The organism is Roseburia amylophila (assembly GCF_025567465.1).
GTDB classification, from domain to species: domain Bacteria; phylum Bacillota; class Clostridia; order Lachnospirales; family Lachnospiraceae; genus Roseburia_C; species Roseburia_C amylophila.
In genome coordinates this window covers 1-57671 of sequence record NZ_JAOQKI010000009.1, presented here as the reverse complement: position 1 = coordinate 57671, position 57671 = coordinate 1, and the positions used below count along the sequence as shown (strand labels likewise).

General features: G+C 40.1%; 57 protein-coding genes and 1 tRNA gene (1 of these 58 running past the window's edge). 48 read left to right on the top strand and 10 right to left on the bottom strand.

Annotation, left to right across the window (positions count from 1 at the left end; genetic code table 11):
• The 19 genes from OCV43_RS07445 to glgA form a co-directional block, all read left to right on the top strand.
• Nucleotides 1–656, top strand: the 3' portion of a protein-coding gene (locus OCV43_RS07445) for an SH3 domain-containing protein (protein WP_262623768.1). It extends 604 nt beyond the left edge of the window; only the last 656 of its 1260 coding nucleotides appear in the window; its start codon lies off the left edge, out of view; it ends in the stop codon at nucleotides 654–656.
• 203 nt (nucleotides 657–859) lie between these two features.
• On the top strand, nucleotides 860–1600 hold the full coding sequence (locus OCV43_RS07440) for a pseudouridine synthase (RefSeq protein WP_022243238.1): 741 nt from the start codon (nucleotides 860–862) through the stop codon (nucleotides 1598–1600).
• A gap of 22 nt (nucleotides 1601–1622) precedes the next feature.
• Complete coding sequence (ligA, locus tag OCV43_RS07435; protein WP_262623767.1) at nucleotides 1623–3596, top strand: NAD-dependent DNA ligase LigA; 1974 nt, start codon at nucleotides 1623–1625, stop codon at nucleotides 3594–3596.
• Nucleotides 3597–3674: 78 nt separating this feature from the next.
• A complete protein-coding gene (metA, locus tag OCV43_RS07430) occupies nucleotides 3675–4607 on the top strand; it encodes a homoserine O-acetyltransferase MetA (RefSeq protein ID WP_022243236.1) in 933 nt (310 codons plus the stop codon).
• 46 nt (nucleotides 4608–4653) lie between these two features.
• Nucleotides 4654–5133, top strand: coding sequence for a hypothetical protein (locus tag OCV43_RS07425; protein WP_262623766.1), 480 nt, complete (start codon nucleotides 4654–4656; stop codon nucleotides 5131–5133).
• Nucleotides 5134–5135: 2 nt separating this feature from the next.
• Nucleotides 5136–7100 carry an EAL domain-containing protein gene (locus OCV43_RS07420; RefSeq protein ID WP_262623765.1) on the top strand — a complete coding sequence of 655 codons (1965 nt, stop codon included), beginning with the start codon at nucleotides 5136–5138 and terminating at the stop codon, nucleotides 7098–7100.
• A 22-nt stretch (nucleotides 7101–7122) separates the two neighbouring features.
• Nucleotides 7123–7500 carry an Asp23/Gls24 family envelope stress response protein gene (locus OCV43_RS07415; protein WP_022243233.1) on the top strand — a complete coding sequence of 126 codons (378 nt, stop codon included), beginning with the start codon at nucleotides 7123–7125 and terminating at the stop codon, nucleotides 7498–7500.
• Between the two features lie 97 nt (nucleotides 7501–7597).
• Nucleotides 7598–7993, top strand: a complete 396-nt coding sequence (gene nusB, locus OCV43_RS07410; protein WP_262623764.1) for a transcription antitermination factor NusB — start codon at nucleotides 7598–7600, stop codon at nucleotides 7991–7993.
• Nucleotides 7990–9207: an exodeoxyribonuclease VII large subunit gene (gene xseA / locus OCV43_RS07405; RefSeq protein ID WP_262623763.1), complete on the top strand. Its 1218-nt coding sequence runs from the start codon at nucleotides 7990–7992 to the stop codon at nucleotides 9205–9207. The genes nusB and xseA overlap by 4 nt, the downstream gene beginning before the upstream one ends.
• On the top strand, nucleotides 9204–9455 hold the full coding sequence (gene xseB / locus OCV43_RS07400; RefSeq protein WP_022243230.1) for an exodeoxyribonuclease VII small subunit: 252 nt from the start codon (nucleotides 9204–9206) through the stop codon (nucleotides 9453–9455). Before xseA ends, xseB begins: the two co-directional genes overlap by 4 nt.
• A complete protein-coding gene (locus tag OCV43_RS07395; protein ID WP_022243229.1) occupies nucleotides 9455–10342 on the top strand; it encodes a polyprenyl synthetase family protein in 888 nt (295 codons plus the stop codon). The genes xseB and OCV43_RS07395 overlap by 1 nt, the downstream gene beginning before the upstream one ends.
• A 30-nt stretch (nucleotides 10343–10372) precedes the next feature.
• Entirely contained in the window at nucleotides 10373–12238 is a 1866-nt protein-coding gene (gene dxs / locus OCV43_RS07390) for a 1-deoxy-D-xylulose-5-phosphate synthase (RefSeq protein ID WP_022243228.1), read from the top strand.
• Nucleotides 12239–12243: 5 nt separating this feature from the next.
• Nucleotides 12244–13044: a TlyA family RNA methyltransferase gene (locus OCV43_RS07385; protein ID WP_118087498.1), complete on the top strand. Its 801-nt coding sequence runs from the start codon at nucleotides 12244–12246 to the stop codon at nucleotides 13042–13044.
• Nucleotides 13045–13048: 4 nt separating this feature from the next.
• Complete coding sequence (locus OCV43_RS07380) at nucleotides 13049–13903, top strand: NAD(+)/NADH kinase (protein WP_262623762.1); 855 nt, start codon at nucleotides 13049–13051, stop codon at nucleotides 13901–13903.
• 14 nt (nucleotides 13904–13917) lie between these two features.
• Entirely contained in the window at nucleotides 13918–14370 is a 453-nt protein-coding gene (argR, locus tag OCV43_RS07375) for an arginine repressor (protein WP_022243225.1), read from the top strand.
• Nucleotides 14371–14403: 33 nt separating this feature from the next.
• Nucleotides 14404–16080: a DNA repair protein RecN gene (recN, locus tag OCV43_RS07370; RefSeq protein ID WP_262623761.1), complete on the top strand. Its 1677-nt coding sequence runs from the start codon at nucleotides 14404–14406 to the stop codon at nucleotides 16078–16080.
• A gap of 135 nt (nucleotides 16081–16215) precedes the next feature.
• The gene (gene spoIVB, locus OCV43_RS07365) at nucleotides 16216–17505 is read left to right on the top strand and encodes a SpoIVB peptidase (RefSeq protein ID WP_262623760.1); all 1290 of its coding nucleotides are present in this window, start codon (nucleotides 16216–16218) and stop codon (nucleotides 17503–17505) included.
• Nucleotides 17506–17726: 221 nt separating this feature from the next.
• On the top strand, nucleotides 17727–18524 hold the full coding sequence (gene spo0A / locus OCV43_RS07360) for a sporulation transcription factor Spo0A (protein WP_227700950.1): 798 nt from the start codon (nucleotides 17727–17729) through the stop codon (nucleotides 18522–18524).
• A gap of 367 nt (nucleotides 18525–18891) precedes the next feature.
• On the top strand, nucleotides 18892–20331 hold the full coding sequence (glgA, locus tag OCV43_RS07355; protein WP_262623759.1) for a glycogen synthase GlgA: 1440 nt from the start codon (nucleotides 18892–18894) through the stop codon (nucleotides 20329–20331).
• Here the strand turns inward: glgA and OCV43_RS07350 are convergent.
• The 7 genes from OCV43_RS07350 to OCV43_RS07320 form a co-directional block, all read right to left on the bottom strand.
• Nucleotides 20321–21238 carry a DUF5688 family protein gene (locus OCV43_RS07350; protein WP_262623758.1) on the bottom strand — a complete coding sequence of 306 codons (918 nt, stop codon included), beginning with the start codon at nucleotides 21236–21238 and terminating at the stop codon, nucleotides 20321–20323. The two genes, glgA and OCV43_RS07350, sit on opposite strands and share 11 nt — an antisense overlap.
• A 161-nt stretch (nucleotides 21239–21399) precedes the next feature.
• Nucleotides 21400–22449: an ABC transporter substrate-binding protein gene (locus OCV43_RS07345; protein WP_262623757.1), complete on the bottom strand. Its 1050-nt coding sequence runs from the start codon at nucleotides 22447–22449 to the stop codon at nucleotides 21400–21402.
• Nucleotides 22450–22452: 3 nt separating this feature from the next.
• The gene (locus OCV43_RS07340) at nucleotides 22453–23232 is read right to left on the bottom strand and encodes an ABC transporter permease (RefSeq protein WP_022243218.1); all 780 of its coding nucleotides are present in this window, start codon (nucleotides 23230–23232) and stop codon (nucleotides 22453–22455) included.
• Entirely contained in the window at nucleotides 23226–24047 is an 822-nt protein-coding gene (locus OCV43_RS07335) for an ABC transporter permease (protein WP_227709753.1), read from the bottom strand. Before OCV43_RS07335 ends, OCV43_RS07340 begins: the two co-directional genes overlap by 7 nt.
• Nucleotides 24040–25113, bottom strand: a complete 1074-nt coding sequence (gene potA / locus OCV43_RS07330; protein WP_227709752.1) for a spermidine/putrescine ABC transporter ATP-binding protein — start codon at nucleotides 25111–25113, stop codon at nucleotides 24040–24042. The genes OCV43_RS07335 and potA overlap by 8 nt, the downstream gene beginning before the upstream one ends.
• A 9-nt stretch (nucleotides 25114–25122) precedes the next feature.
• Nucleotides 25123–25662, bottom strand: a complete 540-nt coding sequence (locus OCV43_RS07325) for a helix-turn-helix domain-containing protein (protein ID WP_022243215.1) — start codon at nucleotides 25660–25662, stop codon at nucleotides 25123–25125.
• Between the two features lie 162 nt (nucleotides 25663–25824).
• Nucleotides 25825–25897: transfer RNA gene (locus OCV43_RS07320), tRNA-Thr, on the bottom strand.
• Nucleotides 25898–26125: 228 nt separating this feature from the next.
• On the opposite strand from OCV43_RS07320, the gene OCV43_RS07315 reads away from it, so the two are divergent.
• The 3 genes from OCV43_RS07315 to OCV43_RS07305 are packed head-to-tail and all read left to right on the top strand — an operon-like array spanning nucleotide 26126 to nucleotide 27981.
• Nucleotides 26126–26566 (top strand): hypothetical protein, encoded by a 441-nt coding sequence (locus OCV43_RS07315; protein ID WP_022243214.1) that lies wholly within the window; start codon nucleotides 26126–26128, stop codon nucleotides 26564–26566.
• A 26-nt stretch (nucleotides 26567–26592) separates the two neighbouring features.
• On the top strand, nucleotides 26593–27567 hold the full coding sequence (locus OCV43_RS07310; RefSeq protein ID WP_022243213.1) for a DHH family phosphoesterase: 975 nt from the start codon (nucleotides 26593–26595) through the stop codon (nucleotides 27565–27567).
• Nucleotides 27568–27573: 6 nt separating this feature from the next.
• Nucleotides 27574–27981: a hypothetical protein gene (locus OCV43_RS07305; RefSeq protein WP_022243212.1), complete on the top strand. Its 408-nt coding sequence runs from the start codon at nucleotides 27574–27576 to the stop codon at nucleotides 27979–27981.
• A 78-nt stretch (nucleotides 27982–28059) separates the two neighbouring features.
• Here the strand turns inward: OCV43_RS07305 and OCV43_RS07300 are convergent, their stop codons facing one another.
• Both OCV43_RS07300 and OCV43_RS07295 read right to left on the bottom strand, forming a co-directional pair.
• The gene (locus OCV43_RS07300) at nucleotides 28060–28857 is read right to left on the bottom strand and encodes an ABC transporter permease (protein ID WP_262623756.1); all 798 of its coding nucleotides are present in this window, start codon (nucleotides 28855–28857) and stop codon (nucleotides 28060–28062) included.
• Nucleotides 28850–29617 carry an ABC transporter ATP-binding protein gene (locus tag OCV43_RS07295; protein ID WP_117698567.1) on the bottom strand — a complete coding sequence of 256 codons (768 nt, stop codon included), beginning with the start codon at nucleotides 29615–29617 and terminating at the stop codon, nucleotides 28850–28852. The genes OCV43_RS07300 and OCV43_RS07295 overlap by 8 nt, the downstream gene beginning before the upstream one ends.
• A gap of 117 nt (nucleotides 29618–29734) precedes the next feature.
• On the opposite strand from OCV43_RS07295, the gene OCV43_RS07290 reads away from it, so the two are divergent.
• From OCV43_RS07290 to OCV43_RS07210, 17 genes are all read left to right on the top strand, one after another.
• Nucleotides 29735–30418 carry an epoxyqueuosine reductase QueH gene (locus OCV43_RS07290; protein WP_262623754.1) on the top strand — a complete coding sequence of 228 codons (684 nt, stop codon included), beginning with the start codon at nucleotides 29735–29737 and terminating at the stop codon, nucleotides 30416–30418.
• A 109-nt stretch (nucleotides 30419–30527) separates the two neighbouring features.
• Nucleotides 30528–31940 carry an argininosuccinate lyase gene (argH, locus tag OCV43_RS07285; protein WP_262623753.1) on the top strand — a complete coding sequence of 471 codons (1413 nt, stop codon included), beginning with the start codon at nucleotides 30528–30530 and terminating at the stop codon, nucleotides 31938–31940.
• Nucleotides 31941–32113: 173 nt separating this feature from the next.
• The gene (gene asd / locus OCV43_RS07280) at nucleotides 32114–33199 is read left to right on the top strand and encodes an aspartate-semialdehyde dehydrogenase (protein ID WP_227700962.1); all 1086 of its coding nucleotides are present in this window, start codon (nucleotides 32114–32116) and stop codon (nucleotides 33197–33199) included.
• Nucleotides 33200–33349: 150 nt separating this feature from the next.
• On the top strand, nucleotides 33350–34711 hold the full coding sequence (locus tag OCV43_RS07275; protein WP_262623752.1) for an ATP-binding protein: 1362 nt from the start codon (nucleotides 33350–33352) through the stop codon (nucleotides 34709–34711).
• A 73-nt stretch (nucleotides 34712–34784) separates the two neighbouring features.
• Nucleotides 34785–37979, top strand: a complete 3195-nt coding sequence (locus OCV43_RS07270; protein ID WP_262623751.1) for a type IA DNA topoisomerase — start codon at nucleotides 34785–34787, stop codon at nucleotides 37977–37979.
• Complete coding sequence (locus OCV43_RS07265; RefSeq protein WP_022243204.1) at nucleotides 37957–38628, top strand: LbetaH domain-containing protein; 672 nt, start codon at nucleotides 37957–37959, stop codon at nucleotides 38626–38628. The genes OCV43_RS07270 and OCV43_RS07265 overlap by 23 nt, the downstream gene beginning before the upstream one ends.
• 230 nt (nucleotides 38629–38858) lie before the next feature.
• Complete coding sequence (locus OCV43_RS07260; RefSeq protein WP_117698561.1) at nucleotides 38859–39572, top strand: ABC transporter ATP-binding protein; 714 nt, start codon at nucleotides 38859–38861, stop codon at nucleotides 39570–39572.
• Nucleotides 39565–41142 (top strand): putative ABC exporter domain-containing protein, encoded by a 1578-nt coding sequence (locus tag OCV43_RS07255; protein ID WP_262623750.1) that lies wholly within the window; start codon nucleotides 39565–39567, stop codon nucleotides 41140–41142. Before OCV43_RS07260 ends, OCV43_RS07255 begins: the two co-directional genes overlap by 8 nt.
• A 138-nt stretch (nucleotides 41143–41280) precedes the next feature.
• Complete coding sequence (locus tag OCV43_RS07250) at nucleotides 41281–41973, top strand: iron-sulfur cluster assembly scaffold protein (RefSeq protein WP_262623749.1); 693 nt, start codon at nucleotides 41281–41283, stop codon at nucleotides 41971–41973.
• A gap of 19 nt (nucleotides 41974–41992) precedes the next feature.
• On the top strand, nucleotides 41993–43003 hold the full coding sequence (locus OCV43_RS07245) for a GGGtGRT protein (RefSeq protein ID WP_117841112.1): 1011 nt from the start codon (nucleotides 41993–41995) through the stop codon (nucleotides 43001–43003).
• A 309-nt stretch (nucleotides 43004–43312) separates the two neighbouring features.
• Nucleotides 43313–43603 carry a hypothetical protein gene (locus OCV43_RS07240; protein WP_262623748.1) on the top strand — a complete coding sequence of 97 codons (291 nt, stop codon included), beginning with the start codon at nucleotides 43313–43315 and terminating at the stop codon, nucleotides 43601–43603.
• A 17-nt stretch (nucleotides 43604–43620) separates the two neighbouring features.
• A complete protein-coding gene (locus OCV43_RS07235; RefSeq protein WP_262623747.1) occupies nucleotides 43621–44682 on the top strand; it encodes a DUF262 domain-containing protein in 1062 nt (353 codons plus the stop codon).
• Nucleotides 44666–45112, top strand: a complete 447-nt coding sequence (locus OCV43_RS07230) for a DUF3846 domain-containing protein (RefSeq protein WP_262623746.1) — start codon at nucleotides 44666–44668, stop codon at nucleotides 45110–45112. The genes OCV43_RS07235 and OCV43_RS07230 overlap by 17 nt, the downstream gene beginning before the upstream one ends.
• A gap of 237 nt (nucleotides 45113–45349) precedes the next feature.
• A complete protein-coding gene (locus OCV43_RS07225) occupies nucleotides 45350–45571 on the top strand; it encodes a hypothetical protein (protein ID WP_262623745.1) in 222 nt (73 codons plus the stop codon).
• 103 nt (nucleotides 45572–45674) lie between these two features.
• Nucleotides 45675–46643, top strand: coding sequence for a DUF4365 domain-containing protein (locus OCV43_RS07220; protein WP_262623744.1), 969 nt, complete (start codon nucleotides 45675–45677; stop codon nucleotides 46641–46643).
• A gap of 788 nt (nucleotides 46644–47431) precedes the next feature.
• Nucleotides 47432–47647 (top strand): helix-turn-helix domain-containing protein, encoded by a 216-nt coding sequence (locus OCV43_RS07215; protein ID WP_022025722.1) that lies wholly within the window; start codon nucleotides 47432–47434, stop codon nucleotides 47645–47647.
• A gap of 1 nt (nucleotide 47648) precedes the next feature.
• Nucleotides 47649–48929, top strand: coding sequence for a type II toxin-antitoxin system HipA family toxin (locus OCV43_RS07210; RefSeq protein ID WP_262623743.1), 1281 nt, complete (start codon nucleotides 47649–47651; stop codon nucleotides 48927–48929).
• Nucleotides 48930–49080: 151 nt separating this feature from the next.
• Here the strand turns inward: OCV43_RS07210 and OCV43_RS07205 are convergent, their stop codons facing one another.
• On the bottom strand, nucleotides 49081–49320 hold the full coding sequence (locus tag OCV43_RS07205) for a helix-turn-helix domain-containing protein (RefSeq protein WP_022242261.1): 240 nt from the start codon (nucleotides 49318–49320) through the stop codon (nucleotides 49081–49083).
• Nucleotides 49321–49438: 118 nt separating this feature from the next.
• Here OCV43_RS07205 and OCV43_RS07200 point away from each other — a divergent pair, with 118 nt between their 5' ends.
• The 9 genes from OCV43_RS07200 (at nucleotide 49439) to ilvC (ending at nucleotide 57523) form a co-directional block, all read left to right on the top strand.
• Nucleotides 49439–50632, top strand: coding sequence for an SPFH domain-containing protein (locus OCV43_RS07200; protein ID WP_262623742.1), 1194 nt, complete (start codon nucleotides 49439–49441; stop codon nucleotides 50630–50632).
• Entirely contained in the window at nucleotides 50632–51210 is a 579-nt protein-coding gene (locus OCV43_RS07195; protein ID WP_262623741.1) for a hypothetical protein, read from the top strand. The genes OCV43_RS07200 and OCV43_RS07195 overlap by 1 nt, the downstream gene beginning before the upstream one ends.
• 3 nt (nucleotides 51211–51213) lie before the next feature.
• Entirely contained in the window at nucleotides 51214–52326 is a 1113-nt protein-coding gene (locus OCV43_RS07190; protein ID WP_262623740.1) for a class-II aminoacyl-tRNA synthetase family protein, read from the top strand.
• Between the two features lie 16 nt (nucleotides 52327–52342).
• Nucleotides 52343–53542, top strand: a complete 1200-nt coding sequence (locus tag OCV43_RS07185) for a zinc ribbon domain-containing protein (RefSeq protein WP_262623739.1) — start codon at nucleotides 52343–52345, stop codon at nucleotides 53540–53542.
• Between the two features lie 485 nt (nucleotides 53543–54027).
• Nucleotides 54028–54801 carry a flagellar biosynthesis protein FlgM gene (locus OCV43_RS07180; protein WP_262623738.1) on the top strand — a complete coding sequence of 258 codons (774 nt, stop codon included), beginning with the start codon at nucleotides 54028–54030 and terminating at the stop codon, nucleotides 54799–54801.
• Between the two features lie 322 nt (nucleotides 54802–55123).
• Nucleotides 55124–55348: a response regulator transcription factor gene (locus tag OCV43_RS13860; RefSeq protein WP_022242267.1), complete on the top strand. Its 225-nt coding sequence runs from the start codon at nucleotides 55124–55126 to the stop codon at nucleotides 55346–55348.
• A gap of 71 nt (nucleotides 55349–55419) precedes the next feature.
• Nucleotides 55420–55788, top strand: a complete 369-nt coding sequence (locus tag OCV43_RS07170) for an Hpt domain-containing protein (protein WP_117698981.1) — start codon at nucleotides 55420–55422, stop codon at nucleotides 55786–55788.
• Between the two features lie 187 nt (nucleotides 55789–55975).
• Nucleotides 55976–56476, top strand: coding sequence for an acetolactate synthase small subunit (gene ilvN / locus OCV43_RS07165; RefSeq protein ID WP_022242269.1), 501 nt, complete (start codon nucleotides 55976–55978; stop codon nucleotides 56474–56476).
• Between the two features lie 24 nt (nucleotides 56477–56500).
• Nucleotides 56501–57523: a ketol-acid reductoisomerase gene (gene ilvC, locus OCV43_RS07160; RefSeq protein WP_022242270.1), complete on the top strand. Its 1023-nt coding sequence runs from the start codon at nucleotides 56501–56503 to the stop codon at nucleotides 57521–57523.
• Nucleotides 57524–57671 lie beyond the last annotated feature (148 nt).

Genomic DNA, 57671 nt, shown 5'->3' with positions numbered 1-57671 from the left:
ATGTCATTGCATTACAGGCAGAAGTACAGGCAAATTATGAAAAAGCAATTGCTTCAGATGAAAATCTTTCTAATATGGTAACGGTTACAGTTGCTGATGCATATAATGCATGGGCAACAGCAATCGCACAGGCACAGGCACAGCAGCAGCCGGCAACAGAGGAGACACCGGCGGAACCAGAGACACCGGCGGAACCAGAGGCACCGGTGGAACCAGAGACACCAGCTGAGCCGGAAGTGACAACGGAGACGGTATATACACTGGATAAAGTAAATGTCAGACAGGAACCGAATGAGTCCGGAGCATTACTTGGAACAGTTGAAAAGGGAACTGCACTGACAAGAACCGGTACGACAGAAGATGGATGGAGCAGCATTGATTACAATGGTACACCGGCATATGTAAAGAGTGACTATGTTTCAACAGAAGCACCGGCACAGGAGCCGGCGGCAGACACCAGCGGAATTGCAGCGGGCACTAAGATTACATTAACCAATACGGTTAATATCCGTTCCTCTATGAGTGAGACCGCATCCAAGGTTGGAGTTGCTTATGCAGGAGATTCTGTTACTGTTCAGATGAGCTATGCAGAAGGGTGGACAAAAGTCACCTGGAAAGATAAAGAAGGATATGTTAAGACAGAGTTCTTAAAATAATAAACAGATGGAGGTCTTAGGACCTCCGTTATTTTTACTTTACAGGAAATTGCTTTTCTGTAAAGTAAAAAACGCTCCGCGAGGATGCACACTGCGGCGTATAAGGTAGATGTTGCAAGCGACTGCCGCAGGCGCGAGAATGTGCCTTGGCACATTCTTTGTTCCGCGGGCAGTGAGAAAATTTACACAGGGTGAAAATATCGATGGAAGAAAACGGAGTCAGAATCAATAAATTTTTAAGTGAAGCAGGATATTGTTCCCGGAGAGAAGCTGACCGTCTGATTGAGCAGGGACGCATTACGGTAGATGGAAAAGTTCTTTCTGTTGGCTGTAAGGTGATGCCGGGACAGCGAGTGCGCGTAGATGGAAAAGAAATAAAAAAAGAAGAGGAAATGATTCTTCTTGCATTTAATAAGCCGGTGGGCATTGTCTGCACTGCTGCAAAAGACGAAAAAGACAATATTGTTGATTATATTCATTATCCGAAACGTATTTATCCGGTAGGAAGACTGGATAAAGATTCCCAGGGACTTATATTATTGACAAATAATGGGGATATTGTAAATAAGATGATGCGTGCCGGGAATATGCATGAAAAGGAATATGAAGTTACCGTAAATCATGACATAACGGAGACATTTTTAAAGAAAATGTCCGGGGGAGTTCCACTGGAAGAACTTGGTGTGGTTACAAGACCATGTGCAGTAGAAAAACTAGATGTGCGTAAATTCCGAATCATATTAACCCAGGGGTATAACCGGCAGATCCGCCGGATGTGTGAGTATTGCGGATATAAAGTAGTAAAATTAAAGAGAGTCCGCATTATGAATATAGAACTGGGCAGTCTCAAAAAAGGAAAGTACCGCAGAGTAACGGCGGAAGAGTGGACTGAGCTGAACCGGCGCATTTTAAATTCCAGCAATACAACAGTAATGCCAAAATAGATTGAGGGTAAGGAGCATATCCATGGATGAGAAGAAGAGAATCGAGGAACTGGTAAAAACGTTAAATGAGGCGTCCGAAGCATATTACAATGGACAGGATGAAATTATGTCAAACTATGAATGGGATGGCATGTTTGACGAACTGACCCGGTTAGAAGAAAAAACAGGATATATTCTGCCGGAAAGTCCGACACAGAATGCCGGATTTGAGGAAAGCAATGGTGAACGGGAAGCACATGAATATCCGGCACTTTCCCTTGCCAAGACGAAACGGATTTCTGATTTACAGGTGTGGGCGGGAGAAAGACCAGTCTGGTTATCCTGGAAACTGGATGGATTAACATTGGTAGTAACTTATGATAATGGAAAACTTGTTAAGATTTTAACAAGAGGAAATGGAACCGTCGGCAGCAATATCACATTTATGAAGGATGCCATTGAAGGGATTCCAAAGACTGTAAAATATAAGGGACATCTGGTAGTCCGTGGCGAAGCGGCTATTACCTATACAGATTTTGAATTAATCAATGATACCATTGAAGATGATGATGAAAAATATGCCAACCCGAGAAATCTTGCATCCGGCACTTTAGGTCTGGATAAGAGCAATCTTGATAAAGTAAAGGAACGCCATATTCATTTTTATGCATTTACACTGGTGCATCTGGATGAAACAATGTCATCCTGGGGAGAACGGATGGATTATCTTGAGAAGCTTGGATTTACGACAGTAGCACATGAATTGACCGATGCGAAAGGGTTGGAGGAAGTTGTAGAACGCTGGACAAAGAAGGTAGAAGATGGTGAAATGGATATTCCGGTAGATGGACTGGTTATCTGTTATGAAGATAATGATTATGCCCAGACAGGTAGTGTTACCGGGCATCATGCGTCAAGAGCCGGTTATGCGTTTAAATGGCAGGATGTCTCTGCGGAGACCACATTAAAATATGTAGAGTGGTCCTGTGCGGCATCTACCATTTCTCCGGTAGCAGTATTTGAGCCGGTTGCACTGGAGGGAACCACCGTAAGCCGAGCCTCCCTTTGTAATATCAGTGAGATGGAACGTCTTGGAATCGGAGAAGATGGGAAGACAACACTTGATATTATTAAAGCAAATAAGATTATTCCAAAATGTATCGGCGTAAAGAAAAAGGAAGGAACTTTTACGATTCCGGAATTCTGTCCGGTATGCCATGCCAGAACAGAAATCAGAATCAGTGAACACAGCGGAACAAAGACTTTACATTGTACGAATCCGGACTGTACCGCAAAGCATGTAAAAAAATTCAGCCGCTTTGTCAGCAAGCCCGGCATGGACATTGACGGACTGTCCATACAGACCATGCTAAAGTTTATGAACTTAGGATATATCCATTATTTTGAAGATATTTATACACTTAAAAATCATGCGGATGAAATCCGCTCTTTAGACGGATTTGGCGAGAAATCCTGTAACAATATGCTGCAGGCAATTGAAAAGAGCAAAAACGTTGATCCGGTACATTTTATTTATGCACTATGCATTCCGCAGATTGGCACCGATGCAGGAAAGAAAATGATTGCTGCCCTTGGCACAGGAGGTTTCTTTCAGAAACTGCATGCAGGGGAAGGATTTGAGGATATTGACGGAATCGGACCGGAGCGTTCGACTTCTATGCTGGACTGGTACAGACAGAATCAAAACCGTCATACGGTAGCTGCATTAGAAGAAATATTAAACATTGCGGAAGTAGAGCCGAAGGTGACAGAGGGAGGAACCTGTGAAGGACTTACCTTTGTCATTACCGGTGATGTCCATCAGTTTAAAAACCGTACCGAATTTAAAGAGTATGTGGAGAGCCAGAACGGCTCTGTTACCGGCAGTGTTTCTAAGAAGACAGATTATCTTGTGAATAATGATATTGAATCCACATCATCAAAGAATCAGAAAGCAAAGAGTCTTGGCATTCCGATTATTTCTGAAGATATGTTTGTGGAACGTTTCGGAAAGTGAATTGCATATTGAAGTATTCGTAAAATTAAGGTATTATGAGATGAGATATGTGTATATGATGAAAAGAGGTTAGATAATATGCCGATTAAGATAATGAGCGATTTACCGTCCAGAGAGATTCTGGAACGGGAAAATGTGTTTGTTATGGATGAGGGAAGAGCAGAACATCAGGATATCCGCCCAATCCGGATTGGAATACTGAATCTGATGCCATTAAAAGAAGAAACGGAACTGCAATTGCTGCGTTCACTTGCAAATACACCATTACAGGTTGATGTTACCTTTTTAACGGTATCATCCCATGAATCAAAGAATACATCCATGAGTCATCTGAATCATTTTTATCAGACAATGGATGAAATCTGGGATGAGAATCTGGACGGACTGATTATAACCGGTGCACCGGTAGAAACCATGGAATACGAAGAGGTGGATTACTGGAAGGAAGTCTGTGATATTATGGAGTGGTCTAAGACCCACGTAACATCAACCCTGCATTTATGCTGGGGCGCACAGGCTGCCCTCTATTATCACTATGGTATCCCAAAATATATGCTGGATGAGAAAATGTTTGGAATTTTCGAACATCAGGTAAAGAACCGCAAAGTACCACTGGTAAGGGGATTTGATGACCGCTTTATGGCACCGCATTCGAGACATTCCGGAATCCGTAAAGAGGATATTGAGAAAGTAAAGGATATTACCATTCTTGCAGAATCAGAAAAAGCAGGTGTATTTCTGGCAATTGCCAATGAGGGACGCAAAATTTTTGTAATGGGACATCCGGAATATGACCGTTATACATTGGATGAGGAATATAAGCGTGATCTGCAGAAAGGGATGGATATTGCCATGCCGGAGAATTATTATCCGGACAATGATATCAATGCAAAACCATTACTGCAGTGGCGTTCACACGGTAATATGTTATATGCAAACTGGCTGAATTATTATGTGTATCAGCAGACACCATATGATTATATCAATACCAGAAAAATTGTGGGAAAATAAGCAGATTTCTTTTTGGAAAAAGGCTTAAGAAAATACAGGGGGCACAATGAAAACGGAGAAAAAAGGTGTAGAGGGACAACTTGATATTTTCGAAGCAATGAATCGTGCAGCAGATGCCATAGACCGGATGGTGGAAGAAGACCAGAAGAAAAAGAAGGCATCCGGAAATAAAACGGAATCCGGAGAGAAGTCTGCAAAAGTTGTAACCGGGCAGAAGAAAAACAAAGAGGATAAAATCATCCGTGGCTGTGATATGCATGCATCCATGCAGAAGACATTTCTAAACCCGGAAGACGGCGATTTTGCCATGATTGCTTATATTGACTACAACAAGGTTTATATCAGGGAATGGAATTCCCCGGCGGCGTTATATACTTTCGAAGAGTCAAAGAAGGCTGTGGATTTTTATATCGACAAACTGACGAAGATAAAGGCGGCAGGAATGGCAGAAGAAACAACAGAGCAGGAACCGTTCAGTGATGTAAAATATCTTTCAGATAATATTTATGCAGAGTGTGAGGGATAAGAATGGAGCATTTAGTATACTACGATATTGCGGCTGCATTTGTTCTTCTGACTGCATTAGTTGCGTATCATTTAAGAAAATATAGTGACAATTTTCAAAGCAGGGTATACCGCGTAATGTTGTATGCTCTGCTTGTCGTGTCTACCAGCGACTTTTTACTGTTCTGGAAGGAAATTACTTTCGGAAAAACAGGAACTACAGTCCTGCTCTATATCTGTATTTTAGGACAGGTTGTGGCAGCGGCAGCATATCTTTTGTATATTCTGTGCCTGACAGGAAGAGTGGAACGCTTTATCCGGAAGGAAAAGGGATGGTTGTTTGTACCGGCCTGGATTGTAATCGCATTGCTGGTAGTACAGTTATTTATACCATATCTGTTTAAAGTGGGAACGGATGGCAGCTATCAGAGACAGAATGGAATTATGTTATTCTACCTTTGTATGATTTATTTTTATCTGATGGGGGAAGTGTTTCTGGTTCGTTTCCGAAAACGGCTCAGCTTTGAAGTATTATTCTCTACGACTGTATTTGCAGTTGTAAGTGTGTTTACACTGGTGCTTCATATTGCATTTCCGGGTTTCCGGTTTCAGTTTTTTGGAATGGCAATGTGCGTACTTTTATATCTGATTTCTTCGGAAAGGCCACAGGAATATACGGTGCCGGAGCTTGAAATTATGAACCGGAGGGCATTTTTAAAAGAGTCAGAGGAACGCCTGTTAGGAAGTGAGCGTTTTCCGATGCTTGTCATTAAAGTGCATAATTTAAAGGTGATGCGGCAGACATTGGGAAATGATTCTGTTAATGAATTCCTGAAGGAAATGGTGGCATTTTTTCGTAAGCTTATCGACAATTCCCGTATTTACCAGTTTTCACAGAGCGTATATGTGCTGGCGTTAGACCGGAAGAAGAAGGATATTGATTCTTCCTTACTGATCCGGCAGATTCTGGACCGGTTTGAACAGCCATGGCATTCCGGCAGTGTAGAGACAAAATTCCGGATTCATATCAGCAGTATTGTGTGTCCGCGTGATGCGAATAATCTGAATGGATTAATTGACTATATCCAGTATATGCGTTCATTATCATCTGAAAATGGAAATGTAGTATTAAAGACTGCTGAGATGGATATTGACCGGCCAAAGAGGGAACTTCGTATCCGGAAACTTTTGAATGATGCAGTAGACCATAAAGGTTTCGAAGTCTTTTACCAGCCGATTTATTCGGTGACAGAAAACAGAATCGTATCTGCGGAAGCACTGATCCGGCTGAAAGATCAGAGTATGGGCTACATTTCTCCGGAAGAATTTATTCCAATTGCAGAAAAGAGCGGAATGATTATGCAGATTGGAGAATTTGTATTTGAGACAGTCTGTCGTTTTATCCAGGAAAAGCAGCTTACAGACTATGGCTTACAGTATATAGAAATAAATCTGTCTGTGGTGCAGTGTATGCAGGAAAATCTTGCCGAGAGGTTGACGGAAATAATGAAGAAGTATCATGTAGCACCAGCCCAGATCAATCTTGAGATTACTGAGACAGCGGCAGCCCATAGTGATATGTTGGAAAACAATATCAAGATACTGCATAAGCAGGGCATTGAGTTTTCTTTGGATGATTATGGCTCAGGATATTCCAATACGGATTATCTGTTCCGGTTTCCATTCCGTATCGTAAAAATTGATAAAACCATTCTGTGGGAAGCATTTAAAAATGAAAAGGCAATGATTGCATTGCGTAATACTATCCGCATGATTAAAGAACTTGGGCTTGAGATTGTGGTAGAAGGAGTAGAAAACCAGGAATATGTAGATTATCTGACAGAACAGCACTGTGATTATCTGCAGGGATATTTTTATTCCAAGCCGATTCCGGACAGAGATTTCTTAGAACTTTTACGCAGGGAAAATGCACAATATTATGCGGAAAGGTTTTCAAAAAATGAATTATCTGATATAATAACCACATAATATTTTTGTAGGAGGCAAAACGATGGCAGATAATAGAAAAGTTGTTAAAATAAAAGAAGATAACCTTGGGGAAGTACATGTGGCAGATGAGGTCGTTGCTATTATTGCAGGACTTGCAGCAACAGAAGTAGAAGGAGTTGCATCCATGGCTGGTAATATTACCAATGAACTGGTGAGCAAACTTGGAATGAAGAATTTATCTAAGGGTGTTAAGGTAGAGGTGGCAGAGAAAACAGTCAGCGTAGAAGTAGCTTTAAATATTTCTTATGGCTATTCTATTCCAGAAGTATCTGAGAAAGTACAGGAGAAAGTAAAATCTGCAATTGAGACTATGACAGGATTATCCGTAGCAATTGTTAATGTCAGAATTGCTACGGTTGACATGAAAAATACGAAATAATACTTTTGTGATAACCGCAGATGTAGTATAATAAAGAATGCTGTTAAAGCATTCTTTTTTATAGTTACATGGAAGACCAATATTGAAAGGATACAACATGAGCAGGAGAAAAATCAGAGAACAGATATTTAAAATGTTATTCCGTGTGGAATTTTATAGTGAGAAGGAATACGAAGAGCAGATGAATCTGTTTATCGAAGAGAATGAACCGATTGAGAAGCCGGATGAGCGCTATATTGAAGATAAATTTAATAAGATTATTGCTGTTTTAGAGGAAATCGATAAGATTATCAATGAATCATCCAAAGGCTGGAAAACAACCCGTATGGGCAAAGTTGATCTGACCCTGATTCGTCTTGCTGTATATGAGATAAAATATGAAGAGGATATTCCAACCGAAGTAGCCATCAATGAAGCAGTAGAACTGGCAAAAAAATATGGAACAGATGATTCACCGGCATTTATCAACGGAGTATTGGCAAAAATCGCATGATGAAGAAAGTATATGGGGTAACCCAGATTAACCGATACATCAGGAATATGTTTGCCCAGGATTTTGTCCTGCATCAGGTATGTGTGAAGGGTGAGGTATCGAATTGTAAATATCATTCCTCCGGTCATATTTATTTTACTTTAAAGGAAAATAACAGTGCCATCAGTGCAATTATGTTTGCCGGTAACCGGGGTGGGTTATCCTTTCGTATGAAGGATGGCGACAAAGTCGAGGTAACAGGTTCTATTGAAGTATTTGAACGGGACGGCAGATATCAGATATATGCAAAAGAAATTACACTTGCCGGTGCAGGGGATTTATATGCCAGATTTCTTCAATTGAAACAGGAACTTGAGGAAATGGGCATGTTTGCGGAAGAGTATAAAAAACCGATTCCGCAGTATGCCGGACGTATTGGAATTGTTACAGCACCTACCGGGGCTGCAATACAGGATATCCGTAATATTGCTGCACGAAGAAATCCTTATGTGCAGCTTATTCTATATCCGGCACTGGTACAGGGTGAGGGTGCCAAAGAAAGCATTGTAAATGGGATTCATGCATTGGATGCCATGCATTTGGACATTATCATTGTGGGGCGTGGTGGTGGCTCCATAGAGGATTTATGGGCATTCAACGAAGAAATTGTTGCAAGGGCAATTTTTGAATGTGAAACACCGGTTATTTCTGCAGTGGGACATGAAGTGGATTACACCATTGCGGATTATGTGGCAGACTTGCGGGCACCGACTCCGTCTGCAGCAGCAGAACTTGCGGTATATGACAGGAATCAGATGTTACAGCGGATACGGACTGACCGGGTACATCTGATGCGCAGCATGAAGAGTAAAATTGCTGTGATACAGGGACGCATGGAGACACTGAAGGCAAGATTAATGCAACAGAGTCCTGTATATCGTCTGAACAGTCAAAAACAGTATCTGGAGGAATTGCAGCTTCGCTTAGAGCATGGCATGACACAGCAGTTAGATAAGAATAGGGCACGACTTCGGATGTTAGCCCAGCATTTCGATGATATTTCGCCATTGAAACGATTGGGACAGGGATATGCATATGTTTCTGACAGCCGGCAGAATGGTTTAAAAAGTGTTTCACAGGTTTCGAAAGGAGAACAATTGCAGATCAGTGTAAAAGACGGAACTGTTAAGGCAAGAGTAGAAGAAATCATATGCCAGGAGGAAATCGGAAGATGACAGATCATACAATCAATGAAAATGAGACAGATAATATAATGGGAAAAAAAGAAAATGAGAATTTAGAGGATTTATTTGCAGAAGTGGAGCAGTTGATTGCACATATGGAGGAAGACATTTCTCTGGATGAATCCTTTGTCTGTTATGAGCAGGGCATGAAGAAGCTGAAACACTGCAGTGAGAGGATAGATTCGATTGAAAAGAAAATGTTAGTGCTGAATGAACAGGGAATGCTGGAGGAATTTTAATGGATATGACAGCAGAGCTTACAAAGCGGACAGAACAGATTGAAAATATTATAAAAAAATATCTTCCGGAGGAAGAAGGCTATCAGAAGCAGGTAATTGAAGCCATGAATTATAGTTTTCTTGCAGGAGGAAAGCGGTTAAGACCCATGCTGATGTTAGAGACTTACCGCATGTTTGGCGGAAAATCAGAGGTAATTGAACCATTCATGGCAGCCATTGAGATGATTCATACTTATTCTTTAATTCATGATGATCTGCCGGCAATGGATAATGATGAATACCGACGGGGACGAAAGACAACACATATTGTCTATGGAGAAGCCATGGCAATTCTTGCCGGGGATGGTCTTTTGAATTTTGCCTATGAGACAGCATTGACAGCATTACAGACGGAACAGACGCCTAATGTGGCAAAGGCATTGCTTGTATTATCACAGAAAGCTGGAATTTATGGCATGGTAGGGGGACAGACCGTAGATGTTGAAACGGATCAAACACAGTCTGTCACCAGAGACCAGTTAGATTTTATTTATAAATTAAAAACCAGTGCTTTGATTGAAGCATCTATGTTAATCGGTGCGATTCTTGCAGGAGCCACGAAAAGCGAGCAGAAGATTATCGAAGAGGCGGCATCAGAGATTGGTCTGGCATTCCAGATCCAGGATGATATTTTAGATGTTACCGGTAATCAGGAAGTGCTTGGAAAACCGGTTGGCAGTGATGCCAAAAACGAAAAGGCAACTTATGTTACATATGAGGGATTGAAAAAAGCACAGGAAGATGTGAAACGATATTCAAAACATGCAGTGAATTTATTAGAATCACTGGTGGTAAAAAATGAATTTCTGATTCATCTGGTGGAATATTTGATTCATAGGGAGAAATAAGAACTTCAGAAACCAAAGGAGTAAAGATACATGGTGCTGGAAAAGATTGAGCATGAAAACGATATAAAAAGGATAAATAAAAACGAACTTCCGATTCTGGCAGAGGAAATCCGCTCTTTTTTGATTGATAAAATATCAAAAACCGGTGGGCATCTTGCCTCCAATCTTGGCGTGGTAGAGCTTACCATGGCACTGCATCTTGCTTTTGATTTACCAGAGGATAAAATTATCTGGGATGTAGGACATCAGTCTTATACCCATAAATTACTGACAGGAAGAAAAGCCGGTTTTGATGAACTGAGAAAATACGGCGGCATGAGCGGATTCCCCAAACGTCATGAAAGTGATTGCGACTGCTTTGATACGGGACACAGTTCGACTTCCATATCCGCAGGATTAGGCTATGCAATGGCAAGGGAGATTACCGGAGAAAAGTACAAAGTCATCTCTGTTATCGGAGATGGTGCATTGACCGGCGGAATGGCTTATGAGGCATTGAATAATGCATCCAAATTAAAGTCAAATCTGATTATTGTTTTAAATGACAATAAGATGTCTATATCGGAAAATGTCGGCGGTGTATCCAGATATTTAAGCGGACTTCGTACCGCAGAATCTTATCAGGGATTAAAGAATGGTATTACGAATTCCCTGAACAGCATTCCGAAATATGGGGAACGTATTGTTGAGAAAATCCGTAAGACCAAAAATGGAATCAAGCAGCTTGTGATTCCGGGCATGCTCTTTGAAAATATGGGAATCCTTTATTTAGGACCGGTAGATGGTCATAATATTCCTGCCATGGTGAAATTATTCAAAGAAGCCTCTAAGGTGGAAGGACCGGTTCTGGTACATGTGATTACGGAAAAAGGAAAAGGATACCTTCCGGCAGAACGCCATCCGGCACGTTTTCATGGAACGGAAGCCTTTGATGTTGAGACAGGACTGCCTCTTGTAAAACGGGTAAAAGCCAATTATACCGATATTTTTTCTACGGTTATGCGTAAATTGGGCGACCGGGATGAAAAAGTGGTTGCCATTACAGCAGCAATGGCAGATGGAACCGGACTAAAAAGATTCCGGAATATGTTCCCGGAACGTTTCTTTGATGTGGGAATTGCAGAAGAACATGCAGTGACTTTTGCTGCAGGATTGGCAGCAGCCGGTTTAAAGCCGATTGTAGCGGTTTATTCTTCTTTCCTGCAAAGAGCATATGACCAGATTCTGCATGATGTCTGTATACAGGAATTGCATGTAGTATTTGCCATTGACCGTGCAGGACTTGTGGGCAGTGATGGAGAGACTCATCAGGGAATCTTTGATTTATCTTATCTTTCCTGTCTGCCGAATATGACAATTTTAGCACCTAAGAATAAGTGGGAATTATCAGATATGATAAAATATGCCGTGGATTTTTCCGGACCGATTGCAGTACGATATCCGAGAGGCGAAGCCTTTGATGAATTAAAGGAATATCGGGCACCGTTAGAATATGGTAAGGCAGAAGTTCTTTATGAAGAAAGTGAAATTTTACTTTTGGCAGTAGGAAGCATGGTAAAGACAGCACTTACCGTAAGGGAACGATTAAAAGAAAAAGGTTATTCCTGCTCTCTTGTCAATGCAAGATTTGTGAAGCCTTTTGATGAAGAACTGCTTCTTAAGCTGCAGAAGAATCATAAGCTTCTGGTTACGCTGGAAGAAAATGTGCAATCCGGAGGCTTTGGAGAGCATGTATTGGAATTTATGAATACAAGTGGAGATGGTTCCATGGAGGTTTTAAATATTGCAATACCGGATGTGTATGTAGAGCATGGAAATGTAGAACTTCTCCGCAAAGAAACAGGAATTGATGCAGATGGAATTATCGGTAAGATTATAGACAGAAAGGCACAGTAAGAACGATGAAAGAAAGATTGGATGTTCTCTTGGTACAAAAAGGGCTGGCAGAATCCAGGGAAAAAGCAAAGACTATGATTATGGAAGGAAATGTCTTTGTGGATGGACAGAGAGAGGATAAAGCAGGAACAAATTTTGATACAGAGGCAGAGATTGAAGTCCGGGGAAATACATTAAAATATGTCAGCCGTGGTGGACTGAAGTTAGAGAAAGCAATGAAGGAATTTGATATTTCTTTAGAGGGAATGGTCTGCATGGATATCGGCGCATCCACCGGCGGATTTACTGACTGTATGTTGCAAAATGGTGCAGTGAAGGTATATTCTGTAGATGTAGGATATGGACAGTTTGCCTGGAAATTAAGAAATGACCCAAGGGTTGTCTGCATGGAGAAAACCAATATCCGTTATGTGACGCCGGAAGATATTGCAGATGTCCTTGATTTTGCATCTGTTGATGTATCTTTTATTTCTCTTACCAAGGTACTGGTACCGGCAAGGGAGCTGCTGAGGGACGGCGGAAGAATGGTCTGCCTGATTAAGCCACAGTTTGAGGCCGGAAGGGAAAAGGTAGGAAAAAAAGGTGTTGTCCGTGACCCAAAGGTACATGAGGAAGTCATCCATAAGGTAATTGATTTTGCGTTGAAAAATGGATTTTCCGTTCATAATCTTTCCTATTCACCGATTAAGGGTCCGGAGGGAAATATTGAATATCTGGTATATATTGAGAAAAACAGCGAGAGCAAGAAGGAGGAGACCATTGATGTGGATGCCATTGTAGAGGAGGCACATACATCATTGTCCTAGATATATGAAGCATTTTTTCATAATTGTAAACGCACAAAAAGACAGTGAACTTATTTTTACCAATCAGATTATAGATTACATCAGGCGTAAGGGTGGAACCTGTGATTATTTTGCCAGCTTTGAGGAAGAAAAAGCGGAATCAGTGGAAAAAGAAATTCCAACAGAAACCGAGGCAGTGCTTGTTATTGGTGGAGATGGAACATTAATTCGTGCGGCACGCAATCTGGTAAAGAAAAATATTCCGCTGCTGGGAATTAATTTAGGAAAGCTTGGATATCTGTGTGAGGTAGAAGAGAATACGATATTCCCGGCAATTGATGAATTGATAGCTGACCGTTATACCATAGAGCAGAGAATGCTTTTAGATGGCTATACCGTACAAAGTGGCGGAGAGAAGATTCAGAGGGTTGCGTTAAATGATGTGGTCATCCATCGTACGGGAGCACTTCAGATTGTGAATCTGAATGTTTATGTAAATGGAGAGTATCTCTATAATTTTAAGGCGGATGGAATCATTGTGGCAACACCAACCGGTTCCACCGGTTACAGTATGTCGGCAGGTGGCCCTATTGTGGACCCGAAAGCCAACCTTTTGCTGTTGACACCAATCAATGCACATACGTTGAATTCCAAGAGCATTGTAATCGGACCGGAAGATGAAATTACCATTGAAGTAGGCATGCGGAGAAGCCAGCGGGATGAGCAGGTGGAAGTGAGCTTCGATGGAGATTCCGGAGTGGAACTTAAGGTTGGTGACAAGATTGTAGTGCATAAGGCAGAAGAATCCGTAGGGATTATTCGTTTGAGTAAGATTAGTTTCCTAGAAATTTTGCGGAAAAAGATGCAGAATTATACATAACAGGAGGGACTGTAATGAAGATAGGACGACATGCAAAGATTCTGGAATTAATTCAGAAGAATGAGATAGGCACACAGGAAGAATTATCTGCAAAGTTGGAGCAGGAAGGATATCATGTGACACAGGCAACGGTTTCACGGGATATCAGAGAGTTAAAACTGACTAAGGTAGCATTGAGCAATGGCCGTCAGAAATATGTAGCTTTATCTGAAAATAAAGAAGACATGACAGAAAAGTATGTCCGTGTATTCCGGGATGGTTTTGTATCTATGGATATGGCACAGAATATTCTTGTGATTAAGACGGTATCCGGAATGGCAATGGCAGTTGCGGCAGCATTGGATGCCATGGATTGTCATGAAATAGTAGGAAGCATTGCTGGAGATGATACAATTATGTGCGCTGTCCGTACCGTAGAGGATACCACGGCGTTAATGGGACGTCTTCGCCGGATTATGGAAGATTAGAGTGAAAGACGAGAGAGAGTAGAAGGAGAAAATATGTTAAGAAACCTGCATGTTAAGAACCTGGCACTCATTGATGAGGCGGAAGTCGATTTTGAAAAAGGGTTAAATATCCTGACCGGAGAGACGGGAGCCGGAAAATCAATTATCATTGGTTCCATTAATCTGGCTCTGGGAGAAAAGGTATCCAAAGAGATGTTAAGGGATAATGAGGAGAATGCTTTTGTGGAGCTGATTTTTGATGTAGAATCAGATGCTTTAAAGAAAGCACTTTCCGGGCTTGATGTTTATCCGGAGGATGATATGCTGATTTTAAGCAGAAAGATTTCCGGAGGAAGAAGCATCGCCAAAATCAATGGGGAAAGTGTTCCGGCATCAAAGATGAAAGCAGTTTCTGCGTTGCTGATAGATATTCATGGACAGCATGAACACCAGTCGCTGCTTAAGAAACAGAAGCATTTAGAAATCCTTGATGATTATGCAAGAAATGAACTGTCGGACATCAAAAGTGAGTTGAAAGAAACTTATAAAAAGTACCGTGAAGTTACGAAAGAGTTAGAAGAAGCTTCTCTGGATGAAGAGAGCCGGATGCGGGAATTATCTCTTTTAGAATATGAAATCCATGAAATTGAAGAAGCTGCATTAACAGCTGACGAAGATGAAGTTTTAGAAACAAAATACCGGAAGCTTCTGAACGGAAAGAAAATCATGGAAGCAATTCATGCAGCCCATGGATTACTCAGCATGGAAGACGGCAGTGCATCGGAGCTGACCGGAAGAGCTCATAGAGAATTGTCATCTGTGGCAGATTATGATGATGCAATTCGTGGGATGGCAGATGAACTTTTGGAAATTGATAATCTTTTGAATGATTTGAACCGGGAAATTGCAGACTATATGGATGAGGCTGAATTTGATGATGAGATTTTTGCCGGGACAGAGCAGCGTCTGGATGAAATCAATCATCTGAAGGCAAAATACGGTCATACGATAGATGAAATTTTAGCATCCTTAGAGAAAAAAAAGGAAAAAGCAGAGAAGCTGCAGAATTATGATATATATCATAAGAAGCTTATGCAACAGGAAAATGCATTAAAAGAAACATTGCAGAAGCAGTCAGAAAAAGCATCTGCAATCCGCAAAAAATATGCGAAGGAACTGGCAGAAAAAATCAGGGAGCAGTTAGTAGATTTGAACTTCTTAGATGTTCGTTTTGAAATGAAATTTGAACAGAAAGAGACTTTTGGAGCAGATGGCTTTGATGAAGTGGAATTTGTCATTGCAACCAACCCGGGAGAGCCATTAAAACCACTTGGCAGCGTAGCATCCGGTGGAGAATTATCAAGAATTATGCTGGCATTAAAAACAGTGCTTGCTAAAAATGATGAAATAGAAACCTTGATTTTTGACGAAATTGATACAGGAATCAGTGGAAGGACGGCGCAGATGGTATCTGAAAAAATGCATATGATTGCAGAACATCATCAGGTAATCTGCATCACACATCTGCCGCAGATTGCTGCAATGGCAGATGCCCATTTCAGTATTGAAAAATCCGTAGAAAATGAGACAACCATTTCTACCATACGAAGACTCACCGAGGATGAGCAGGTAACTGAATTAGCAAGAATGCTTGGTGGAGTGAGGATTACAGACACCGTATTGGAAAGTGCAAGAGAAATGCTTAATCTGGCACAAAATGCTAAAAAATAAACGATTGAATCAAACAATAATACACATAATAAAAACAGGATATTCAATGAATATCCTGTTTTTATTTTACGCGGGAAAGCTGTAAAGAGAGTTTCCTGTAGTTATTATGCCTGTAGTGAGGAAAATATAATGCGGATGAGATTAATAAGAAAAAGCATAAAAAATATATGGCAGATTATAGTGATTGTCTGGCTGGTATTTGCTTACCAGCTTATGTTAAATATGGTTCCGGATGAAGTAAAACTTATCGATGGTGATTTAAGTAAACTGGACATTTCCATGCCGGTGACCTTCGAATGCCGGGATTCCGGAAAGAGATTTATCGATACATCTGTAATGGAAAATCAGCAGCTGCAAAGCAGCATGGACAAGGCCGGTGCCGAAAGAAATGAAATAGATATGGCTTCAGATACGGTTGTTTTACGAGCGAAGCTCTTTGGAATTATACCAATAAAAGAGGTGCAGGCAGATATTGTAGTGGAACAGGAGGTCTATGCCAGCGGGGAAAATATTGGTATTTATGTGCAGACGGATGGCATCTTTGTCATCGGAACGGGAAATTTTGAAGGGATGGATGGAGTACTGTATGCACCGGCACAGAATGTTTTAAAGAGTGGAGATTATATTTGTGCAGTAGATGGAAAAAAGCTTGAAAATAAGGAGGCGTTAATGGATGCTGTCGATAAATGTGAAGGGAAATCTTTAGTGCTTCGGATACGTCGAAATGGAGAAACATTAGAATTATATATACAGCCGAAATTGTCAAAAGAAGAAACGTATAAATTAGGAGTCTGGGTAAGGGATGATCTGGCAGGAATCGGAACACTTACCTATATCAGCCAGGATGGAAGCTATGGGGCACTGGGACATGCGGTAACAGACATGGATACCGGAAGTATGCTGGAAGTGGGGACGGGAAAACTTTATAACAGCAGACTGGTGGGAATCGTAAAAGGAGAATCCGGTAAACCGGGTGAATTATCAGGAGTCATTAATTATGAAGAAAAATATTGTATGGGAGATATTGAGGAGAACTGCGAACGAGGAATCTATGGAACATTACATGAAAAAAATAATTTGCTGGAAAATGCCGTAGCTTATCCGGTTGGTTATAAGCAGGATATTGAACCTGGAGAAGCAGAAATTATCAGTGATATCGACGGAACGATAGCGCATTATAAGATAAGAATTACGGAAGTTAATTATCGGAAGAATAAGGAGAACAAAAGTATTTTATTTGAAGTAGAGGATGCGGCACTGTTAGAGAGCACCGGAGGTATTGTACAGGGAATGAGCGGCAGCCCGGTGATTCAGAACGGAAGGCTGATAGGTGCAGTTACCCATGTGTTCGTCGATGATGCAAAGAAGGGGTATGGTATTTTTATTGAGGATATGTTAGAGATAGAGAAAACGTCGAATCCATAAGAAAAAACAGTTTATAATTTAACGACATGTTTCGACATAATTTATGTCAGGATATAATTATGATACAAAATGTATAAGGGGAAGAAGGCAGCCGTTGTCTTCCGGGCAATATTGATGTCGAAATAAGATGAACGCTTTAGCTTGAAACGACAGAAAAGTTGTGTTTAAATACAAGTAGTTTCATCTTTGTACAAAAGAGTGGAAACGGCAGGAGGTTTGAAATGGAAAAATTAAATGTAGCAATTGCAGATGATAACGAGAGAATGGTACAGCTTTTAGATGAAATCGTAGCCAGCGATAAGGATTTGCAGGTGGTTGGTACGGCGAAGAACGGGGTCGAAGCATATGAGATTATCAAACATAAACAGCCGGATGTTGTTTTATTGGATATAGTTATGCCAAAACTTGACGGACTTGCACTGTTAGAAAAAGTAAAAAAAGATAAATCCATAAGAAAATGTCCTAGTTTTATTATTATCAGTGCGGTAGGACAGGACCGGATTACAGAAGATGCATTTAATCTGGGGGCGGATTATTACATTATGAAGCCCTTCGATAATGATATGATTATCAATCGGATAAAAAGTACAAGAGTGCTCCGGGGAATGAATGCTGTGGAATCAAAAAAAGTCGGAGCATATGAGAAAAAGCCTTCGACAAAGCCGGAGGATCTGGAAAGTAAAGTGACAAATATTATACATGAAATAGGAGTTCCGGCACATATCAAAGGATATCAGTATTTGCGTGAAGCAATTATTATGTCGGTAAATGATATTGAAATGCTTAATTCCATTACAAAAATACTTTATCCGACAATCGCAAAAAAATATCAGACAACAGCCAGCCGCGTAGAACGTGCTATCCGCCACGCAATAGAGGTGGCATGGAGCCGTGGCAAAATGGACACGATTGATGAGCTGTTTGGGTATACGATAAACAATGGAAAAGGTAAACCGACGAATTCAGAATTTATAGCACTGATTGCAGACAGAATCCGCCTGGAATATAAAGCGTATTAAAAGGGTGGTTTCTACAAAACGGCAGCAAAATATAGTATCTGAATCAGACAGTTTAGGTATTTTCTGCTCCCCCATAACGTGGTATAATGAGCGTAAGCAATGAGCAGTGCAGCCGACAGAAATACGCGATACTGTGCTTGCACAAAGTATCGCGTATTTCTGTCGGCTGATAGGGCGAATGCCCGTACATCGAGAAAGCCGTAGGCTTTCGAAGATGCACTGCGAAAGAAAGCGCAGCGGATTTGCGAGTGTGAGCGTAAATAGGGCGAATGCCCGTACATCGAGAAAACCAAGGGTTTTCGAGATGCACTGCGAAAGAAAGCGCAGCGTATTTGTAAAAAGGGTATCAGATTTGGGGGTAACAGAAATGAAGCGGGTATTATTTGTTACATCAGAGGCAGTTCCATTTATCAAAACAGGCGGCCTTGCAGACGTTGCAGGTTCACTGCCAAAATATTTTTCAAAAAACGAATATGAAGTCAGTGTCATGCTGCCGAAGTATATGTGTATCCGTGAGGATATGCGTAAGAAAATGCATCATATATTGCATTTTTATGTAGATTTGGGCTGGCGAAAACAATATGTAGGAATACTGGAGGCAAAGGAAGATGGAATCCAGTATTATTTTATTGATAATGAATTCTATTTTGCGGGAGACAGACCATATAATAATATTTACGAAGATGTAGAAAAATTTGCATTTTTCTCAAAGGCAGTATTAGAAGCATTGCCGCATATGAATTACCAGCCGGATATTATTCATTGCCATGACTGGCAGACGGGACTGGTTCCGGTATATCTGGAGAATATCTATAAGAAAAATGTATTTTACCAGAATATGAAAACGGTATTTACGATACACAATCTACAGTTCCAGGGGCGCTGGAATCTAAAGGCAGTAAAAGATATTACCGGATTGCCGGATGCTCTTTTTACACCGGACAAATTAGAGTCGTATGGAGAGGGAAATTATCTGAAAGGTGGTATTGTATATGCAGATGCTGTAACAACGGTAAGTCCTACATATGCTTATGAGATAACAACTCCGGATGGTGGCGAAGGCTTGGATGGTCTCATTCGCAGTAACAGCTATAAATTAAGCGGTATTATTAATGGAATCGATTATAATGAATATAATCCGAAAGCGGATCCAAAGATTGCTTATTTATATGATGCCAATGATTTGGAAGAGGGCAAGCGGAAAAACAAGCAGGCACTTTTAAAGGATATGAATCTTCCGTATTCGGATGATGTGATGTTAGTTGGAATTGTTTCAAGAATGACAGAGCAGAAGGGATTTTCACTGGTAGATTATATGATGGATGAACTGCTTTCTTCCGGAAAATTTGCGATTGTTGCATTAGGAACCGGAGAGGAACGTTATGAGAATATGTTCCGCTATTATGAGAGCAGGTATCCGGACAGACTGAAGGCAAATATTATGTATTCCGAAGAAGCTGCGCATAGAATTTATGCAGCATCAGATGCTTTTTTGATGCCATCTTTATTTGAACCCTGCGGTCTGAGCCAGTTGATGAGTCTTCGTTATGGAACAGTACCTGTGGTTCGCGAGACCGGTGGCTTAAAGGATACCGTAGAGCCATATAATGAGTATCAGCATACCGGAACCGGTTTTACTTTTTCCAATTATAATGCTCATGAAATGCGTGACAGTCTTCTTTATGCATATCAGGTATTCCATGAGAACCGGACCGGGTGGCTGGATATCGCAAGACGTGGCATGGAGCAGAATTTCTCCTGGTCCAGTTCTGCAAAGGAATATGAAAAATTATATGCTAGATTGTAGTCCTTTCTTCTGACATAGAAGTAAGAAGCTTTTCGGAACGGGAATAGAAATAAGCGTGATCGGATAAGATTTCTTCTTCCTCAACCTGAGTGGAATTTACTTCATGAATCATAGCATTTAAATCTTGTATACAGGTTCCGGGCAGAACAGGAAGAATCAGAAATTCATGAATACTGCTTGGAATCAGATAGAAGTCACATGTGAGCTTATCTGCAATGGAATCTAAAAGATTTGGATAGAGAATGCAGGAAGCACCATAGAGTCTGGCTTTATTGGTTAATACATAAAGCGGTGTTTCAGATTCTTCTTCCATGATATCCGCAGGAAAGGGCATTGGCATAAGCTTATTGAGTAATGGCATTAATGGTTCAAAATCAGCAGGAAGCTGTGCCGGTGTATTCTCTAAGGCATAAGAATATAACGCATCTGCGGAGACGTTCCAGTAGGAAAGATGAGTGGAACGAATCAGAATAGTGGCGTTTCCCTGACTTGAGCTAGATAAAAGACAATAGAAAACAACTGCAAAATCAAGATAACGAAAATGAGGGATTTCTTTGAGGAGTTCCTCATTTTTCTGATAGTGAATCAGTTTAAAGAGGATGCGGTGCCGTACATTTTCAAAATTAGTAAAGAATGCTACATCGACAGAACTGCTGGGACGGTAAGCCCGGTAAATTTCCCGGATATGTAAAATAATGTTATGTATGCTTTTTCCTGCCTGATATTCTTTGTAATAATCATTGAGATAAATAGTGGGAGAAATGTTGCAGCCCTTTTGCAGAATAGTGAGTCCATCCAAAGTAACGCCATTATTTTTTTGGATTTTATGCAGCTGAATCGTAACATCTGTATCAAACAGAGAATGAATTTGTAACTGGATTTCAGTAAGAAATTGTTGATATGTCATAAAGACCTCCTGGTTAGAAATGGTAAAAATGAATAAATAGAAAAGAAAGTCCATGGATTATTCCAATGGACTTTTAATATATCATCTTGTGCCTTGAATAACAAGAAACGTAATATGAAATTTTTCTAAAAAATTTCTAATCTTTTAGAGACCAGAATATTTTAGTAAGATTTTAATTTCTTCCAGAGATAGTCATAAGTTTCTGTAGCCGGGACATCAAGACTGTTAAAAATTTCACAGTTTTCTAAAGTTTCCTGATCAGAAAAAATAGTAGTACTTTCCTGAACTTCTTCATCCAGTTCGTCATAAACAGCGTTGTTTGGTGTAGCATACCAGACATAGTCAAAGTTTTCCATACCGATATCTTCACGACAGAGATAATTTAAAAACTGTTCTGCAGCATCCTTATGCTGGCAGGTTTTAGGAATGAACCAGGAGTCCATCCACATATTAGAACCTTCTTTCGGAACCACATAATCAAGATCATCATTATAATCCTGTGCATAGGCAGCCTCTCCGGAATAAATAAGAGCCATTGCAGCATTTCCGGCAATCATTTCATCGGCAGAAGAATCTACCAGATAGGAGTAGACTAAATCTTTCTGGTCACAAAGCATGGAAAGTGCTTCGTTTAATTCATCTTCATCCGTAGTATTGATGGAATAGTCCAAAAGCCGGAGTGCAGGAACGAAGGTATCGCGGACGGAATTTTCCATGATAATCTGTCCCTTATATTTCGGATTCCAGAGAACATTCCAGCTGTCCATATCAGCTTCATCTACCATGGTTTTATTGTAGAGAATACCCAGTGTACCGAAGAAATAAGGTAGTGTGTATTTCGTTTCCGGGTCAAAGGCCTTGGAAAATTCCACATAGGTCGGGTCGATATTTTCGTAAAGTGGAATATTATCATAATCCATTTCTAAGACTTCGCCTTCATGAATCAGCTTTTGAATCATATAGTCGGAGGTACAGATTAAATCATATTTGATGGAACCTGCCTTATATTTGGTATACATTTCCTCCGGACTTTCGTATTCTTCGTATTTGATGGTAATACCGGTTTCTTTTTCAAATTGCTGGATAACATCCGGCTCTATATATTTTCCATAATTTAAAATAACAAGTGCATTTTCATCCTCTTTCTGTCCACAGCCGGAAAGAGTAAGGAGACCAGCAATAAGCATAAATGAAAATAAGAATTTCTTCATTTCTTAAGACCTTCCTTTCGCATCCTTGACACTGCGGTAATTCATAATCAGAAGAAGCACCAGAGCAAGGAAGAATAAAATCGTAGACAGTGCATACATTTCCGGAATAATACCTTTACGCAGCTGGGTATAAATCATGGTGGACAATGTATTGACACCGGCACCTTTGGTAAAGTAGGTGATGGAAAAATCGTCTAAGGACATTGTCACAGCCATCAGAAAACCGGAGAATACACCAGGCTTGATATCCGGCCATACAATTTTGAAAAATGCATAAAGTGGTGTTGCGCCTAAGTCTCTGGCAGCCTCATAGGTATGGGAGGAGGTGTTGGAAAGCTTAGGCAGTACATTTAAAATGACATATGGAATGTCAAAGGTAATATGTGCAATCAATACGGTTGATGTTCCAAGCGCTGTAAAGCGGACAAAAAGCAGCATCAGGGAAATACCGGTTACAATATCTGCATTCAGAAGTGGAATGTTAGTTGCACCAAGCATAATCTGACGGTTCCTTTTCCGCATGGCACTGATTCCGATTGCTGCCATGGTTCCGATTATTGTAGCAATCACAGAAGATGCAACGGTAATCAGAATCGTGGTATAAAAGGCATTCATAATAGTCGGGTCAGAAACAAGATTGCGATACCATTCTGTCGTAAATCCGCCCCATTTTACACGGGAAAGGGAGTTGTTGAAGGAAAGTACAATCAGAACTCCAATCGGAAGATACAGAAACAGGAAAATAATTGCAAGATAAATTTTTGATAAACTTTTCTTTACCATACTGCATGCCCTCCTGATTCACCGGCACGATTCATAAATGCCATACTGATTAATACAAAAAGCATAAGTACAATGGAAAGTCCGGAACCTAAATTCCAGTAGGAACCCTGCATGAAGGACTGCTCAATAACATTTCCAATGAGAAGTACTTTACCTCCGCCTAAAAGGTCTGAAATAACAAAGGAGGTAAGTGCCGGTACGAATACCATAATAATTCCGCTGACAATGCCAGGCACAGTAAGCGGCAGAATGATACGGAAGAAGGTGATAAAACTGTTGGCACCTAAATCCCTTGCCGCATCTATTGTTTCCTTGCGGATACGTACTATGGAATTGTAAATCGGCATAATCATAAATGGAAGAAAATCATAAATCATGCCAAATACAACGGCTCCCTGTGTATTTAACATATGAAGTTTCGGGATGCCAAAAATGGAAAGGAATCCATTGATAATTCCATTATTGGAAAGCAACATCTGCCATGCTAAAATGCGTAGCATAAAATTCATCCACATTGGCAGGACGAAGATAAATACCACAAAGCTCTGATGCTTGATATGAAGACTGTTTAATATCATGGCAAGCGGGTAGGAGAGCAGGAGACAGACAACCGTACATAAGATACCAAGCTTCAAGGAAAGCAGGAGTGCTTTTATATGTACCGGGTCTGCAATTGCAGCAATATTTGCCCAGGTAAAACCACCGTCACTGTTGGTGAATGCGTAGTATAATATCATCAGAATCGGAAGTACAGTAAATCCAATAATCCAGACCAGATAAGGTCCGGCTAAAAGTCTTTTTCTGGCATTATGCATCGAGTTCCACCGCCTTTTCGTCACTGGATTCCGGTTTATGCATAATCTGGATATTGAAAGGAATTACCTTCATTCCTACATGGCTTCCGGTTTCAAAATATTTGGTGGTATGAACAAGCCATTCATAGCCGCCGGCCATAATTTCGATTTCATAGTGGACACCCTTGAAGATAACAGAAGTAATATCACCATCCATAAAACCGGTGCCGGCTTCTACAATATCAATATCTTCCGGGCGGATGACTACGTCTACCGGTTTATTATTACCAAAACCGGTGTCGACACATTCGTGCTTGATGCCTAAGAAGCTGACTAATTTATCCTCAATCATGACACCGTCAATGATATTGCTGTCTCCGATAAAGTCGGCAACGAATGCATTTTCCGGCTCATTATAAATATCTTCCGGAGTACCAATCTGCTGGATATAGCCCTGATTCATGACAGCAATGGTGTCTGACATGGTAAGGGCTTCTTCCTGGTCGTGGGTAACATAGATAAAAGTAATGCCAAGTTCATTTTTCAGACGAATCAGTTCGTACTGCATGTCCTGACGCATTTTTAAATCCAGTGCGCCCAAAGGCTCGTCTAAAAGGAGCACCTTTGGTTCATTTACAATGGCACGGGCAATGGCAATACGCTGCTGCTGGCCACCGCTTAAGGAATCAATGCTGCGGTTTTCATAACCGTCTAAGTTTACAAGCTTTAAGGCATATTTGATTTTATCCTGAATATAAGCCTTGCTTTTTTTGCTGATTTTTAAACCAAAAGCAATATTATCTGCAATGCTCATATGGGTAAAAAGTGCGTATTTCTGGAATACGGTATTTAATTTACGCTCATTTGGCGGAAGAGAAGTAATATCTTTTCCATCAAAAATAATACGTCCGGTGTCCGGTGTCTCAAAACCACCGATAAGACGCAGGGTAGTAGTCTTTCCACAGCCGGAAGGTCCCAGCAGTGTTAAGAATTCGTTTTCCTTTACATAAAGATTTAAGTCATCCAAAATCATATTTCCGTCATAAGTTTTGGTAATATTTTCTAATTGTATTAATTTCTTGCCCATCATAACCTCCTAAAAACTTGGCGGGTTTGTAACCCAGATAAGAACGGCATCTTTCCTGCCGGTATTTTCGATATGGTGCTTTTTATTGGACTTAAGATAAAAAGACTCCCCCTGTCTTGCAGTATAAGTACGGGTACCATATATGATTTTAATGGAGCCCTTAAGTACATAGCCGAATTCTTCTCCCTCATGTGGAAGATAGATGTCTGATGTGCCGCCGGGCTTCAGCGTCAGTCGTACCGGTTCCATCATATCTTTCTGGGCACCGGGAACCATCCATTCGATTAAGCTCCTGTGTTCCGCATCTTCTTTTTCAAAATAATCTTCATTTTTAAAGACAAGCTGTGCAGGTTCATCATCTGCAAAAAATTCTGCCGGCGTAGTGCCGAGACACTGGATAATATCTAAAAGTGTACCCACGGAAGGAGACGTAAGATTACGCTCTAACTGGGAGATAAATCCTTTGGATAATTCCAGACGGTCAGCCAGTTCCTGCTGGGTGAGACCGTAGAGAATCCGCAGCTCCTTGATTTTATTTCCAATATCCATTTTGTACTTCCTTTCCATGAAAAGTGATTTTACATAGTTTTTACAAAATGAAGCTAATAATGTATTTGAAGTTTAATAATAATAAACTCACTAAGGAGTATTATGAGAAATTGAAAGAGAAATGTCAATACTATTTTTAGATTATTTTTAGACAACAAAAAAAGCTCCCGAGGGGACTCGAACCCCTGACCTACGCATTACGAATGCGCCGCTCTACCAACTGAGCCACGGAAGCAGAATAATCTGGCTATATGCGAAATAAAATATTTTTCTCAGACAACCCTTTATTTATTAAAATCATACTATAATATTATATATAGAAAAAAATAAATTTGCAATGTTTTTTTGAAAAAAGTTGTTCTTTCAATGGTTACTTGGTATAATGAGCGTAGATGTGTAAGAACCGGAGAAAGATGAACCGGCTTATGAAAAGGGAAATCATTACAAGGAGGAAGTTTTTTTCATGGAAGTGAAGGAATTTGTTTCAGGGGGAAAGAAAACTGAGGACAGTAAGAAGAATATGAAGAAGAAAATCAACAGCGCAAAGAAAAATTATGCAAAGAAGAACAGTCAGTTTACGATTGCAGAATTAAAGGAAAACAGCGCGCTGATTATGTTATGTGTATTTGTGGTTTTTGCCGTATTGGAAATTGTTCTGGGTATACTGGTATGGAAGATGCCGGTAGTGAGCGTATGTATTGTAGTGTTGATTGAAGCGGGACTTGCTGCATGTCTGCATAACCTTCCTGTCTGGCTGCATGGAATTGTTGCAGCAGCAGAGATTGTCGTTGGAATAATTTCCGGTAAAGTGATATTTATGCTGATTGGAATTTTATGCTATGGGGCAGCTTTGTTTGCCTTAAAATTCCAGAAGGAAAATAATCCGCTTTCTATATTAAAATAAGAAGAAATCATACCAGGAGATAAAACATGGATCCCTTACAATTAGTAGAGTTATTAAGAGGACACAGAACTTATATTCAGACACATAATTTTCCAGATCCGGATGCGATTGCCAGTGCCTTTGGCTTACAGCATTTTTTAAATTACCATGGGATTAAAGCAGATATCTGTTATGATGGCAAGATTGAACGCCTGAGTACAAGAAAGATGTTTGATACATTTCATATTGATATTTTGTCTAAAGAAGATTTGGATGATATGAAGAAAGAGGACTATATTGTTACCGTAGACTCCCAGAAATATAATACGAATCTGACCGATTTTATCGGGGATGAGGTGGCATGTATTGACCATCATCCGACAGTAATTGCCTGTGAATATGCTTATAAAGATGTGCGCCGTGTAGGAGCCTGTGCCACAATGATTGCAGAGTATTTTTATCTTACCAATACACCAATGAGCCGGGATGTGGCGGCAGCACTGGCATATGGCATCAAGATGGATACGGATGACTTTGTTCGTGGTACAACAAAGCTTGATGTGGATATGTTTGCATACATCTATCCAATGGCAGATGTGGAAGAGTTAAAATCCATGTATGTAAATGTAATGGAGTTTTCTGATTTAAAGGCATATGGTGCAGCAATCGATAATATCCACATTTATGATGATGTGGGATTTGCATCGATTCCGTTTGATTGTCCGGATGCGCTGATTGCAATTATTTCAGACTTTATTTTATCTCTTGATGTAGTTAATATTTCCGTGATTTATGCAATCCGTTCTGATGGCATTAAGTTTTCTGTCCGGAGTGCATTCAATCATGTAGATGCCGGAAGAGTTGTAGCAAAGGCATTAGCAGATTATGGAAACGGTGGCGGACATCCGGCAATGGCTGGCGGCTTCATTCCAAAGAAGAATATGGAAAAGTTGGAACCGGACCGGGATTATAAATTAGAAATGCTGTTCTTAGAGCAGATTAAGGCAGAAGAAGGAAGGTAAGATACCATGGCAGAAAATCAGGTGAAGATAACCTATCATATTTATCTTGAGGCAGAGGATGTATCCCAGTCGAGAATTTTATCCAGTACCTCTTATGTAAAGAACTTATTTAAAAATTGCGGCAATCATTATTTTCAGGGTGTAGACTTTGATGATGAAAGTGATTTGGATGATTTTACCCTGCGTCTCTTTGTGGAGCAGGAAATCTTAGAAGAAGAGTGCAGCGTAGAGGCAGATGCAAAAGACTTTCCGGCAGATATGGCAGAATTCTTGGATAATATAGCCCAGGCACATTCTTTCCTTGATATGGAAGGTGATTTTACCGTGGAATATCAGGGCGAGAAAGTAAGTTTTAAGTTTGCTTCTGAAGCAGGAGCAGATTACTGTGACTTTGAAGAAATCGAAGAAGCATAAAAATTCATAAGCAATTTCCTGTAAAGTAAGAAAGAGAAAGGCAGTATGAAGAGCAGGTGCAATTCATACCGCCTTTCTTTAGTTCCTCTTTAAGCAGAGCTTCTCAAAACTTCCAATCAGCTGATAGAGCAGCATGGCAATGAGACAGAGAATCAGAATCGATAAGATGACCCAGTCTAATTTAAAAACCTGGCTGCCATAAATAATAAGATAGCCTAAGCCTTTTTTTGCTGCAATAAATTCACCGATGATAACACCAACTAGACAAAGACCGATGTTGACTTTCATAATAGAAAGCAGGGTGGGAATACAGCCCGGCAGCATAATTTTAAACATAACATCATTACGGGTGCCGCCTAATGTCTTTATCAGAAGAATCTTTTCTTTATCCATATCACAAAAAGCAGTGTAAAGACTCAGAATAGAGCCAAAGATAGCTACGGACATACCGGTGATGATAATGGTCTTGTAATTGCCTCCCAGCCATACAATCAGCAGCGGAGCCAGCGCAGATTTTGGCAGGGAATTTAAAACCACAAGATAAGGCTCTAAGGTTTCGGATAAGGTTTTGGAAAACCAGAGGATTGCAGCAATCAGTAATGTTAAAATAATAACAAAGAAAAAGCTGCTTAAGGTTTCAAACAGGGTGATTCCAATGTGATAAAGGAGCTTCTGACTGGTAATCATTTGGTAGAAGCAGATGATAAGTCTGGTGGGACTGCTGAAAATAAAGGGGTCGATTTTTCCATATCTGGCACAAAGCTCCCATTGCAATAAAAAGACAACAAGAATCAGAACGCGAAAGATTTTTATTTTAAGCTGATGCCTGCGGCATTGCCGTAAGTACATAAGCTGTGCAGAGGATGGGTTATTCATTTTGATTAAATTCCTTCCATATTAAGTTAAAATAGGATTTAAAATGGCTGTCATTCCGTTTCTCTAAAGGCGTAAGACCAGGCTCAAAGGATATGGGTATAATGGAGCGGATTGTGCCCGGCCGGTGGCTTAAGACAATAACACGGTCTCCCATGGAAATTGCTTCGGATAAATCATGGGTTACAAGAATGGCGGTTTTATGTTCCTGCCGCAGAATGGTACCGATGTCATTGCTGACATTAAGGCGGGTCTGATAATCTAATGCCGAGAAGGGTTCATCTAAGAGAAGCAGCTCCGGGCGAAGTACCAGGGTCCGAATCAGGGCAGCCCGCTGCCGCATGCCGCCGGAAAGCTCAGAAGGACGTTTTGCAGCAAAATCGGCAAGTCCATAAGTTTCTAACAGCCGGCTGGCATAAGCAAGATTTTCCGGTGTCATTTTGTGCTGGATTTCCAGCCCTAATTGGACATTGGATGCGATGGTACGCCACTCTAAGAGATGGTCTTTCTGGAGCATGTATCCCATATTTAAAATATCCTTTGACTGCAGGGGGTGTCCCATGAAGGAAATGCTGCCGCCGGATGGGACAAGGAGACCGCAGATAAGGGATAAAAGTGTTGATTTGCCACATCCACTGGGACCTACAATAGCAACAAATTCTCCGTTGGATAAAGTAAAACTGATATTGGACAGAGCCTTGGTTTCGCCGTCTTTCGTATGATAAATATAATCTATATTGGACAATTCAAGGATGGAGCACATGGTATTCACCTGATAGAAGTTTATAGGATAATATATGTGAAAAAATGAGATTGGTCACCCGGATTGACAGAAGAAAAGGATAGATTATAATAGGAACAGAATCGACAGAAGTTTAGAATGGGAAAGGTAAATGCGATGAAAGAAAATTACCAGAAAATATTAGATGAAACGATTGCCGGATTAGAAGAAAGAGGAGAAGTTCCGAAACTTTTGCTTCATAGCTGCTGTGCACCCTGCAGTTCTTATGTATTAGAGTATCTTTCCAACTATTTTTATATTACGGTGTTGTACTATAATCCCAATATTTATCCTGAGGATGAATATTATCACAGAGCAGCGGAGCAGAAACGCTTTATTAAAGAATTTCCAACGAAATATGCGGTCTCCTTTGTGGAAGGAAACTTTGAACCGGAGCGTTTTTATGAAACAGTAAAAGGTTATGAAAATATCCGGGAGGGTGGCGAACGGTGTTTCCACTGCTATGAATTAAGACTGCGGGAAGCGGCAGAGTATGCGAAAAAATTAAATTGTGATTATTTTACGACAACGCTGTCTATCAGTCCCATGAAGAATGCTGCAAAGTTAAATGAGATTGGCGGAAGGCTGGCAGAAGAATATGATATTCGTTATTTATATTCGGATTTTAAGAAACGGGATGGCTATAAGCGTTCTACCGTAATTTCGGCAGAGTATGGCATGTACCGGCAGGATTATTGTGGTTGTGTATTTTCGAAGCGGGAGCGGGAAGAACAGAAAAGAGAACGTGCGGCGCAGGAAAGTGAGCAGACAGTACAGGAGTGATTTCTTCCGGTTGTCATTTTATGAAAAATAAGGTATACTTTCAGAAGTTAGTTATGGATTTTAGTTTAGAATAAGTACGGACATCCGTATGGAAAGAGAGGATAAAAGAGTGGCACAGTTATGGGGCGGACGCTTTACCAAAGAGACAGACAAGCTCGTTTACAATTTTAATGCGTCTATATCATTTGATCAGAAATTCTATAAACAGGATATGGAAGGCAGCATTGCACATGTGAAAATGCTTGGAAAACAGGGCATTTTAACAGAGAAAGAAATGCAGGATATTGTAGACTGTTTAAAAGAAATCTTAAAAGAAGTAGAAGGAGGAAAGCTTATTATTACCGATGAATACGAAGACATTCACAGCTTTGTAGAGGCAAAGCTCATTGACCGTCTGGGAGATACCGGTAAGAAATTACATACCGGACGAAGCAGAAATGATCAGGTTGCACTGGACATGCGTCTTTATACCAGACAGGAAGTATTGCATACTGACAAGCTGGTAAAAGAACTTCTTGAGACCATTCTTAAGATTATGGAAGAAAATACCGAGACGATTATGCCGGGATTTACCCATCTTCAGAAAGCACAGCCGATTACACTGGCACATCATATGGGAGCTTATTTTGAGATGTTCCGCCGTGACAGACTCCGCCTGCAGGATATTTTTCAGAGAATGAATTACTGTCCGTTAGGTTCCGGTGCCCTGGCAGGAACTACTTATCCATTAGACCGTGAATATACCGCAGAATTACTTGGGTTCTATGGACCAACCTTAAACAGTATGGATGGTGTATCAGACCGTGACTATTTAATCGAATTTTTATCTGCATTATCTACGATTATGATGCATTTAAGCCGTTTCTCCGAAGAAGTTATCATCTGGAATTCCAATGAATACCAGTTTGTAGAGATTGATGATGCATACAGTACCGGAAGCAGTATTATGCCACAGAAGAAGAATCCGGATATTGCAGAATTGGTACGTGGAAAGACCGGAAGAGTATATGGAGCACTGATGTCATTGCTTACTACGATGAAAGGAATTCCCCTTGCGTATAATAAAGATATGCAGGAAGATAAAGAACTTTCCTTTGACGCCATGGATACTGCAAAAGGTTGTCTGGCACTCTTTAAGGGCATGCTTGCAACCATGAAATTCAATAAAGAAAAAATGCATGACAGTGCCAACAAGGGATTTACCAATGCGACAGATGCAGCCGATTATCTGGTAAATCATGGCGTTCCTTTCCGTGATGCCCACGGTATTGTAGGAAGAATCGTGCTTTATTGTCTGGATAAGAAGATAGCCATTGATGATATGTCACTGGATGAGTTAAAGGCAATCTGCCCGGTATTTGAAGAGGATATTTATGAAGCAATTTCCATGGAAACCTGTGTCAATAAACGTCTGACTGTTGGTGCACCAGGTAAAGACGCAATGGAAAAAGTCATTGCATTGCATAAGGAATATCTGGCAAAGGACTGGCAGGATGAGCTGAATCTGCCGGAAGAGGCGTAGAAAATAAGTAGCTTATTCTGAAAAAATTGGTACATATGTATAAGAAAAATGCAATTCACTTAGTAATTTTTGATAAATTGTGAATTGCATTTTTTGTATAAATAGGATAGTATATTTATCAGAAAGACAACTGTTCGCGATAGACGAACATAAAAATGTGAGGAGAAAAAGAAATGAGCAGCAAATTAAAAGTCGGTATTTTAGGTGGAACAGGAATGGTAGGTCAGAGATTTATCTCTCTTCTGGAGAATCATCCATGGTTTGAGGTAACTACAATTGCAGCAAGCCCAAGAAGTGCAGGAAAGACCTATGCAGAAGCAGTTGGAGATCGTTGGAAAATGGATACTCCAATGCCGGAAGCCGTTAAAAATATTGTAGTAAAGAATGTAAATGAAGTAGAAAATGTTGCAGCAGAAGTTGATTTCGTATTCAGTGCCGTAGATATGACCAAAGATGAAATCAAAGCAATTGAAGAAGCATATGCTAAGACAGAGACTCCTGTTGTTTCGAACAACAGTGCACACAGATGGACACCGGATGTTCCTATGGTAGTACCTGAAATCAATCCGGAACATATGAAAGTAATCGAATTCCAGCGCAAGAGACTGGGAACCAAGAGAGGATTCGTTGCAGTAAAACCAAACTGCTCCATCCAGAGTTATGCTCCTGTTCTTACAGCATGGAAAGAGTTTGAACCATATGAAGTAGTAGCAACTACCTATCAGGCAATTTCCGGTGCCGGAAAAACCTTTAAGGACTGGCCGGAAATGGTTGGAAATATTATCCCATACATCGGTGGTGAGGAAGAAAAATCCGAAAAAGAGCCGCTTCGTATCTGGGGTGAAATCAAAGATGGTGTCATTGTACCTGCTGCATCACCGGTTATTACCTGCCAGTGTATCCGTGTTCCGGTATTAAACGGACATACAGCAGCTGTATTTGTTAAGTTCAAAAAGAACCCTACAAAAGAGCAGTTAATCGAAAAATTAGTAAACTTCAAGGGTGTTCCACAGGAATTAAATCTTCCAAGTGCACCAAAGCAGTTTATTCAGTACTTAGAAGAAGACAACAGACCACAGGTTTCTATGGATGTTAACTATGAAAACGGTATGGGAATCAGTGTTGGACGTCTTCGTGAGGACACCGTATATGATTGGAAATTCGTAGGATTATCCCACAATACCGTACGTGGTGCGGCTGGTGGAGCTGTTCTTTGTGCAGAACTTTTAAAAGCACAGGGTTACATTACTGCAAAATAAGCAGCAAAATATGTAACAAAATGAAGACAGAAAAGAATGTGCCAAGGCACATTCTTTTTTATCGTTTTGGCGTTGATAGAAAAATTAAAATGTGATATTATTTCTGTTAGAGTGACTTCTTAAAATTAGAAATTCTGGAGGATATTACCAATGATGATTCAGACATCCGAATTAAAGAAATTAGAAGAGGTATATGGACAGTCCGGCAATCAGATTGTTCTTTTATATGGAAGAGATAACTGCCAGAAAGAGCAGTTAATAAAAGAATTCTGTAAGGAGAAAAAGTTTTTTTACTATCGCGCCAGACAGGCATCCGAAAGGGAACAGGTTTTACAGATGGGGCAGGAAGTGGAAGCAAAATACGGGATTCGTCTGACACGCTATAGTTATGATGAATTCTTTAACCGCATCAAGAGTGGAGACCCGACCAAGCTTGTGGTTGTCATTGATGAATTCCAGTATATTGCCAGAAAAGATGTCGGCTTTATGAACAGCATTCTGAAACTGAAAGCAAAGAAATTATATCCGGGTCCTGTTATGATTATTCTGACCAGCTCTTCACTGGTATGGGTAGAGGAAGACTGCAGAGAAAAATATGGTGAATACTTAAAGAAGGTAGACGCAGCCATCCGCATGGAGGATGCGACATTTCTTGATGTGGTTCGACATTTCCCGGAATATGGAACCAGTCAGGCAGTGCAGGTCTATGGAATTATTGGAGGTGTGCCGGGTTATCTTACACGCTGGAACTCCAAAAAGAGTATTAAGGAAAATGTCTGCCGGCATATTTTGTCTCCGGATGGCTTCCTGTTCCATGAGGCAGAAAATTATATCAGCATTGAATTAAGAGAACTTTCTGTATATAATACAATACTTGCGGCATTGGCTTCGGGAAATAATAAGCTGAATGACCTCTTTTTAAAGACAGGCTTCTCCAGAGCAAAAATCAGTGTCTACATGAAGAATCTGATGGCATTTGATGTGGTGGAAAAGGTGGTTTCCTTTGATACCGGTGGCTGGGAGAATACGAAAAAGGGTGTTTACCGCATTGCCAATACTTATGTGAATTTCTGGTTCCGTTTTGTCTATCCACATTTATCGGACTTATATATGATGGCACCGGAAGAATTTTATGATACTTATATTGAAAAAGATTTAGATGACTATATGAACCGTTATTTTGTCAAGGTCTGCCGGGAATATCTGACTTTATTAAATCGTATTGGTAAACTTCCGATTGACATTCACCGGATTGGAACCTGGGTTGGAAAGAAGGGCAATATCGATATTGTCGCCCAGAACAGTGTTCGTGAGAGTATTGTCGGAATCTGTAACTGGTCAGAGCCTTATATGACCCGCACGGCAGGTGAAGCATTGCTTGATAATCTGAAGCAGGCAAAAATTTCTGCAAAATATCTTTATATGTTTTCCGCACAGGAATTTGCAGAGGATTTAAAGCAGATGGCAGAAGAAGATAAAAGATTTGTCCTGATCGATATGAAGGAATTATAAAGTGCCGGAAAAGTCAAAAAATGATAAAAAGTTAAAATAATAGATTAGGCACAGAAATTGGAGGAAATAACGGTTGGGTAAGTCGTTAATTATCACGGAGAAACCAAGTGTTGCCCGGGAATTTGCACGAATTCTTGGCGTATCCGGCAGAAATGACGGATATATCGAAGACAGTCACTATGCCATTACCTGGTGTGTTGGTCATCTGGTGGAAATGGTATATCCGGAAGAATATGATATAAAATATAAGAAGTGGAAGTTAGAAGACCTTCCATTTCTTCCGAAAGATTATAAATATAATGTCATACCATCTGTAAGCAAACAGTATGACATCGTACATAAGCTCTTACACCGGGAAGATATTGATACCGTTTACTGGGCAGGCGATGCCGGAAAAGAAGGACAGACCATTGAAGAGAATATCCGGCGGTTCGGTGGAGTCCGTGAAGGTATGAAAGAGCTGCGGGTATGGATAGATTCGCAGACGGAGGAAGAAATTAAAAGAGGAATTGCGGAAGCAAGACCAATGTCGGATTATGATAATCTTGCTAATTCCGGGATTATGCGTACCATTGAAGACTATGCCATGGGAATTAATTTTTCCCGTGTCATGTCTGTAAAATATGGAAATCTTTTAAATGATGCTGCAGGAACCAAGTCCTATACTGCAATTGCAGTTGGCCGTGTCATGACCTGTGTACTTGGCATGGTTGTAATCCGGGAGCGGGAAATCCGTAATTTTGTAGAGACACCATTTTACCGGGTGGTGGGAAATTTCTTTGATGCAGAGATAGAAGGTGAATGGAAAGCGGTAGAAGGTTCTTCTTATTATGCATCTCCGTTGCTTTATAAAGAGAATGGATTCAAAGAAAAAGTACATGCAGAAAAATTAATTAAAGATTTAACTAATAAAACAGCGATTGTAAAAACAGTAGATAAAGGAATTTCAAAGAAACGTGCACCGCTTTTATTTAACCTGGCGGAGCTTCAGGCAGAGTGCTCGAAAAGGTTTAAAATCAGCCCGGACGAGACGCTGCAGGTAGCACAGGACTTATATGAAAGAAAGCTGACTACTTATCCGAGAACGGATGCCAGAGTGTTATCTTCTGCCGTTGCAAAAGAAATCAGTAAGAATATCAGAGGACTCCGTTCCTTTGAGCCGGTTGCTCCCTTTGTGCAAAATATTGTGGAGCATGGTTTATATAAAAATATCGGAAAGAGCAGTTATACCGATGACAGTAAGATTACAGACCATTATGCTATTGTTCCAACCGGACAGGTCAATGAATATAAGTCGCTGACGGAATTGCAGAAGCGGGTCTACGAACTGATCGTGCGGCGTTTCTTAAGTATTTTCTATCCGCCGGCACAGTATCAGACGGTAAAGCTGACCATCGGAATTGAAAAGGAATCTTTCTTTGCCGGAGCAAAAGTATTAAAGGTTCCCGGATATCTTGAAATTGCCGGAAGACCGGATACCAAAGAAAAACGGGAAAAGGAAGATGGTGACGGAGAAGAAAACAATCCGAAGAACAGCGCAGCATTACTAAAACTTGCAGATAGTCTCAAAGAAGGAGATACCGCAGAAGTAAAAGAATTTCTGGTAAAAGAGGGAAAGACTTCTCCACCAAAGCGTTATACTTCAGGTTCCATGGTGCTTGCCATGGAAAATGCGGGACAGTTAATCGAGGAAGAGGAATTAAGAGAACAGATTAAAGGCTCCGGAATTGGAACCTCTGCTACAAGGGCAGAAATCATCAAGAAGCTGGTGCGTATCGGCTATCTTGCTTTAAATAAGAAAACACAGGTGCTGACGCCGGAAGCCTTAGGCGAGATGGTTTATGAAGTGGTGAATATGACTGTTCCGGCGCTTTTGAATCCCAAGATGACCGCTTCCTGGGAAAAGGGCTTGGATGGCATTACCCAGGGAACCGTTCCGATGGAAGATTACCGGGAGAAGTTAGAAGAATTTATCCGGAAAGAAACAGTTTCCATGATAAATGAGAATCTCACCAGCCAGATTGCCGGGCAGATCCGGCCATTGGCTGGCAGCAATGCCAAAGATATGAAGGCAAAGGTTAAAATCGGAGCAACCTGTCCGGTCTGTGGCGGTGAGATTGAGACTACACCTTTTGGTTATGGTTGCTCAAATTATAATAAAGATGGCAGTGGCTGCCGTTTCGCTATTGGTTCTATCGCCGGAAGAGAGCTTAACGATGAAGAAGTAAAGCAGTTATTGAGCGAAGGCAGAACCGGAGTCTTAAAAGGATTTACTTCGAAGAATAAGAAGAAGTTTTCTGCCTGCCTTGTGATGACAAAGGATGAAGAAGGAAAACCGAATATAACCTTTGATTTTTCACAGAATGAGCCGGAGACCATAGAGGGCGTAAGTTGTCCGTTGTGTGGCGGAGCAATAGAAATAAAGCCATTTGGTTATGGCTGTGCCAATTATAAAGCGGAAGATGAGGCTGGCTGCCGGTTTGCCATTGGAAAAATAGCCGGGAAAGATTTAAACACCGCCCAGGTGAAGGAGCTTCTGACCAATGGAAGAACCGGAACGATTCGTGGATTTACTTCAAAGAATAAGAAGAAATTTGATGCCTGCCTGATGCTTGGAGAAGATGAGAACGGAAAGAAAGTCCTGAAATTTGATTTTGAGCATGTGGAAGCAAAGAAGGTAAAAGATGTAAAATGTCCACTGTGTCAGGGTGATATTGTGCAGACGCCATTTGGCTATGGCTGTGCCAATTATGACAGAAACAAAGAGGACAGCTGCCGTTTCTCAATCGGTAAAATAGCCGGAGTAAAATTAAAGGAAACTCAGGTAAAAGCACTTTTACTAACAGGAAAGACAGAAATTATAACAGGATTTAAATCTAAGAATGGCAAGAAATTTGATGCACCATTGAAGCTTACCGAGGATGGACGCATTGAATTTGACTTTCCGGAGCGTCCGAAACCGGAAGAGACAAAAGTAAAATGTCCAAAGTGTGGGGCATTGTTAAAGAAAAGCCAGTGGTACTATGAATGTGACTGCGGATTCCGGGTGAACCGTTATGTAGCAAAGGTGGAACTGGCTGAAGAAGTGTTAGAAGAGCTTTTTACAAAAGGATATACCGCTAAAAAAATAACCGGATTTACTTCGAAAGCAGGAAATGTATTTGATACCTGTCTGAAGTTTGAAGAGGATGAAATCCGTTTTGATTTTGACCGGAAACCGGAAGAAGAAAGAGAGGAAGAGAAAGATGGAACAGTGCAAAATCAGTAATATGTATACATTAGAGGAGACAATCGCAAAGGATTATCTTGCACAATTTACTTATCCGTGGGAGGCACTTGCCGGAATCGGAGATTATATCAAAGAACTGGGAAAAACATTGAATCCGGATGTTTATGAACAGAAGGGTGAGGATATCTGGGTGGCAAAATCCGCTGCCGTGGCACCGACAGCATGTTTAAATGGTCCTTTAATTATTGATGAAAATGCTGAAATACGACACTGTGCATTCATTCGTGGTAATGCAATTGTCGGAAAAGGAACGGTGGTAGGCAATTCTACCGAGTTAAAGAATGTCATTCTTTTTAATTCCGTGCAGGTACCACACTATAATTATGTGGGAGATTCTATTTTGGGATACAAGTCACACATGGGAGCAGGTTCCATCACATCCAATGTAAAATCCGATAAGACACTGGTGGTAGTAAAATCTGCTGATGAGAAGATGGAAACCGGACGCAAGAAATTTGGTGCCATGCTGGGAGATTTTGTAGAGGTTGGCTGTAATTCCGTATTGAATCCGGGAACAGTCATCGGGCCACATACCAATATTTATCCGCTTTCCCCGGTACGTGGAGTAGTTCCGGCGCATTCTATTTATAAGAATAAGAATGAAATTGTAAGTAAAGCAGAAGACTAGACGGATGGAAATTTACCTACAGAAGTTACCTGCGGTAGCTGCTTGCAGAAAAATGACAATAGAAAATTAAGAAATGAATGGTTGACAAAAACAGCTGTATGCATTACTGTATTAATTAAGTAATACATACAGCTGCTTTTTAGTTGGACGAGAACTTCGAAAAGAGTGTTTCTCGCAGTATATACGGGAAGCTTACAAAGAGTGTTTCTCGTGAATTTTGGAGGGTGAAAATGTTAGAAGTACAAGAGCTTACTAAGAAATATGGAAAGAATGTGGCAGTAGATCATGTCAGCTTTATGGTGCAGGATGGTCAGGTCGGTATCCTGCTTGGACCAAATGGTGCCGGAAAATCAACCATTATAAAGAGTATTGCAGGACTCCTTCGCTATGAAGGCGGTGTTGGTATTAATGGAATGAAAGCAAGAAGCCTGGAAGCGAAGAAAATATTTGGCTATGTACCGGAGATTCCGGCAATGTTTGAAGCACTGACGGTGCGGGAGCATATCGAATATGTGAAGCGGGCATATAACAGCGACATTACAGAGGAAGAAATCGATGCACTGCTGACACGTTTTGAACTTCTGGATAAACAGGAGAAGCTGGGAAATGAATTGTCCAAAGGAATGATGCAGAAGGTCAGTATCTGTTGTGCACTTGCTATTCATCCAAAGGTTGTGATGTTGGATGAACCGATGGTGGGACTTGACCCGGCAGCTATAAAAGAATTAAAAGAAGTTGTACTGGAGTTAAAAGAGAAAGGCTGTACCATTCTTATCAGTACCCATATGCTTGAAATGGTAAAAGATTTGTGGGATGTGATGTTTGTAATGGAACAAGGGAAAATTATAGCAACATTTAACAAAAATGAAATTGCGGATAAAGACATAGAAGAACTGTTCTTTGAAGTGACAGAACCAAAGACTGGTGGTGAAGAACATGAGTAGTCTTTCCTTTGTTTTTTCCCGGACCATTAAGAATAAAGTGAAGCGGAGTTTAAGACGGCCACAGACTTATATTGCGCTGGTATTTGTTATTTTATATGCAGCACTGGTGTTGTATGGACTTGGTTCCATGTCTGTCGACTTCGGATTAAACAGCCCGGAAGGAATTGCAACTGTTTTATCAGTACTGATGGTTATGATTGTTCCGGCAAACCTGATTTCGTATATCAAGAGAAAAGGACTGTTGTTCCGTCCGTCAGAAGTACATTTTGTATTTGCTGCACCGGAAGAACCGAAGAAAGTTATTCTTCATGCCGGAAAGAAGCAGTTCTTAACGAATTTTATTGTTGAACTATTTATACTTGTACTTGGAATTGGTGTATTTGGTGTTACACCATATAAGATGATTTTATATTTCCTTTATGCTGGTGTACTGGAAAATATTTTAGAGGGAGCGTTAATGATTATCTGCTATGGAAATGAAACACTTCCCAAACAGTTCTTTACCGTACTTACTTATATTATGTATGGAGTAATGGCAGCTTTTGCACTGGTGGCAATCTACTTTGTTTCGGTGAAAGGCATGCAGTTATCTGTGTTTGTGGACTTAATCCAGCTTCCGGTGGTACAGCTGATTCCGATTATAGGCTGGGAAATTGCATTGATTCAGCTTATTATCATAGGCCCTGCAGGAATCAATGTGGTGGCAACCGTACTTCTTTTAATCAGTACTGTTTTGCTGGTACTTTATGCGAAAAAGATGAAGTGTACCGGAGAATTCTATGAAGATGCTGCAAAATTTGCAGAAGATTATGATGACCGGATGAAACGCTCGAAAAAGGGCGAGGTTGTAGTGGGAAATGGCAAGAAAAAGTATTTACGGAATGTAAAGATGGCTTATAAGGGAACTTACGCCAAAGCAATTTTCTACCGGCAGGTATTAGAATACCGTAAAAACCGTTTCTTTATCTTTGGCTGGAATTCGGTGCTGTTTCTGGTCATAGGTGTGGCAATTGCGGTTGTCTCTTATTATAATAAAATTTCCAGCCAGCCTTTTAAAATGTTTGTAATTCCGGGCGTCATTGCCTATGTTATCTTTATTTTCAGCGGTTATAAGACGAAGTGGTCTAAGGAACTGGCAAATCCATACACCTATCTGATTCCGGACAGCAATTTTAAGAAAATGTGGTATGCCACCAAAATGGAGCATATCCGTGCGCTGATTGACGGACTTCTGATTACGCTGCCGGGCAGTATCGTAATGGGACTTCCGGTGTCTTACATGATTTTGACCGTCATTTTATATATGTGCCTGAATGCTAATAAGCTTTATATGAATATGCTGGCAGATGTCGTGATAGGGAAAATGTTTGGAGAACTGGGCAGAACGATTCTTCGGATGCTGTTCCAGGGACTGGTATTATGTGTCGGAATCATTGTGGCAGTAGCAACGGGAGCGTTCATTTCTGTGACTGCAGGATTTATTATGATGATAGTCGTTATATTCCTGCTGACACTGGTTGGAGCAATTGGAGCATCCTTTGCATTTGAGCGGATGGAGGCATTAGATTAACATATTGAGAAAATTAAGGTGCATTTCCTGTAAAAAAGACTGGACTAATGTAAAAAAATGTGAGAAAATGAGGGCGGTGTGTTAAATGTATAACAAAGTTTAACATGATATATATTTCATATCGAAAGGAGTCTTATAATGATTTACACGAAGGAAATCGAAAACATGTGTCCTGTTGCCAAGGGCGCAAAACATGAGCCAGCTCCAATTCCAGAAGAAGGAAAATGGGTTCATTCCAAAAAAATTGAAGATATTTCAGGATTTACACACGGTGTAGGCTGGTGTGCACCACAGCAGGGTGCCTGCAAGCTTTCATTAAATGTAAAGAATGGTGTGATTGAAGAAGCACTGGTTGAGACAATCGGATGCTCAGGTATGACACATTCAGCAGCAATGGCAGCAGAGGTTCTTCAGGGAAAAACAATTCTTGAAGCATTAAATACTGACCTTGTTTGTGACGCAATCAATACAGCAATGAGAGAATTATTCTTACAGATCGTTTACGGACGTACTCAGAGTGCATTCTCTGATGACGGACTTGCAGTAGGTGCTGGTCTGGAAGATTTAGGAAAAGGACTTCGTTCCCAGGTTGGTACTATGTACGCAACAAAGGAGAAAGGTGTTCGTTACTTAGAGATGGCTGAAGGTTATGTAACAGGCATCGCTCTTGACGAGAACAACGAAGTTATCGGATATCAGTTCGTTTCTCTTGGAAAAATGACAGACTTTATCAAAAAAGGTGATGACCCTAACACTGCATGGGAAAAAGCAAAAGGCCAGTATGGTCGTGTAGCTGATGCTGTTAAGATCATTGACCCAAGAGAAGAGTAAGAAAGGAGAGACGAAGATAATGGCATTATTTGAAGGATATGAAAGAAGAATTGACCAGATAAACGCTGTATTAAACAGCTATGGTATCAGCTCTATTGAAGAAGCTGAAAAAATTACAAAAGATGCTGGACTTGATGTATATGATCAGGTAAAGAAAATCCAGCCTATCTGTTTCGAGAACGCTTGCTGGGCTTACACTATAGGTGCAGCAATCGCAATCAAAAAAGGATGCAAAAGAGCTGCTGATGCTGCTGCAGCAATCGGTGAAGGTCTTCAGGCATTCTGTATTCCAGGTTCTGTTGCTGACCACAGAAAAGTAGGTCTTGGACATGGTAACCTTGGAAAAATGTTATTAGAGGAAGAGACAGAGTGCTTCTGTTTCTTAGCTGGACACGAGTCCTTTGCAGCTGCTGAAGGTGCAATCGGAATCGCTGAGAAAGCAAACAAAGTACGTCAGAAACCACTTCGTGTTATCTTAAACGGACTTGGAAAAGATGCTGCACAGATTATTTCACGTATCAACGGATTTACATTTGTTGAGACACAGTATGATTACAAAGCAGCTAAACTTAACGTTGTATATGAAAAAGCATATTCTAACGGACTTCGTGCAACTGTAAAATGTTACGGTGCTGATGATGTTCAGGAAGGTGTTGCAATCATGCATCATGAGAACGTAGGTGTTTCCATTACCGGTAACTCTACCAACCCAACACGTTTCCAGCATCCGGTTGCAGGTACATACAAGAAAGAATGTATCGAGCAGGGTAAGAAATACTTCTCTGTAGCATCCGGCGGTGGTACAGGACGTACTCTTCACCCAGATAACATGGCTGCAGGTCCTGCTTCTTATGGTATGACAGATACTATGGGACGTATGCACTCTGATGCACAGTTCGCAGGTTCTTCTTCCGTACCAGCTCACGTTGAGATGATGGGCTTAATCGGAATGGGTAACAACCCAATGGTTGGTGCTACAGTAGCAGTTGCCGTTTCCGTTGAGGAAGCAGCAAAAGCTGGTAAATTCTAAATAAAAGGCTTAAAAGCTAGACTTTTCGGGCTATTCAGACTAGGTAATTCGGTCTGGATAGCCCTATTTTTATGTCCATAAGACATGTAAAAGTCGCAAGCAAGTCACAAGCAACAAGTCACAAACCCTGTAGACTGTGTGAGTTGGGGGTTAGTTCCTGTGTTGTTATGTTCAGTATAAGGTGATTACTCAGTTGATGAATTCTTAATATCGCAAAATTTATTTGCAGTGTCTGAAATGAATAAATGTCTGAGTTGTTTTGGTGAGACATGTAAAAATGTTAGAAATCAGATAAACAGCAAGGATCTCATGCGTGAGTTACTTATCAAGGGGTATTACGATTTCTCTGATACCGTTGGTATGAAGATTGTAAACAATTGTCAGGACAAGATTCCAGCATCATTTTCTTATTATTGTCCTACAGGATGGGGTATCACAGAGTGTAGCAATATTCTGGTAAATCCAATATTTTCAAATCTAGCTACACAGCCATGTGGAGAGCTTGTTAAGCCAAAGACAAATGCTGAGGAAGATATGTGGGACTATGAAGATTACGAAGAGGAAGGCGACGATGAAGAGTGGGGAGATTATGACGAGTAGTCAGGAGGTAGTGGTTTATGATTAGAAGTACATTGCCGAGTGGCGTGAAAACATTGCAGAAGTGGTATGCCAATGGTCAGCTTGTATTTGACAATGCGATTCAGCGTTCCAGCGGTCAATGGGGTATTCTACAAAAGAGCCTGCTCATCCATAGTATCTTGGCAGGCTACCCAATACCGCCAGTGTTCCTGCTTAAATATAAGAATGACGATGCCACCATATATGATTGCATCGAGGGCAAGCAGAGATTGCTTAACACATTCAGTTTTATGTCTTGGGAGTATGCGTTACATGGCGGTACTCCAGACGTAGAGCTGGATGGCGAGGTTTATGAAATCGCAGGCAGGAGCTTTGATGAACTTTCAGATGAGCTGAAGGATATTATATCTGGTTACAGATATAGTATCTCCGTAATCGAAGATGCGACAGAGGAAGAGGTAGAAGATATTTTCTACCGCTTAAACTCTCCAACGCCACTTACCCAAATTCAAAGGTCAAGGTCTGTTATGGGTACGGAGCTTGCAAGATGGACAAGGGATATTCTGGAAAAGGATTTCTTTACCAAGGCAATTTGTCTTACTCAGGCACAGTGGCGGAGAGAGGGCGATCTTGAGGTATTACTCCAGACCATGCTGTTGCTGGATAATCGTAGCGAAAATTACGAGTATAAGGCAATATCCAATACTGAGGTGTTAAAGTATTGCAGCCATATCAGGGGTAGATTCTCTCCAGAAAAGCGTGTGGTAATTGAGGAGCTGTTTGACTATCTTTCAGGGGCATTCTCAGACAAGTGTAAGTTCCTGAAGAAATCGGCAGTACCTATGGTGGCAGTTATTGGAAAGCTGGCATTGGAGAATAGCATTACTCCAGAGCAGTATCGTGGTTTCATAGACAGCTTTGCGAATACAGTAAATGAGGAGTATGAAGCCAATAAGGGTAATGGAAACGTGAAGAGGGTAAAAACTGAGGGCAGACTTCTTGCGATGGCTGATGATTTTGGTCAATACTTCAACATATCAAATCTTGTGGTTATCGGGGGTAGTGCAGAGAGCGAGGATGCCAATGAAGCAGAAGATTAAAGCGTATATCATCCGTGTAGATGAAGAGGGAAGACAATACAAGGGGTACTTTACTGAGATAGATAATACCCTTGAAGCGAAACAGGAAATCGTAGGTGGTCTGATTCAGGTGGTTAGATTAACGCCTGATATAGATATCATCATAAACGATGAAGGTAAGCTACGGGGTATGCCATTAAACAGAATTTGGCTCAGTGAAGATGGCGAGCCGCTGGATTTCCTTGTTGGAAATATTATAGCGGTACGACATTGCGATGATGTATTCACTGATATTTTGTCTGAGGATTGTGAAATAATCGAGAGATTATTGCCACCAATCAGGCTGAATATGTCTGTTATGGGTAAGGATGGAAAGTATCGCACCAACTCAATGTTCTACTTTAATCATGATGAGTTGTTAGATTACAAGGAGTGTGCCGATGAAGATTGATAAGAAAGCAGTATATGAGAGGGTAAATGTGAAATGAAATTGTATGGTTGTTAGTGGTATGAATTTTGTTTTGAACATACAATGGGGTATGTCAAGACCTCTTGCTGGTTGATTTTGGTCAGCAGGAGGTCTATTTTATTGGGTTTTCTAAGAAATGGATGGTCAGAGATGAGGCGATAACCAAGTCGCTGGGATTCTATCAAAATTAAATTTATTATTTTTCAGGAGGTTGAAATTATGGAACACGATTTAATATTTGATGGAAGGAACATTCCAGTAGCCGAAGCGGCAAAGATTATGGGGAAAGACCCACAGTTCATACGACTTGCTATGATAAACAAGTTATTACCTATTGGATTAACGTATAAGAAGGAAGGTTCTACTCAGTATGACTTCTATATAAGTCCAAAGCTGTTTTATGAGTATACGGGATGTTACTTTGACTCAAAGAACGACTAATATAGTTACGCTTTCTAAGTAGTCAATGCGTGGTTAATAATCTATGCGTTGGCTATTTTTTATGGTAATATAATAATAGGTTTTGGATGTGAGAGGTAATAATATGGACACAAATTATTTTCGTGATTGGAAGACTTTAGGTAAAAGACGTTCTGAAAATCAGATTATTGGGGAGTCAGGTATTGATATATTGAGATCCTTATTTCCTAAGGAATGGGTAATAAGGGAGTACACTGCTGATTATGGAATTGACTTAGATGTTGAATTATTTGAGGAGTGTAATGATGGGGTATATGTTACAAAGGGTGAACATGTACTTTTTCAAGTTAAGACAACCAATGATATTGAAGTAAAAGATTTGGAGGTTTATTCTAAAACAAAATCTGATAATTGTATATTTAAGGTGGTCAAACATCCTTTAGATACAGCGTTGTTAGCTACAGTTGAAAAGATGGGAAGTGCAGTTCCTGTATTGCTTTGCTTAGTGGATAATGTAGAAAGAGAGGGATATTTTGTATGCTTGAACGATTATGTTGATAAAATATTAATATCTCAAAAACCAGATTATGATAGGCAGGGAACAGTTACTATTAATATTCCAATAGAAAATAGGATAAGTAGTGGAAAATTTGCGATTGAATGGTATGGGAAAAGAGCAAAATTATATTCTTTCTTTAATTTAGTAAATTGTCAAAAGAGGGATTTATTGTATACGCCAGATTGTAATCTGGAACAAATGGTTGAGATGTTTTTGAATAGAATATGTCGATTAGATATATGGTCGGATAAAATGTTAGAGTTATTTAAAGAACAGATAGATTACTATACAGAACATCATTCTACAAAACAAGCAGATATAATAATTAATAATGCAATAGAAAGAGGGGAAAATGTTGATGAACCCATTTGGGAAGGAACGTATTGTATGGGAGAAGTATCTTTTCGGCATGCAACTCAAATACAGGAATTGCATAGGTTATGGGATCAGATGTGTATAATATCAGATATGTATGAGACTGATTATCGAGAAGCGTATCTTCCTACATATTATTGGTTTATAGTTAATAAGTAGTAAAAAATATATTTGAGTATTTATAAGTACTAAGTTATTTGTTTTTTTATTAACATAGTGTTAAGCTAGACAAAATTCATTATTGTAGACTGAATGGTATCACTTTTATAATAGAAGGAAAATTGTTTAGCCTTGTTGTAGCTATTGGACGAAAAGCCACACCGAAAGCCACACATGCTTGATTTATCTTGAATTTACTGGGTGCATTGATTCTGTAGAGGAAGCAGCAAAAGCTGGTAAATTCTAAATAGAAAGCTTGATTTTATAGGCTTATTGGAGACTCATATCTTTTTTGGTATGGGTCTCTTTTTTTTACTCATTTTCTGGATTTGGTGTAAAAATAGCTGCACGCTGCCCTCAAGTCGCCATATGTAAATATTATGACGAGTACTATTCACATTATTATTCAGATTTTAAGGTGACGGATGAAGTATTAAGAAGAAACACAGTTCTTCCGCAAAACAGAATAGGTGAGACTTGTACAGAGCATGAAGTAAATTTTGTATGCAGGCGTGAAGATGGTTCATATGTAAGCTCGCGTACGATGCAGCATGTTTCGAGGATTGTGCATGAACAGCTTACCTGCACTTAAATTGGGGAGTCTCAAGGTTCGTAAAACGGTATTGATTGAGCTTACTGTGAAATATGAAGGAATGAAATATCACATCTGGTATTGACATAGCCGAACGGCTTAGTATATGATAAATATATCAAAAATAAGCCGTTCGCCCTTTTTTAGCTTGCGCAAAATTAAAATAAGCCGTTCGACTATGCGACAAGGAGGCGTCATGAAAATAGCAGATGCAGAAGCTTTTGGAAATGAATTACGTACACGCAGAAAAGAATTGGGATATACACAGGCTTATATCGCTGAATTTACAGGATTTAGTGTCAGCTTTATATCTGATCTGGAAAGAGGAAAGGAAACGTGTGAGATTGGAAAGGCGATTGAGATTGTAAATCTTTTAGGTATGGATTTGTGTATGGAAAAGCGAGGTAAATAAAATGAGAGATTTTCATGTATTTATTGAACAGCAGGGAGAGCAGATCTATGTTGGTAAGATAACAGGAAGTGGATCTGAAGATGCGGTATTTTCCTATGCACAAGAGTATTTGGATAATCCGTCAAGTTGTCCTATTTCAATTCATCTTCCATTGCAGGCACAAAACTTTTCGGCAGAAGAAACAAGACTTTTTTTTGAAGGCCTTCTACCGGAAGGTTTTACCAGGAAGTGTGTAGCCGGATGGATTCATGCAGATGAATATGATTATCTGACAATCTTAGCTGCTTTGGGGAGGGAATGTCTGGGTGCTATTCAGATTATTGAAGATGGCATGGATGTTCCAAAAGCTGGTTATCAGAAACTTACAAAGGAAGATGTATGCAGATTGGCGAAAGAAGGTGCTTCAGAAGCGGCAGAGTTGGTTGCAAAAGCGCATTTGTCTCTGACCGGAGCCTCTGGTAAAGTTGGATTGTATTATAAGAAAGACACAAATGAATGGTATTTACCAATTGGAGCAGCTCCGAGTACGCATATTGTGAAACAAAGTCATGTCAGATTAGACGGGATTGTTACCAATGAACAGCTATGTTTACAGACAGCCAAAAATCTGGGGATTGATGTACCGGACAGCTTTGTGATAAATGTAGGAACTGGTAAAGATGAAGATGTGTTATTTGCAACACATAGATATGATCGGATCATTGACGAAAAATGTCGGGTTATAGATGGGTTAACAGTTCCGTTTCGACTGCATCAGGAGGATTTTTCGCAGGCCATGGGTATTTCATCCGGTCATAAATATGAGCATAATGGAGAAGGTTACCTAAAAAGAATGTGTGATATTTTGAAAAAATATTCCTCGAATCCAATGGAAGATCAGTTAAAACTATGGGATATCTGTGTATTCAACTATCTCATAGGGAATACCGATAATCATATTAAGAATGTATCACTTCTTTATGCATCTGATATGGCATCCATACGATTAGCACCAGCTTACGACATTGTATGTACGATGATCTATCCAAGCAGTACTACGGAGATGGCTGTTTCGATTGGGTGTGAATATGACATTCATAAAATCAAGCGAGAGCACTTTTGTCGGGAGTTGAAAAATATCGGGATTGGTGAAAAACTTGCCATGAAGCATTATGATGATATGCTAAGCAGAATAGAAAGTGCACTTGAGAAATCGTGTGAAACACTTATGCAACAGGGATTTATACAGGCAAAAGACATGAAAAAAAGGATTTTAGAGGTGCGAAAGCTGGCGTGGATGTAAAGAAAGACATTTATAATGTCAGAATCGGGCAAAGTCAACGACAGGACAACATTGTAGAAAATAACATATTAAAAAAAATAACATTGGTAGCTCCCCTTTTATATGACAAAACAACAACAGGCAACTAAACCATTCACCGTTTAGCTGCCTGTTATTGTTTAAAGAATTCATTAAAATCACAATTAAAAATCTTGGTCAATCCAATCAGCATATCTACCGTTGGGTTATTATAACCATTTTCCACCTTGCTGAATATGCCGGTAGTTACATTGATGCCATCACATTGGAGCTTCGCAATGACTTCGGTGGCTTTCAAACCCTGTTCTTTCCGCAGTCTCCGGATGTTAGAACCTACCAGTGGATGCAGGTGTTGATTAATTCTTTCTGACATAGGTATCACCTCGTTGAGAAAATAATATCCAAAATGGAAGAAAAAAGTATCCAAAATGGAAGTTTTATAGTATAATCGAGAAAGGAGTTTATATAAATTTACGGAAGGAGAAAGTTTGATGGCTATTCAGGAAGTGATCAAATATGAAGGGGATAATTCAACTCTTATTTATAAGCATCCCGCAGAAGACTTTAATACGCTGTCACAATTGATTGTGCATGAGTCGCAGGAGGCAGTATTTTTCAGTGACGGACAGGCACTGGATTCTTTTAAAGCAGGTCGTTATACCTTAGAAACGAAAAACATTCCACTTATTTCCAAAATAAGAAATCTGGTTTCGGGCGGAGTAAGTCCGTTCCATGTGGAGGTTTATTTTATTAACCTTGCGACCATGATGGATATCGCATGGGGAACACCAAGTCAGGTGACAGTTCGTGATCCGAATTACGGCTATAGTTACAGTGCCGGTGCCAGTGGTTCTTTCGGACTGAAAATAGAGGATGGAAGAAAGCTTCTGATTAATCTGGTTGGTACCGAAAAAGCAATGACCACCAAAGATATTCAGAAATTTTTTAAAGACCTTTTAGTTACAAGAGTAAAAAATTGCATTGCAGTAGAACTCAGCAAATATAGCTACAATGTTTTCAACCAGCATTTGAATGAAATTTCCGAGAACGTTGCCGGTCAGGTGGAAAACGACCTTGAAAGCTATGGCATCCGGATTTTAAATTTCTTTGTGTCTGCAGTTACCATTAAGCCGGACGATTTGGAAGAGCTTAAAAAATTAGATAACAGCATGGCACAGAAGCGGTTTGAAGCAATGGGAAATCGTGATGCTACCGTAATTGAAGCAGAAGGACTTGCCAAAGCGAGAGAACTGCAGGGATATACCTGGCAACAGGAGCAGCAGTTTGATGTAAGCAGAACATTTGCACAGAATGAAGGCTTTGCAGCGAATCCGGCGAATATGATGGCACAGATTCCACTGGCGTTTTCCATGGGTGACATGATGAAAAACAATATGGATGCAGCAGTTCAGGCACAGCCGGTAACAGCCGCGCAGACAGGGACAGCAGCAATGCAGCCAGATATTGCAGCAACACAGCCGCAGCCAGCAGTGCAGCCGCAGGCGCAAGGTGGAAATATTACCTGTGTCAAGTGTGGAACGAGTCTGCCGAAGGATGCTAAATTCTGTTTCCAGTGTGGTGAAAAAGTGGTGATTCAACAGAAGATTTTCTGCGCAAACTGTGGAAATGAAATGCCGCCGGAAGCTAATTTCTGTACGAAATGCGGAACGAGGAGGGAGAAATAATGTTCAAGTACATATTTTGCCTGATTGCAATATTGATGCAGCCAATTTTTGCATTTCTGGTATTTCATAAACAGGAAAAACAAAAGGCAGCATTAAAGATGCCGCTTGTATATCTGAGCGGAGTCTATCTTGTAATTCAGATTTTTGTTTTCTTTAAGGTCTGCCTGAAAATTCCGAAGGATTATCAGGTGTATTCCTATTTGTTACAGAGTGCGATTTTAGCAGTTTTCATTATCATTGAGATTGCTATGGCAGCAAGTAATAAATATATTACAAAGGTTCAGACACAGGAACAGAGTTCCATCGAAGTGTTTAAAGGACTTATTCAGCAGCTTGAAATTTGCAGAGTGCAGATTACAGATGAGGTCAACCGCAAAGAAATTGGCAAAGTGCTGGAAAAGATGCGATACAGTGATCCGGTCAGTTCACCGGCAGTGGCAACAGAAAATGAGGCAATCAGACAGTTGATATTGCAGCTTTCTTCAACAACAGATGAAGCCGCTTTTGCGGAAATCTGCGGAGCAATCATGAAGCAGCTTGAAATTAGAAAAATGAAAAATACAAAGGAGCAGGGCTAGAAAATGGAAGAAATAAAATGTCCCAGTTGTGGCAGTGGTGCAGTAAGAAAAATTACAGAAGAAAAGTATGAATGCATGGCATGTGATAATCTTTTCCTGGTACATAATTTATCAAAAGAGTTTCAGAAAACAGATGAACATATTGAAAATATTCATCAGGATTTGAAGAAAACAATTGAAAATATCAATCTGACTGCTGCTGTTGCCGGAGGAAGTGGAAGAGATGGTCTTGATAACCGTTATAAAAATGCCATGACATTACTAAATCAGGGAAACATTTCGGCAGCAAAAGCAGAATTTACAGGAATCCGTAATGATTTTATGTGGAGCTGTAAGGGCTATTATGGACTGATTTTATGTGAAAAAAAGAAGAAACATATAAATTGGGGGGAGATAGGAGATTATATTCAGCAAATATATCGCTGTGAGGATGTTACTCCAGAGATTCTTCAGGAGATGGAAGGCATTTTAAATGACGGCAGACAGATCGCTTTAGCAAGTCTTGGAAAGTCATTGAATGAGCGGAATGCACAGCAGAATGAGATTAGTTCTAAAATACAACAGGTAACTGAAATGTCTAAATTGCAGGAAAACACACTGACACGGAAAAAGGAAGAGTTTGCAGAGCGTTGGAGCCAGACTTCCCCTGTCCGCAAGGCAATTTCTATTGCAATCGGTATTATCTGTGCGTTAGTACTGGTATGGTGTGCGGTTTCCCTGTTCCGCTGGATTATTGATGTGAGACATTTATTTGCCAATGCAATGAATTATGGATTTTTTGCAGGAATTTTACGCATTTTATGGAGCTGTGTCCGGACAATTCTCCGTGTTGCAGTGTCTGTTGGTGTAATTATTCTGGGTATTTTGATTTACTTTGTTATTCTTGGGTTCATTACGGCAAATCCACAGAAAGATGATGCACAGCTTAATATTGATAAAATGGATGAACAGATTCAGAAATTACAGGAAAGACATGAGATTTTACAGAGTCGCTTTGATGAGGAACAAATGAATATACAGAATATCAATCGTATCGGAAGCAGATTAGAACAACTGCAGCAGATAAAACCGGAAGAAATTATTCCTTTATTAATTGAAGCCGGAAAATATTACTAGAAAAGGAGAAATGAAAATGGGATTCATGAAATCATTGTTTGGAAACATGGGAGTACAGCAGGAGATACCGGAAAAGAAAATTATAATCAGAGATGTTGGACCAAATCCAGCACAGGTAATATCTATCATTCAGAATTATTATCCGGAAGATGCGGATCAGGTAAGCATGCTGGTAAATGAAAATATGATGGAAGGTAATGCAACTGTCTGCAGATTATCCCCAACAGAAAGCCTTTATGAGCTGCAACAGGCGTTAGACGCCGCAGGAGCATCAACTTTTATCCAGAAGAACTGGACAGATGAAGAAAATGCAAGAGCTATTGCAGATATTGTTATTTTTTCTCTGGGCGGACAGCCTGATCAGGTCATGGAGTGTTACCATGAAATCTTAGGACTTGACAGAAGAGACCTGGAATTGAAACTTTTAAAAGATATTTCGGATGAAAATGGATTTTTAATATCAACAACCAGAGAAAGAGCAGAGACATTAAAAGCAGCGTTGGACGAACTCGGTGCTGATGCAGAAATTGATGTGACATGGGACGAGGATGCGCAGGCATCACTGATTGTTTTTTCAACCGGAAATATGAAAGAATATTTATTTTCGGATGATATAAGAAGAGCTTATTTACATGTCGTCAGCAAAGAGATTTCGGGTGCAAATTTTAAGGATATATCAGATGAAGAACCTGCTATTATAGACGGAGTTTGTTCCTCACTCGTATATTTGCGCGATGAGATAGACCGTGCCGGTGGTGAGACAGTAATTGTTTTTGATACAGATCAATCTGTTGCTGCTGCATTATATATCATGGATGTAGGTTCAGATAAATCCAAAATACTTAAGATATTACAGAAATATTTAGGAATAAGTATAGCTGAAGCAAACGAGCAGGTAAATGAACTTGTAATTGGAAAGAGCCAGGTGGTAAAAGGCTATTTAGGTCTTTTAAAGGATATGAAAAAAGAACTGGATGCATTGCGCGTTAAAACAGAATTGATGCTGGATTTTGAGGAGGAAGAGGATGAAGAGATTGAGAACTTTTCAGCACTGCATTGCAATAATTGCGGTGCCGAACTTGCATCAGGCACAAAATTCTGCCCGAAATGCGGCACCAAAGTTGAGGAAGCTCAGAAAATGTTCTGTTCACAGTGTGGAAATGAAATTATGCCCGGGGCAAAATTCTGCACAAAGTGCGGAGCAAGATGCATGTAACAGATACAAAAATAGAAGTTGAAAGAAATTGAGATGGAAAACATCTGCTTATCCGATTAAGGGAGGGCAGATGCTTTCTTTTTTTACTGACATTTTCATTTCATCATGTTATAATGCAATCAAAGCTTGATATTTCTATATACATTTCAATGGCACATAGCCAGTCAGAAGTATACCGGTATTCTATCATTTCGCCGGGTTCACCACATAACCTGATATGATAACAGGAATTTTCAAAGCTTTTATTTCACATTAAATGAAGCGGAGAGAATTCTTTCAGACAAAGGTTGTTGCGGTTAAGTGACATTGCAAAAGTATACTCTCCAAGACAAAAGAAAGGAGAAGAAATGTCAGAAAAAGCAGAAAAATTATAATGGCATCCGGCGTTTTGTGCAGCAACAGAACTGGAACTGCGACAAGATCTGGATGTACTGGAATTAATTCCGGAGTATAATTTAAGTAAGAAACCACTTCAGATTGATCTTGTGATTATTAAAAAGATGGATTGGAAGCGGACGTTACAAAATGAAATTGGTCATATTATGAGGGGACACAATATTTTAGAGTATAAGGGACCGGGAGATGAATTGACGATAGATTCCTTCTTTAAGGTAATTGGATACGCCAGCTTATATAAGGCGCAGGGGATAGCAGTCAATAAAATTCCAGCATCTGAGGTGACCGTATCCTTTTTTCGGAATGCTTATCCGAAGGCACTTTTTCAGGAACTGAAAAAAGAAGGATATATCCTGAAAAAAATGTATCCTGGAATTTATTATGTAAGAGGAAAAGTTCCGTTTCCAGTACAAGTTGTAGTAACAAGTCAGTTGGAAAGAAAAGCTCATTGCAGCCTGCGGGTATTGACTACACAGGTAGAGATGCAGGATGCAGAACTATTTTTGGAACAGATATATTATTTGGAAAGTAAGAATGAACGGAGCAATATTGATTCGGTACTTCAAGTAAGTGTAAATGCAAATAAGCAGGTATATAGTCTGTTAAGGAGGAAAAATGAGATGTGTGAAGCATTGCGTGAATTAATGAAAGATGAAATTGAAAAAGAACTGGAAAATAAATTGGAGCAGGGCGAAAAACTGCAACTAATTCGTCAGGTAATTAAGAAACTGCAAAAAGGCAACTCCGTAGAAGAAACATCTGATATGCTGGAAGAAGAGCCGGAAAATATCAGGAAGATATATGAAATTGCAGCAACTATGGCGCCGGATTATGACGTAGAAAAAATATATCAAAAACTGTAGAAATTCAAATGGAAATATACCGGAAATATACCCAAGTAAGTCCCTAAGAAAAATTGTAGGGAAACACTTGACAAACATATTTTTATAAGATATAGTGTAAAAGTACTAGCTATTAAGCTAATATAATTTTTCATAACTCATGCCTCTCGGGTTCTTCGGAGTTCGGGAGGTACTCCCCGAAAATATAGTCAGGATTTTATCCTGGCTTTTTTATTTTACAGGAAATTGTTTTCCTGCAAAATGTGTTTTCTATAGTTCCAAAATGCTTGTAAGAAGCTAGCTATGGTATGCCCGGCAGGTTATCAGCAAGGAGGATGTTTTTATGAAGTTACTCTATGCAGAAGACGAAGAAAGCATGGCAGAAGCTGTTACAGATATTCTTGTATTTCATAAGTACCAGGTTGATACGGTATATGATGGAGAAGAGGCATTGGAATATGCAAGAAAAGAAATAATCAGGACGCTTATTATGCTCTCGGAAGGACAACAAAGTGTAAAGCAACAGAATGAACCGCCGGTGCAGCCGGATGGAAACACCAGACAATAAGGAAGAATTGCTTGAAAAAGAAAAAACGGTGGTGTACTATAATGCTATGAGAAAATCAACAGAAAGGGAATATGAGTATGGATTTAGAGCAATGCTACAAGGAACTGGAGGGAGATTATGCAGAGGTCATGCGCAGACTCCGGAAGGAAGAGCTGGTACACCGTTTTTTGATAAAATTCTTAGAAAGCGATGAAGTACAGCGGATTGATGAAGCTTTACAGGAAAGGGATTATGAGAAAGCCTTTGATCTGGTACACACCTTAAAGGGAGAGACCATGACGCTCGGGTTGGGACGGCTGAGCAAATCAAGCATAATTCTGTGCGAACAGCTCCGCTATAAAATATACGGAGAAGAGATGCTGCAGCAATTTAGGAAAGTCAGAATGGATTATCAGAAGACAATTGATATTATCCGGAAATACAGGGATTCACAGCCGTAATTTATGCAGGCAGCCCGCCAAATTGCAAAATGTGTTTCTTGTAGTTTTATGTTATTGTTATTAATGATATAACCATAGGTTATTGTACGAAAAAATATTATTACTTTAAGCCATTTTAGTATTGACAAACAGAACTGATATGCTAGAATAACTGTAATGTGAATGAAAGAAAAAGGATGGTTTTCACATGAGAAAACAGGCATTATCTATTTTAGTAGAGAATACCTCAGGCGTATTAAGTCATATCTCAGGACTTTTCAGCCGGAGAGGATATAACATTGATAGTTTTTCATCTGGTGTAACTGCAGATCCAAGATATACCAGAATAACTATAGTAGCAAGTGGTGACGAGCAGATTTTAGAGCAGATTGAAAAGCAGCTTGCAAAGCTTGAAGATGTACGGAATATTAAAAAATTAGAACCGGGTACATCAGTGACCAGAGAACTGATTCTGGTTAAGATTAAAGCGAAGGATACAGAGCGTCAGGCAATCTTAAGCGTTACCAATATTTTCCATGGCAAGGTGGTTGATGTCACCAACGATTCCATGGTAATTGAACTGACAGGGCATCAGGATAAATTAGATGCATTTATGGATCTGTTACAGGGCTATGAGATATTAGAGCTCGCTAGAACCGGTATCACAGGTTTGACCAGAGGGTCTGCCGATGTTACATATTTAGATTAATCATTAAAACAGGAGGCTGAAAAAATGGCAGCAAAAATTTATTATCAGGAAGATTGTAACCTTTCCTTACTGGATGGTAAGAAAATCGCCATCATTGGTTACGGTAGCCAGGGACATGCACATGCATTAAATTTAAAGGAATCAGGCTGTGATGTCATTATTGGACTTTACAATGGTAGCAAATCCTGGGCAAAAGCAGAAAAACAGGGATTCAAAGTATATACAGCAGCAGAAGCTGCAAAACAGGCTGATATTATTATGATTCTTATCAATGACGAGTTACAGGCAGATATGTATAAGAACGATATCGAGCCAAATCTTGAGCCAGGAAACATGTTAATGTTCGCTCACGGATTTAACATTCATTTCGGATGTATCAAACCTCCAAAGGATGTTGACGTAACAATGATCGCTCCTAAGGCACCAGGACATACTGTACGTTCTGAGTATCAGGCTGGAAAAGGAACTCCTTGTCTGGTAGCAGTAGAGCAGGATGCAACCGGTAAAGCACTTGACCTGGCATTAGCATATGGTCTTGGAATTGGTGGAGCAAGAGCAGGACTTCTTGAGACAACCTTCCGTACAGAGACAGAGACAGACCTCTTCGGTGAGCAGGCAGTTCTTTGTGGCGGTGTTTGTGCACTTATGCAGGCTGGTTTCGAAACACTTTGCGAAGCTGGTTATGACCCAAGAAATGCATACTTCGAGTGTATCCATGAGATGAAACTGATTGTTGACTTAATCTACCAGTCAGGATTCGCTGGAATGAGATATTCTATCTCTAACACTGCTGAGTATGGTGATTATATCACAGGACCTAAGATTGTTACTGCTGAGACAAAGAAAGCAATGAAACAGATTTTAACAGATATTCAGGATGGTACTTTTGCAAAAGACTTCTTACTTGATATGTCACCGGCAGGACGCCAGGTACACTTCAAAGCTATGAGAAAGCTTGCTTCTGAGCATCCATCAGAGAAAGTCGGCGAAGAAATTCGTAAGCTGTATAGCTGGAACAACGAAGAAGATAAGCTGGTTAACAACTAATCTGATACTTCAAAAAGATGATAAAAAAGCTGTCGCAATTGCGGCAGCTTTTTTTTACGCGAGTAGCGAGAAAAATCGAGTTATAGGACAAAATGTGTTGATGAAAACCGCTTTCAAGCCTTGAAAATAAAGGGCTGAAGGCGGTTTA

Bases quoted from the DNA above. Each gene is read 5' to 3' on its own strand.
- OCV43_RS07440 (WP_022243238.1), top strand. From the start codon at position 860: ATGGAAGAAAACGGAGTCAGAATCAATAAATTTTTAAGTGAAGCAGGA.
- ligA (WP_262623767.1), top strand. From the start codon at position 1,623: ATGGATGAGAAGAAGAGAATCGAGGAACTGGTAAAAACGTTAAATGAG.
- metA (WP_022243236.1), top strand. From the start codon at position 3,675: ATGCCGATTAAGATAATGAGCGATTTACCGTCCAGAGAGATTCTGGAA.
- OCV43_RS07425 (WP_262623766.1), top strand. From the start codon at position 4,654: ATGAAAACGGAGAAAAAAGGTGTAGAGGGACAACTTGATATTTTCGAA.
- OCV43_RS07420 (WP_262623765.1), top strand. From the start codon at position 5,136: ATGGAGCATTTAGTATACTACGATATTGCGGCTGCATTTGTTCTTCTG.
- OCV43_RS07415 (WP_022243233.1), top strand. From the start codon at position 7,123: ATGGCAGATAATAGAAAAGTTGTTAAAATAAAAGAAGATAACCTTGGG.
- nusB (WP_262623764.1), top strand. From the start codon at position 7,598: ATGAGCAGGAGAAAAATCAGAGAACAGATATTTAAAATGTTATTCCGT.
- xseA (WP_262623763.1), top strand. From the start codon at position 7,990: ATGATGAAGAAAGTATATGGGGTAACCCAGATTAACCGATACATCAGG.
- xseB (WP_022243230.1), top strand. From the start codon at position 9,204: ATGACAGATCATACAATCAATGAAAATGAGACAGATAATATAATGGGA.
- OCV43_RS07395 (WP_022243229.1), top strand. From the start codon at position 9,455: ATGGATATGACAGCAGAGCTTACAAAGCGGACAGAACAGATTGAAAAT.
- dxs (WP_022243228.1), top strand. From the start codon at position 10,373: ATGGTGCTGGAAAAGATTGAGCATGAAAACGATATAAAAAGGATAAAT.
- OCV43_RS07385 (WP_118087498.1), top strand. From the start codon at position 12,244: ATGAAAGAAAGATTGGATGTTCTCTTGGTACAAAAAGGGCTGGCAGAA.
- OCV43_RS07380 (WP_262623762.1), top strand. From the start codon at position 13,049: ATGAAGCATTTTTTCATAATTGTAAACGCACAAAAAGACAGTGAACTT.
- argR (WP_022243225.1), top strand. From the start codon at position 13,918: ATGAAGATAGGACGACATGCAAAGATTCTGGAATTAATTCAGAAGAAT.
- recN (WP_262623761.1), top strand. From the start codon at position 14,404: ATGTTAAGAAACCTGCATGTTAAGAACCTGGCACTCATTGATGAGGCG.
- spoIVB (WP_262623760.1), top strand. From the start codon at position 16,216: ATGAGATTAATAAGAAAAAGCATAAAAAATATATGGCAGATTATAGTG.
- spo0A (WP_227700950.1), top strand. From the start codon at position 17,727: ATGGAAAAATTAAATGTAGCAATTGCAGATGATAACGAGAGAATGGTA.
- glgA (WP_262623759.1), top strand. From the start codon at position 18,892: ATGAAGCGGGTATTATTTGTTACATCAGAGGCAGTTCCATTTATCAAA.
- OCV43_RS07350 (WP_262623758.1), bottom strand. From the start codon at position 21,238: ATGACATATCAACAATTTCTTACTGAAATCCAGTTACAAATTCATTCT.
- OCV43_RS07345 (WP_262623757.1), bottom strand. From the start codon at position 22,449: ATGAAGAAATTCTTATTTTCATTTATGCTTATTGCTGGTCTCCTTACT.
- OCV43_RS07340 (WP_022243218.1), bottom strand. From the start codon at position 23,232: ATGGTAAAGAAAAGTTTATCAAAAATTTATCTTGCAATTATTTTCCTG.
- OCV43_RS07335 (WP_227709753.1), bottom strand. From the start codon at position 24,047: ATGCATAATGCCAGAAAAAGACTTTTAGCCGGACCTTATCTGGTCTGG.
- potA (WP_227709752.1), bottom strand. From the start codon at position 25,113: ATGGGCAAGAAATTAATACAATTAGAAAATATTACCAAAACTTATGAC.
- OCV43_RS07325 (WP_022243215.1), bottom strand. From the start codon at position 25,662: ATGGATATTGGAAATAAAATCAAGGAGCTGCGGATTCTCTACGGTCTC.
- OCV43_RS07315 (WP_022243214.1), top strand. From the start codon at position 26,126: ATGGAAGTGAAGGAATTTGTTTCAGGGGGAAAGAAAACTGAGGACAGT.
- OCV43_RS07310 (WP_022243213.1), top strand. From the start codon at position 26,593: ATGGATCCCTTACAATTAGTAGAGTTATTAAGAGGACACAGAACTTAT.
- OCV43_RS07305 (WP_022243212.1), top strand. From the start codon at position 27,574: ATGGCAGAAAATCAGGTGAAGATAACCTATCATATTTATCTTGAGGCA.
- OCV43_RS07300 (WP_262623756.1), bottom strand. From the start codon at position 28,857: ATGAATAACCCATCCTCTGCACAGCTTATGTACTTACGGCAATGCCGC.
- OCV43_RS07295 (WP_117698567.1), bottom strand. From the start codon at position 29,617: ATGTGCTCCATCCTTGAATTGTCCAATATAGATTATATTTATCATACG.
- OCV43_RS07290 (WP_262623754.1), top strand. From the start codon at position 29,735: ATGGGAAAGGTAAATGCGATGAAAGAAAATTACCAGAAAATATTAGAT.
- asd (WP_227700962.1), top strand. From the start codon at position 32,114: ATGAGCAGCAAATTAAAAGTCGGTATTTTAGGTGGAACAGGAATGGTA.
- OCV43_RS07275 (WP_262623752.1), top strand. From the start codon at position 33,350: ATGATGATTCAGACATCCGAATTAAAGAAATTAGAAGAGGTATATGGA.
- OCV43_RS07265 (WP_022243204.1), top strand. From the start codon at position 37,957: ATGGAACAGTGCAAAATCAGTAATATGTATACATTAGAGGAGACAATC.
- OCV43_RS07260 (WP_117698561.1), top strand. From the start codon at position 38,859: ATGTTAGAAGTACAAGAGCTTACTAAGAAATATGGAAAGAATGTGGCA.
- OCV43_RS07255 (WP_262623750.1), top strand. From the start codon at position 39,565: ATGAGTAGTCTTTCCTTTGTTTTTTCCCGGACCATTAAGAATAAAGTG.
- OCV43_RS07250 (WP_262623749.1), top strand. From the start codon at position 41,281: ATGATTTACACGAAGGAAATCGAAAACATGTGTCCTGTTGCCAAGGGC.
- OCV43_RS07245 (WP_117841112.1), top strand. From the start codon at position 41,993: ATGGCATTATTTGAAGGATATGAAAGAAGAATTGACCAGATAAACGCT.
- OCV43_RS07240 (WP_262623748.1), top strand. From the start codon at position 43,313: ATGCGTGAGTTACTTATCAAGGGGTATTACGATTTCTCTGATACCGTT.
- OCV43_RS07235 (WP_262623747.1), top strand. From the start codon at position 43,621: ATGATTAGAAGTACATTGCCGAGTGGCGTGAAAACATTGCAGAAGTGG.
- OCV43_RS07230 (WP_262623746.1), top strand. From the start codon at position 44,666: ATGAAGCAGAAGATTAAAGCGTATATCATCCGTGTAGATGAAGAGGGA.
- OCV43_RS07225 (WP_262623745.1), top strand. From the start codon at position 45,350: ATGGAACACGATTTAATATTTGATGGAAGGAACATTCCAGTAGCCGAA.
- OCV43_RS07220 (WP_262623744.1), top strand. From the start codon at position 45,675: ATGGACACAAATTATTTTCGTGATTGGAAGACTTTAGGTAAAAGACGT.
- OCV43_RS07215 (WP_022025722.1), top strand. From the start codon at position 47,432: ATGAAAATAGCAGATGCAGAAGCTTTTGGAAATGAATTACGTACACGC.
- OCV43_RS07210 (WP_262623743.1), top strand. From the start codon at position 47,649: ATGAGAGATTTTCATGTATTTATTGAACAGCAGGGAGAGCAGATCTAT.
- OCV43_RS07205 (WP_022242261.1), bottom strand. From the start codon at position 49,320: ATGTCAGAAAGAATTAATCAACACCTGCATCCACTGGTAGGTTCTAAC.
- OCV43_RS07200 (WP_262623742.1), top strand. From the start codon at position 49,439: ATGGCTATTCAGGAAGTGATCAAATATGAAGGGGATAATTCAACTCTT.
- OCV43_RS07195 (WP_262623741.1), top strand. From the start codon at position 50,632: ATGTTCAAGTACATATTTTGCCTGATTGCAATATTGATGCAGCCAATT.
- OCV43_RS07190 (WP_262623740.1), top strand. From the start codon at position 51,214: ATGGAAGAAATAAAATGTCCCAGTTGTGGCAGTGGTGCAGTAAGAAAA.
- OCV43_RS07185 (WP_262623739.1), top strand. From the start codon at position 52,343: ATGGGATTCATGAAATCATTGTTTGGAAACATGGGAGTACAGCAGGAG.
- OCV43_RS13860 (WP_022242267.1), top strand. From the start codon at position 55,124: ATGAAGTTACTCTATGCAGAAGACGAAGAAAGCATGGCAGAAGCTGTT.
- OCV43_RS07170 (WP_117698981.1), top strand. From the start codon at position 55,420: ATGAGTATGGATTTAGAGCAATGCTACAAGGAACTGGAGGGAGATTAT.
- ilvN (WP_022242269.1), top strand. From the start codon at position 55,976: ATGAGAAAACAGGCATTATCTATTTTAGTAGAGAATACCTCAGGCGTA.
- ilvC (WP_022242270.1), top strand. From the start codon at position 56,501: ATGGCAGCAAAAATTTATTATCAGGAAGATTGTAACCTTTCCTTACTG.